The 54,456-nt window shown below is 69.8% G+C and carries 59 protein-coding genes and 1 riboswitch (1 of these 60 only partly in view); of the genes, 43 read left to right on the plus strand and 16 right to left on the minus strand.

Annotated features, from left to right (window positions below):
- Positions 1–205 precede the first annotated feature (205 nt).
- The 3 genes from KGQ19_RS08785 to KGQ19_RS08795 all read right to left on the minus strand — a co-directional run bounded on the left by KGQ19_RS08785 (position 206) and on the right by KGQ19_RS08795 (position 3,646).
- Positions 206–1,060, minus strand: coding sequence for a 1,4-dihydroxy-6-naphtoate synthase (locus KGQ19_RS08785; protein ID WP_212008571.1), 855 nt, complete (start codon positions 1,058–1,060; stop codon positions 206–208).
- A gap of 8 nt (positions 1,061–1,068) precedes the next feature.
- The gene (locus KGQ19_RS08790; RefSeq protein WP_212008572.1) at positions 1,069–1,716 is read right to left on the minus strand and encodes a futalosine hydrolase; all 648 of its coding nucleotides are present in this window, start codon (positions 1,714–1,716) and stop codon (positions 1,069–1,071) included.
- 103 nt (positions 1,717–1,819) lie between these two features.
- Positions 1,820–3,646 (minus strand): MFS transporter, encoded by a 1,827-nt coding sequence (locus KGQ19_RS08795; RefSeq protein ID WP_307856371.1) that lies wholly within the window; start codon positions 3,644–3,646, stop codon positions 1,820–1,822.
- 144 nt (positions 3,647–3,790) lie between these two features.
- On the opposite strand from KGQ19_RS08795, the gene KGQ19_RS08800 reads away from it, so the two are divergent.
- The 10 genes from KGQ19_RS08800 (at position 3,791) to KGQ19_RS08845 (ending at position 13,898) form a co-directional block, all read left to right on the plus strand.
- On the plus strand, positions 3,791–4,873 hold the full coding sequence (locus KGQ19_RS08800) for a DUF3027 domain-containing protein (RefSeq protein WP_212008573.1): 1,083 nt from the start codon (positions 3,791–3,793) through the stop codon (positions 4,871–4,873).
- Between the two features lie 17 nt (positions 4,874–4,890).
- Positions 4,891–6,417 carry an MFS transporter gene (locus KGQ19_RS08805; RefSeq protein WP_212008574.1) on the plus strand — a complete coding sequence of 509 codons (1,527 nt, stop codon included), beginning with the start codon at positions 4,891–4,893 and terminating at the stop codon, positions 6,415–6,417.
- A complete protein-coding gene (locus KGQ19_RS08810) occupies positions 6,414–6,908 on the plus strand; it encodes a DUF7919 family protein (protein ID WP_212008575.1) in 495 nt (164 codons plus the stop codon). Before KGQ19_RS08805 ends, KGQ19_RS08810 begins: the two co-directional genes overlap by 4 nt.
- Before the next feature lie 12 nt (positions 6,909–6,920).
- Positions 6,921–8,240 carry a glutamate-1-semialdehyde 2,1-aminomutase gene (gene hemL, locus KGQ19_RS08815; protein ID WP_212008576.1) on the plus strand — a complete coding sequence of 440 codons (1,320 nt, stop codon included), beginning with the start codon at positions 6,921–6,923 and terminating at the stop codon, positions 8,238–8,240.
- 88 nt (positions 8,241–8,328) lie between these two features.
- Positions 8,329–8,982 carry a histidine phosphatase family protein gene (locus KGQ19_RS08820; RefSeq protein WP_212008577.1) on the plus strand — a complete coding sequence of 218 codons (654 nt, stop codon included), beginning with the start codon at positions 8,329–8,331 and terminating at the stop codon, positions 8,980–8,982.
- 104 nt (positions 8,983–9,086) lie between these two features.
- Positions 9,087–9,668 (plus strand): TlpA family protein disulfide reductase, encoded by a 582-nt coding sequence (locus KGQ19_RS08825; RefSeq protein WP_212008578.1) that lies wholly within the window; start codon positions 9,087–9,089, stop codon positions 9,666–9,668.
- A gap of 10 nt (positions 9,669–9,678) precedes the next feature.
- Entirely contained in the window at positions 9,679–10,503 is an 825-nt protein-coding gene (locus tag KGQ19_RS08830; RefSeq protein ID WP_194893791.1) for a cytochrome c biogenesis CcdA family protein, read from the plus strand.
- A gap of 19 nt (positions 10,504–10,522) precedes the next feature.
- Positions 10,523–12,208, plus strand: a complete 1,686-nt coding sequence (gene resB / locus KGQ19_RS08835) for a cytochrome c biogenesis protein ResB (RefSeq protein WP_212008579.1) — start codon at positions 10,523–10,525, stop codon at positions 12,206–12,208.
- A gap of 47 nt (positions 12,209–12,255) precedes the next feature.
- Positions 12,256–13,287, plus strand: a complete 1,032-nt coding sequence (gene ccsB / locus KGQ19_RS08840; protein WP_230418385.1) for a c-type cytochrome biogenesis protein CcsB — start codon at positions 12,256–12,258, stop codon at positions 13,285–13,287.
- A 95-nt stretch (positions 13,288–13,382) separates the two neighbouring features.
- Positions 13,383–13,898, plus strand: a complete 516-nt coding sequence (locus KGQ19_RS08845; protein WP_212008581.1) for a hypothetical protein — start codon at positions 13,383–13,385, stop codon at positions 13,896–13,898.
- Between the two features lie 8 nt (positions 13,899–13,906).
- Here the strand turns inward: KGQ19_RS08845 and KGQ19_RS08850 are convergent, their stop codons facing one another.
- Positions 13,907–14,608 carry a DUF4230 domain-containing protein gene (locus tag KGQ19_RS08850; RefSeq protein ID WP_212008582.1) on the minus strand — a complete coding sequence of 234 codons (702 nt, stop codon included), beginning with the start codon at positions 14,606–14,608 and terminating at the stop codon, positions 13,907–13,909.
- A gap of 279 nt (positions 14,609–14,887) precedes the next feature.
- On the opposite strand from KGQ19_RS08850, the gene KGQ19_RS08855 reads away from it, so the two are divergent.
- Positions 14,888–16,327 carry a hypothetical protein gene (locus tag KGQ19_RS08855; protein ID WP_212008583.1) on the plus strand — a complete coding sequence of 480 codons (1,440 nt, stop codon included), beginning with the start codon at positions 14,888–14,890 and terminating at the stop codon, positions 16,325–16,327.
- Between the two features lie 49 nt (positions 16,328–16,376).
- Here KGQ19_RS08855 and KGQ19_RS08860 read toward each other — a convergent pair whose 3' ends face one another.
- Positions 16,377–16,778, minus strand: coding sequence for a PLDc N-terminal domain-containing protein (locus tag KGQ19_RS08860; protein ID WP_212008584.1), 402 nt, complete (start codon positions 16,776–16,778; stop codon positions 16,377–16,379).
- 110 nt (positions 16,779–16,888) lie between these two features.
- Here KGQ19_RS08860 and KGQ19_RS08865 point away from each other — a divergent pair, with 110 nt between their 5' ends.
- The 7 genes from KGQ19_RS08865 (at position 16,889) to KGQ19_RS08895 (ending at position 22,311) form a co-directional block, all read left to right on the plus strand.
- Positions 16,889–18,379: a menaquinone biosynthesis decarboxylase gene (locus KGQ19_RS08865; protein WP_212008585.1), complete on the plus strand. Its 1,491-nt coding sequence runs from the start codon at positions 16,889–16,891 to the stop codon at positions 18,377–18,379.
- Positions 18,379–19,329: a menaquinone biosynthesis prenyltransferase MqnP gene (gene mqnP, locus KGQ19_RS08870; protein ID WP_212008586.1), complete on the plus strand. Its 951-nt coding sequence runs from the start codon at positions 18,379–18,381 to the stop codon at positions 19,327–19,329. The genes KGQ19_RS08865 and mqnP overlap by 1 nt, the downstream gene beginning before the upstream one ends.
- A 38-nt stretch (positions 19,330–19,367) precedes the next feature.
- A complete protein-coding gene (locus KGQ19_RS08875; RefSeq protein ID WP_212008587.1) occupies positions 19,368–19,589 on the plus strand; it encodes a hypothetical protein in 222 nt (73 codons plus the stop codon).
- A complete protein-coding gene (locus KGQ19_RS08880) occupies positions 19,586–19,921 on the plus strand; it encodes a type II toxin-antitoxin system PemK/MazF family toxin (protein WP_212008588.1) in 336 nt (111 codons plus the stop codon). Before KGQ19_RS08875 ends, KGQ19_RS08880 begins: the two co-directional genes overlap by 4 nt.
- Before the next feature lie 30 nt (positions 19,922–19,951).
- Positions 19,952–20,599: a UbiX family flavin prenyltransferase gene (locus KGQ19_RS08885; protein ID WP_212008589.1), complete on the plus strand. Its 648-nt coding sequence runs from the start codon at positions 19,952–19,954 to the stop codon at positions 20,597–20,599.
- A 68-nt stretch (positions 20,600–20,667) separates the two neighbouring features.
- Complete coding sequence (locus KGQ19_RS08890) at positions 20,668–21,153, plus strand: DUF3291 domain-containing protein (RefSeq protein WP_212008590.1); 486 nt, start codon at positions 20,668–20,670, stop codon at positions 21,151–21,153.
- A gap of 654 nt (positions 21,154–21,807) precedes the next feature.
- Complete coding sequence (locus KGQ19_RS08895; RefSeq protein ID WP_212008591.1) at positions 21,808–22,311, plus strand: Lrp/AsnC family transcriptional regulator; 504 nt, start codon at positions 21,808–21,810, stop codon at positions 22,309–22,311.
- A gap of 153 nt (positions 22,312–22,464) precedes the next feature.
- Here KGQ19_RS08895 and KGQ19_RS08900 read toward each other — a convergent pair whose 3' ends face one another.
- The gene (locus tag KGQ19_RS08900; RefSeq protein WP_212008592.1) at positions 22,465–23,475 is read right to left on the minus strand and encodes a hypothetical protein; all 1,011 of its coding nucleotides are present in this window, start codon (positions 23,473–23,475) and stop codon (positions 22,465–22,467) included.
- A 128-nt stretch (positions 23,476–23,603) separates the two neighbouring features.
- Between KGQ19_RS08900 and mqnE the strand changes: the two genes are divergently transcribed.
- The 5 genes from mqnE to KGQ19_RS08925 all read left to right on the plus strand — a co-directional run bounded on the left by mqnE (position 23,604) and on the right by KGQ19_RS08925 (position 27,137).
- Complete coding sequence (gene mqnE / locus KGQ19_RS08905; protein ID WP_212008593.1) at positions 23,604–24,764, plus strand: aminofutalosine synthase MqnE; 1,161 nt, start codon at positions 23,604–23,606, stop codon at positions 24,762–24,764.
- Between the two features lie 125 nt (positions 24,765–24,889).
- Positions 24,890–25,120, plus strand: coding sequence for a hypothetical protein (locus KGQ19_RS08910; RefSeq protein WP_212008594.1), 231 nt, complete (start codon positions 24,890–24,892; stop codon positions 25,118–25,120).
- Positions 25,121–25,137: 17 nt separating this feature from the next.
- Positions 25,138–25,647, plus strand: a complete 510-nt coding sequence (locus KGQ19_RS08915) for a GNAT family N-acetyltransferase (RefSeq protein ID WP_212008595.1) — start codon at positions 25,138–25,140, stop codon at positions 25,645–25,647.
- 47 nt (positions 25,648–25,694) lie between these two features.
- Positions 25,695–26,084 (plus strand): DUF4229 domain-containing protein, encoded by a 390-nt coding sequence (locus KGQ19_RS08920; RefSeq protein WP_212008596.1) that lies wholly within the window; start codon positions 25,695–25,697, stop codon positions 26,082–26,084.
- Between the two features lie 198 nt (positions 26,085–26,282).
- The gene (locus KGQ19_RS08925; RefSeq protein WP_230418388.1) at positions 26,283–27,137 is read left to right on the plus strand and encodes a menaquinone biosynthetic enzyme MqnA/MqnD family protein; all 855 of its coding nucleotides are present in this window, start codon (positions 26,283–26,285) and stop codon (positions 27,135–27,137) included.
- A gap of 59 nt (positions 27,138–27,196) precedes the next feature.
- On the opposite strand, the gene KGQ19_RS08930 is transcribed toward KGQ19_RS08925, so the two are convergent.
- Together KGQ19_RS08930 and KGQ19_RS08935 are read right to left on the minus strand one after the other, a co-directional pair.
- Positions 27,197–27,448: a type II toxin-antitoxin system RelE family toxin gene (locus tag KGQ19_RS08930; protein ID WP_212008598.1), complete on the minus strand. Its 252-nt coding sequence runs from the start codon at positions 27,446–27,448 to the stop codon at positions 27,197–27,199.
- Entirely contained in the window at positions 27,445–27,699 is a 255-nt protein-coding gene (locus KGQ19_RS08935; RefSeq protein ID WP_212008599.1) for a type II toxin-antitoxin system Phd/YefM family antitoxin, read from the minus strand. The genes KGQ19_RS08930 and KGQ19_RS08935 overlap by 4 nt, the downstream gene beginning before the upstream one ends.
- A 159-nt stretch (positions 27,700–27,858) precedes the next feature.
- On the opposite strand from KGQ19_RS08935, the gene KGQ19_RS08940 reads away from it, so the two are divergent.
- The 3 genes from KGQ19_RS08940 to mqnC all read left to right on the plus strand — a co-directional run bounded on the left by KGQ19_RS08940 (position 27,859) and on the right by mqnC (position 30,770).
- The gene (locus KGQ19_RS08940; RefSeq protein WP_212008600.1) at positions 27,859–28,413 is read left to right on the plus strand and encodes a PaaI family thioesterase; all 555 of its coding nucleotides are present in this window, start codon (positions 27,859–27,861) and stop codon (positions 28,411–28,413) included.
- A gap of 121 nt (positions 28,414–28,534) precedes the next feature.
- Positions 28,535–29,500, plus strand: a complete 966-nt coding sequence (locus KGQ19_RS08945; RefSeq protein WP_212008601.1) for a DUF1152 domain-containing protein — start codon at positions 28,535–28,537, stop codon at positions 29,498–29,500.
- Between the two features lie 55 nt (positions 29,501–29,555).
- Positions 29,556–30,770: a cyclic dehypoxanthinyl futalosine synthase gene (gene mqnC, locus KGQ19_RS08950; protein WP_212008602.1), complete on the plus strand. Its 1,215-nt coding sequence runs from the start codon at positions 29,556–29,558 to the stop codon at positions 30,768–30,770.
- 320 nt (positions 30,771–31,090) lie between these two features.
- Here mqnC and KGQ19_RS08955 read toward each other — a convergent pair whose 3' ends face one another.
- Positions 31,091–31,474 (minus strand): hypothetical protein, encoded by a 384-nt coding sequence (locus tag KGQ19_RS08955; protein WP_212008603.1) that lies wholly within the window; start codon positions 31,472–31,474, stop codon positions 31,091–31,093.
- 131 nt (positions 31,475–31,605) lie between these two features.
- On the opposite strand from KGQ19_RS08955, the gene KGQ19_RS52675 reads away from it, so the two are divergent.
- Both KGQ19_RS52675 and KGQ19_RS49440 read left to right on the plus strand, forming a co-directional pair.
- Positions 31,606–31,752, plus strand: coding sequence for a hypothetical protein (locus KGQ19_RS52675; protein WP_368862074.1), 147 nt, complete (start codon positions 31,606–31,608; stop codon positions 31,750–31,752).
- Entirely contained in the window at positions 31,685–32,347 is a 663-nt protein-coding gene (locus tag KGQ19_RS49440; RefSeq protein ID WP_230418376.1) for an NsdA family TPR-like regulatory protein, read from the plus strand. The genes KGQ19_RS52675 and KGQ19_RS49440 overlap by 68 nt, the downstream gene beginning before the upstream one ends.
- Here KGQ19_RS49440 and cutA read toward each other — a convergent pair.
- Entirely contained in the window at positions 32,334–32,657 is a 324-nt protein-coding gene (gene cutA, locus KGQ19_RS08970; protein ID WP_212008606.1) for a divalent-cation tolerance protein CutA, read from the minus strand. The genes KGQ19_RS49440 and cutA overlap by 14 nt on opposite strands.
- Before the next feature lie 136 nt (positions 32,658–32,793).
- On the opposite strand from cutA, the gene KGQ19_RS08975 reads away from it, so the two are divergent.
- From KGQ19_RS08975 to KGQ19_RS09010, 8 genes are all read left to right on the plus strand, one after another.
- On the plus strand, positions 32,794–34,338 hold the full coding sequence (locus KGQ19_RS08975; RefSeq protein ID WP_212008607.1) for an AMP-binding protein: 1,545 nt from the start codon (positions 32,794–32,796) through the stop codon (positions 34,336–34,338).
- A 166-nt stretch (positions 34,339–34,504) separates the two neighbouring features.
- Complete coding sequence (locus KGQ19_RS08980) at positions 34,505–35,302, plus strand: hypothetical protein (protein ID WP_212008608.1); 798 nt, start codon at positions 34,505–34,507, stop codon at positions 35,300–35,302.
- Positions 35,303–35,521: 219 nt separating this feature from the next.
- Positions 35,522–37,195, plus strand: coding sequence for an alkaline phosphatase family protein (locus KGQ19_RS08985; protein ID WP_212008609.1), 1,674 nt, complete (start codon positions 35,522–35,524; stop codon positions 37,193–37,195).
- A gap of 81 nt (positions 37,196–37,276) precedes the next feature.
- Positions 37,277–38,542 carry an amidohydrolase family protein gene (locus KGQ19_RS08990; RefSeq protein ID WP_212008610.1) on the plus strand — a complete coding sequence of 422 codons (1,266 nt, stop codon included), beginning with the start codon at positions 37,277–37,279 and terminating at the stop codon, positions 38,540–38,542.
- A gap of 42 nt (positions 38,543–38,584) precedes the next feature.
- On the plus strand, positions 38,585–39,280 hold the full coding sequence (locus tag KGQ19_RS08995) for a demethylmenaquinone methyltransferase (RefSeq protein ID WP_212008611.1): 696 nt from the start codon (positions 38,585–38,587) through the stop codon (positions 39,278–39,280).
- 4 nt (positions 39,281–39,284) lie between these two features.
- Complete coding sequence (locus tag KGQ19_RS09000; protein ID WP_307856372.1) at positions 39,285–40,913, plus strand: N,N-dimethylformamidase beta subunit family domain-containing protein; 1,629 nt, start codon at positions 39,285–39,287, stop codon at positions 40,911–40,913.
- Positions 40,914–41,041: 128 nt separating this feature from the next.
- On the plus strand, positions 41,042–42,352 hold the full coding sequence (locus tag KGQ19_RS09005; RefSeq protein WP_307856373.1) for a geranylgeranyl reductase family protein: 1,311 nt from the start codon (positions 41,042–41,044) through the stop codon (positions 42,350–42,352).
- 49 nt (positions 42,353–42,401) lie between these two features.
- Positions 42,402–42,489: riboswitch (ZMP/ZTP riboswitch) on the plus strand.
- A 25-nt stretch (positions 42,490–42,514) separates the two neighbouring features.
- Positions 42,515–43,372, plus strand: a complete 858-nt coding sequence (locus KGQ19_RS09010; RefSeq protein WP_212008612.1) for a bifunctional 5,10-methylenetetrahydrofolate dehydrogenase/5,10-methenyltetrahydrofolate cyclohydrolase — start codon at positions 42,515–42,517, stop codon at positions 43,370–43,372.
- A 25-nt stretch (positions 43,373–43,397) separates the two neighbouring features.
- Here KGQ19_RS09010 and KGQ19_RS53635 read toward each other — a convergent pair whose 3' ends face one another.
- Both KGQ19_RS53635 and KGQ19_RS09015 read right to left on the minus strand, forming a co-directional pair.
- On the minus strand, positions 43,398–43,577 hold the full coding sequence (locus KGQ19_RS53635) for a hypothetical protein (RefSeq protein ID WP_498038947.1): 180 nt from the start codon (positions 43,575–43,577) through the stop codon (positions 43,398–43,400).
- 101 nt (positions 43,578–43,678) lie between these two features.
- Entirely contained in the window at positions 43,679–43,906 is a 228-nt protein-coding gene (locus KGQ19_RS09015) for a hypothetical protein (protein ID WP_212008613.1), read from the minus strand.
- Positions 43,907–44,141: 235 nt separating this feature from the next.
- On the opposite strand from KGQ19_RS09015, the gene KGQ19_RS09020 reads away from it, so the two are divergent.
- The gene (locus KGQ19_RS09020; RefSeq protein ID WP_212008614.1) at positions 44,142–46,097 is read left to right on the plus strand and encodes a phosphocholine-specific phospholipase C; all 1,956 of its coding nucleotides are present in this window, start codon (positions 44,142–44,144) and stop codon (positions 46,095–46,097) included.
- A 114-nt stretch (positions 46,098–46,211) separates the two neighbouring features.
- Here the strand turns inward: KGQ19_RS09020 and KGQ19_RS09025 are convergent, their stop codons facing one another.
- Positions 46,212–46,928: an IclR family transcriptional regulator gene (locus KGQ19_RS09025; RefSeq protein WP_194909796.1), complete on the minus strand. Its 717-nt coding sequence runs from the start codon at positions 46,926–46,928 to the stop codon at positions 46,212–46,214.
- A gap of 130 nt (positions 46,929–47,058) precedes the next feature.
- Here KGQ19_RS09025 and leuC point away from each other — a divergent pair, with 130 nt between their 5' ends.
- The 4 genes from leuC to KGQ19_RS52680 all read left to right on the plus strand — a co-directional run bounded on the left by leuC (position 47,059) and on the right by KGQ19_RS52680 (position 50,308).
- Positions 47,059–48,465 carry a 3-isopropylmalate dehydratase large subunit gene (gene leuC / locus KGQ19_RS09030; protein ID WP_212008615.1) on the plus strand — a complete coding sequence of 469 codons (1,407 nt, stop codon included), beginning with the start codon at positions 47,059–47,061 and terminating at the stop codon, positions 48,463–48,465.
- A 29-nt stretch (positions 48,466–48,494) separates the two neighbouring features.
- Positions 48,495–49,094, plus strand: coding sequence for a 3-isopropylmalate dehydratase small subunit (gene leuD, locus KGQ19_RS09035; protein WP_212008616.1), 600 nt, complete (start codon positions 48,495–48,497; stop codon positions 49,092–49,094).
- A gap of 77 nt (positions 49,095–49,171) precedes the next feature.
- Positions 49,172–49,468, plus strand: a complete 297-nt coding sequence (locus tag KGQ19_RS09040; RefSeq protein ID WP_212008617.1) for an SCO5555 family protein — start codon at positions 49,172–49,174, stop codon at positions 49,466–49,468.
- A gap of 132 nt (positions 49,469–49,600) precedes the next feature.
- A complete protein-coding gene (locus KGQ19_RS52680; RefSeq protein WP_212008618.1) occupies positions 49,601–50,308 on the plus strand; it encodes an HU family DNA-binding protein in 708 nt (235 codons plus the stop codon).
- Between the two features lie 244 nt (positions 50,309–50,552).
- On the opposite strand, the gene KGQ19_RS09050 is transcribed toward KGQ19_RS52680, so the two are convergent.
- Both KGQ19_RS09050 and cofC read right to left on the minus strand, forming a co-directional pair.
- Positions 50,553–50,771, minus strand: a complete 219-nt coding sequence (locus KGQ19_RS09050; protein WP_230418377.1) for a hypothetical protein — start codon at positions 50,769–50,771, stop codon at positions 50,553–50,555.
- 7 nt (positions 50,772–50,778) lie between these two features.
- Complete coding sequence (cofC, locus tag KGQ19_RS09055) at positions 50,779–51,507, minus strand: 2-phospho-L-lactate guanylyltransferase (protein ID WP_212008620.1); 729 nt, start codon at positions 51,505–51,507, stop codon at positions 50,779–50,781.
- Between the two features lie 74 nt (positions 51,508–51,581).
- On the opposite strand from cofC, the gene KGQ19_RS09060 reads away from it, so the two are divergent.
- Positions 51,582–52,397, plus strand: a complete 816-nt coding sequence (locus KGQ19_RS09060; RefSeq protein WP_212008621.1) for a lysophospholipid acyltransferase family protein — start codon at positions 51,582–51,584, stop codon at positions 52,395–52,397.
- Positions 52,394–53,401 carry an NAD(P)H-dependent glycerol-3-phosphate dehydrogenase gene (locus tag KGQ19_RS09065; RefSeq protein WP_212008622.1) on the plus strand — a complete coding sequence of 336 codons (1,008 nt, stop codon included), beginning with the start codon at positions 52,394–52,396 and terminating at the stop codon, positions 53,399–53,401. The genes KGQ19_RS09060 and KGQ19_RS09065 overlap by 4 nt, the downstream gene beginning before the upstream one ends.
- Before the next feature lie 93 nt (positions 53,402–53,494).
- On the opposite strand, the gene KGQ19_RS09070 is transcribed toward KGQ19_RS09065, so the two are convergent.
- A protein-coding gene (locus tag KGQ19_RS09070) for an MFS transporter (protein ID WP_212008623.1) crosses the window boundary here: on the minus strand, positions 53,495–54,456 show its 3' portion. The gene runs 331 nt beyond the window's last position; the window shows 962 of its 1,293 coding nt (coding positions 332–1,293); its start codon lies beyond the right edge, outside the window; it ends in the stop codon at positions 53,495–53,497.

Consider the following 54,456-nt stretch of genomic DNA (forward strand, 5'->3'; position numbering starts at 1 on the left):
CAAAAACCCAAAGCGGCCCCGACACGAGGACGTCGGGGCCGCAGTCTTGTCCAGCAGCCAGCAGCCAGCAGCCAGCAGCCAGCAGCCAGCAGCCAGCAGCCAGCAGCCAGCAGCCAGCAGCCACCAGCCACCAGCCACCAGCCACCAGCCACCACTACCTCTCCGCCACCACTACCTCTCCGCCACCACTACCTCCCCGCCACCACTACCTCTCCGCAAGCAGCGCCGCGACCGCCGCGAGCCCATCCGCCCCCAGGTCCCGCGTGAACTCGTTCACATACAGCCCGATGTGCTGCTGCGCGACCTCCGGGTCCATCTCCTGTGCGTGCGCCATCACGTACTCGTGGGAGGCCTTCGGGTCGGCCCAGGCGTGGTCCACCGAGGCTCGGATCAGTTCGGTGAGCTCGGCCAGTGCCGCCTCGCCCAGGTCCTTGCGGGCCACGATGGCGCCCAGGGGGATCGGTAGGCCGGTCTGGCCTTCCCACCATTCGCCGAGGTCGGCGTGGCAGGTCAGGCCGAAGTTCTGGTAGGTGAAGCGGGCTTCGTGGATCACCAGGCCGGCGGCCACTTCGCCGGATGCGACCGCGGGCATGATCTCGTGGAACGGCAGTACCTTGATCTGCACTCCGTTCGGCACGTTCTGCTCGGCCCACAGCTCGAAGAGGCGGAAGGCGGTGGACAGCAGGCTGGGTACGGCGACCACGCCCCCGGTCAGTGCCTCGGCCGACACCGCGCCCTGGGACAGCACCAGGGGTCCGCAGCCGCGGCCCAGGGCGCCGCCGCAGTGCAGCAGTTCGTAGCGGTCCTGGATCAGGGGCAGGGCCGGGTAGGAGATCTTCAGGACGTCCGGGGCGTCCGCCTCCTGGACCCAGTAGTTGGTGATGTCGATGTCGGCGAAGGTCACGTCGAACGCCGGGGCGTTGGGGACCAGGCCGTGGGTCAGGGCGTGGAAGACGAACGTGTCGTTGGGACACGGGGAGTAGGCGATGGAGAGTTTTTCGGGCAGGTGGTTCGTGGGCGCGCCGACGGCGGCGCCGGACCCGGGGTCAGTGGCAGCCATAGCGCTGATTATGCGACGCCCGGCGCCTGGAGGGCGGCCAGGGTCTGGCCGACGGTGGCCAGGACGTCCATGGCTTCACCGATCCGCCACGAATCGCGGTCGCGTGGGCCGACCACGTTGGAGATCGCGCGGATCTCCACGAACGGGAGTTCGGCCATCGTCGCCGCGCTGGCCACGCCGTAGCCCTCCATGCCCTCGGCCGCCGCGTCCGGGTGCCGGGCCAGCAGTTCCGCGGTGCGCTCGGCGGTGCCGGTGACCGTGGTGGTGGTCAGTACGGCGCCGGTGACCACCTGGAGGCCGGCCTGGCTCAGCGCGGTGCCGATGCGGGCCGCCCACTGCTCGTCCGGCTGCTCCACGTGCGGGGCGAAGCCCAGTTCCTCGATCGGCAGGAAGCCCTCGGGGGAGTCGGCGCCGAGGTCGGCCGCGACCACCCGGGTGGAGACCACCACCGAGCCGATCGGGGCGCGCGGGGCGAAGCCGCCGCCGATACCGACTGAGAGCGCTAGTTTGTAGGGCTCGGAGGCCAGGACCCAGGCCGCGCCGGTCGCCGCGGCGGCGGGCCCCGCGCCGGTGACTATCACCGTCAGGCCGTCGGCGCGCCGCTGGAGCGCGTCGCGCTCGGCCCCGACGGCCGTCGCCAGCAAGAACTCGTACATTGGGTCACTCCCCGTCATCCCGATATGGATTGCGTGTCCGCCGTGCCGGACGCCGGGCGCCGGCCCGGTCTGCGGGCCGTGTTCGGCGATCGCTCACGGTTGGTCAGACTCCCAGACCCTGCGCAGGGTTGGGTGCCACGAACCGCAAATCCGACAGCGCCTTCAAGGTCACCACACAGACCGCCAGCAGGGCGACGGCCGCGACGATGAAGGCGACGGTCCCGTTGCCGTTTCCCGGGTAGGACATCGCGATCCCCAAACCGCCGCCGACCACCCAGGCCAGCTGCATCAGTGTCTCAGATCGGGCGAAGGCCGACGTGCGGACCCGCTCCAGGGTGTCCCGCTGGAGCAGGGCGTCCAGCGACAGCTTGGCCAGCGCCGCGCTCATCGCCGCGACCGCCGCCACGGTGAGGACCGTGATCAGGCTGTAGTAGAAGGCACAGGCCAGGACCGCACCGGTGGTCAGGGCCAGCATCGCCGAGATCACGCCCTCCGGGGCGCGCGCCTTGAGCATCGAGCCCAGCGAGGTGCCCACGGCGTTGCCGACGGCCGCGGCCCCGGCGATCATGCCGATCGCGACCAGGTCCTTGTAGCCGGCCAGCGGGTGGTAGCGGACCAGGAACGCCATGAAGATGGTCAGGAAGCCGGAGAAGCAGCGGAAGGCGGCGTTGGCACGCAGCGCCAGCATCACCGCCGGGCCCACCGAGCGCAGCCGCAGGTTCGGCATGGTCTCCTCCAGGCGGGGGTCCATGTTCCGGTCCCTTTTCAGCAGCTGCGCCTTCTGCTCGCCCTCGGCGGAGTCCACGTGCGAGGGCAGCCGGATGGCCAGGTAGGCGCCCAGGGCGAAGACCAGCGCCGCGCCGATCAGGCAGTAGGCCGCGCCCAGCTTGACCAGCAGGCCGCCGATCGGGGCGAAGGCGAAGGTGGCGATAATGCTGGCCATCGAGGTGCGCGAGTTCGCCTTGATCAGGGTGCTCCCGTGCGGGACCAGGCGGGGGATCACCGCGCTGCGGGTCACGCCGTAGGCCTTGGAGGCGGCCAGACAACCGAACGCCGCCGGGTACAGGGCCAGGTTGGCGTCGCCGTTCACGGTGCGGGCCATGATCAGGGCCAGCACCAGCCGGGCGGCCATGGTCAGCGCCATCGCGATCCGGCGGCCGTGGCCGAACCGGTCCAGCAGCGGGCCGATCACCGGGGCCAGCAGCACGAACGGCACCATCGTGATCACCAGGTACAGCGCCACCTTGCCGCGCGCCTGCCCCGGCTGCACCCCGAAGAACACCGACTGTGCCAGGGCCAGGGTGATCAGCAGGTCGCCGGCGGTGTTCACGGCGTGCAGCTCGATCAGCCGGGACAGCCCGGACTCCCGGGCCCCGCCGGCCTCGGTGTACTTGCGGATCCGGTGGCCCAGGAATCCGCCGACCTTGCCCATGGCGCGGCCGGTGGCCTCGGTGCCCTCGCCGACCCGGCGCAGGATCCGGGCCGCCTCGGACTCCGGGCGGACCGGGGTCAGCATCTCTATGTCGGCCGCCGACAGCTCCGGCGCGACCCCGGCCAGACCCGGCAGGGTCGCGGCCAGGTCGATGGTGGTCGGCAGGTCGTCGGGACCGTGGATCGCGGTCGGCAGGTCGTCCGGACCGTGGATCGCGGTCGGCGTGCCGTCCGGGTCCTGGGTGGGCATGGTGCGGGTCGGGACCGGGTCGCGGTGGTTGCCGCGCGGCGTTGAGGAAGCCGGCGCTGAAGAAGCTGAGGAACCGCCCGCGGGCAGTGTGTCGGCCAGCCCGGGGTCCGTACCCGGATCCCCGGCGCGCCGGGGCCGCTTGGGCGGCAGCGGCGGGGGCTGTGGGATCAACGGCCGGGTCCCCTCCGGGGCGTCGAACACCCGCGTCCGTTCCTCGCCGTCCCGATTCGGCGTCTGATCCTTGGCCACGCCCCTATCCTGCCCGGAAAAAGTGAACGTGGGGAGCCGATGATTCAATTGGGACCTCCCCGCGACCTCCTCGCCAGCGGCCCGAATGCGCCGTCCGGCGAACCGCTGTCACACGAACCCCCCGGGATGGGGGAGAATCGAGGCGTGAACGCCGCGACCGCCACCCCAGCCCGCACCGCAGACAGCCGGCCGCGCGCACGCCAGCCGGTCCTAGACCAGGTCTGCGCGGACGCAGTCGACCTGGCCCTGGCCGCGGCCGAGGACGTGGCCGGGATCGGCGAGGTCGGCCGACACGTCGGCATGCTCGCCGAAGGGGACCGGGTGGTCACCCACCTGTTCGAGTGCAAGGAACGCGGCTACCGCGGCTGGAACTGGGCCGTGACCCTCACCCGCGCGCCGCGCACCAAGTTCGTCACCCTGGACGAGACCGTGCTGGTGGCCGGCGACCAGTCGGTACTGGCCCCGGACTGGGTGCCCTGGAACGAGCGCCTGCGCCCCGGCGACCTCGGCCCCGGCGACCTGCTCCCGGCCGACGAGGGCGACAACCGCCTGGTCCCGGCCTACACCGGCGCCGACGAGGAGCGCCCGCAGGCCTACCGCGAGGTCACCCGCGACTCCCTGCCGCTGGTCGGCTACCAGCTGGGCCTGGGCCGGCCCCGGGTGCTGTCCCGCGAGGGCCGCGAGGACGCCGCCGAGCGCTGGCACGAGGGCGACTTCGGCCCGCACTCGCCGATGGCGCAGGCCGCCCCGGCCCGCTGCTCGGGCTGCGGGTTCCTGACGCCGCTGGCCGGGATGCTGGGCCAGGGCTTCGGCGTGTGCACGAACGAGATCGCGCCGAGCGACGGCCGCGTCGTGTCGCTGGACTACGGCTGCGGCGCGCACTCCGAGGCCGCGGTGGTGCCCGCCACGCATCCGACCTCCGAGCCCGTGGTCGACGAGTACGTGTACGACACCGTGACCTTCGGCGAGCGGGTGGTGGTGCCGGCCGACGAGGCTTCGCAGGCCGCTGCGGCCGCCGTCTCGGTCGCGGTGAGCGACCAGGTCGCGGTGCGCGAGCCGGCGGAGGTGGCCGAGGTGACTGAGGTGACTGAGGTAGCCGACGCTGATGGCGTCGCCGAGGCCGCAGTCGGAGTCGAATCCGGAGTCGAAGCCGAATCCGGGGCCGAATCCGCGGTCGAGGCCCAGGCCGCCGGTGTGGAAGTGGAAGAGCCCGTCGATGAAAGCTGACCCGCGATGCGTGACATGTGAGCGCCACCTCCCCTGAGCCCGTCCTGCGGGTCCGGCACGACAGCTGGACCCGCTTGCTCTACCTCCAGCTCGGCGCCTTCGCCTTCTTCCTCTACGCCTTCAGCCCCTCGATCAACCTGCTCAAGGACGACCTCCACCTCTCCGCGAGCGTGGCCGGCCTGCACAGCACCTGCTATGCGATCGGCGTCACCGGCGGCAGCATGTCCGCACCCTGGTACATCCGCCGGATGGGTGGCTCACGCCCCGCGCTGTGGTGGGCCCTGGTCGGCCTGTCGCTGTCGGTGGGCCTGTTCTGCGCGGTCCCGGCGCTTCCGGTAACGCTTCCGGCGGCGGCGATCTGCGGCGTCTTCGGGGCGCTGATGTGCATAGCCGTGCCCTCAGCGCTGTCGCGCGCGCACGGCCCCGAATTCGGCCCGGCCGCCATCACCGAGGCGAACGCGGTCGCCGCCATCGTGGGCGTCGCGGCCCCGCTCGCGGTGGGCGGCGCGGCGGCGGCCGGACTCGGCTGGCGCACGGCGCTGCTGCTGGTCGCACCGCTGAGCGGGCTGTTGTATGTGGCACTCGGACGGGTGCGGGAGCCGGATTGGCTTGCGGCTGAGGCGGGGGCGGAGCCGGTCTCGGTCGGCGAGGCGGTGGAGGCTTACGGGCTCGGTTCGGTTGCCGAACTGGAGCCGGTGGATGCCGCGGTGGCGCGGTCCGGCTCGGGCGAAGGCGGTCGGGAGGCGGCCGCCGAGCAGGTGGATGCCGGTTCCCGCGCCAAGGCAGAGTTGCCGATGTCAGAAGTCGCAGCTGATCTGTCAGCGGTAGGCGGCGACAGTCGGGAACTGGCGGCTTCGCGAGTCGCAGCCGACGCACTTGTCTCGGGCGGCGGTCGCGAGCACCCGATCCCCGCCCCTCGCACCGCCCCGGAATCCGAGCCGCCGCCATCAGCACCCCAGGCGACCTTCCGCAGCCTCCCCCGCCGCTTCTGGCTCAACCAGGTCGCGGGCGTCTGCGCCGGCGCCATCGAGTTCTGCCTCACCCTCTGGTGCGCGACCCTCCTCCAGAACCGCGCCCACCTCTCGGCCGGCGTCGCCGCGACCGGCGTCACCGCGGTCGTCGCCGGTATGGCCGTGGGCCGGGCGGCCGGTGGCCGGCTGGCGCTGCGGGTGCCGATCGACCGGCTGATCCTCGCCGCGTTCGGGACCAACCTGGTGGGCTTCGCGCTCTTCTGGGCCACCTCGAACCCGGTGCTCATGTTCGGCGGGCTGGCGGTGGCCGGTCTCGGCGTGTCGTTGCAGTACCCGCTGATATCGGCGCGCGGTATCGAGATGTCCGGCGGGCATGCGGAGCTGGCCGGTGCGGTGAACATGTTCGGGAGCGGGCTGGCGGCCGGGACGGCGCCGTTCGTGCTGGGGTTCTTGTCCGACCGGGTCGGCATCCACACCGCGTACCTGCTGCTGCCGGGTTTCATCCTCGCGGCGGTGGCGGCTGTCGTGGTTTCCGGGCGGCGGGGCGTGGCGCCGGGCACCATTTCCGCATGACCTACATCCCCGACCTGTCGCCCTACGACTACCTGCCGGACACCGTCCCGGCCGGGGTCGAAGTCCTCGCGGTCGGCTGGCTCGACCCCGGCCACGACTTCCCGACCGCCGATGACGATGCCGGTGACGACGCCGACGCCGACGCCGATACCGACGTGGACCCGGTCTTCGGGCGCAACCTGATCACGCTCGCCGCCGACCACTTCACCGCCGCCACCCGCGGCGTCCACGGCTGCCGCTTCCGGCACCTGATCGAGGCCGACTTCCAGTACCACGCCGTTTACGGCACCCGCGTCCTGTTCCTGGGCCACGCCGAGATCCGCGTCGTGACCCCGGACGGCCGCTGGCTCAGCGCCCCGACCCTGGTCGTGCACTACATCCGGGACCACGGGTACCGGCCGCCGGCCGAGTTCGTCGAGGCCGTGACCGCGATGCGGGTCGCGCCGGGTGACGGCGGCCACCGCGATGGCGGTGCCGGTGCGCGGATCTGAGACCATGGCGGCATGAGCGCGCATCCGTACGAGCCCCCCGAGACCCAGTCCCAGCACCTGTTCGACCGGGCTCGGGCGGTCACGCCCGGTGGCGTGAACTCACCGGTGCGCGCCTTCGGTGCGGTCGGCGGCACGCCGCGGTTCATCGCCTCCGGCGAGGGCGCCTATATGACCGACGTGGACGGCAACCGCTACGTCGACATGGTCTGTTCCTGGGGTCCGCTGATCCTCGGCCACAACCACCCGGCGGTGCTGGAGGCCGCGGCCAAGGCGCTGCGCGGCGGGGCCAGCTACGGCGCGCCGTCGGCCGGCGAGGTCGAGCTGGCCGAGGAGATGGTGGCCCGGATCGCGCCGCTGGAGCAGGTCCGGCTGGTCTCCTCCGGGACCGAGGCCACCATGAGCGCGATCCGGCTGGCCCGGGGGTTCACCGGCCGGACCAAGATCGTGAAGTTCGCCGGCTGCTACCACGGGCACGTCGACTCGCTGCTGGCCGCGGCCGGTTCCGGGGTCGCCACTTTCGCGCTGCCCGACACCCCCGGCGTGACCGGGGCGCAGGCCGGCGACACGATCGTGCTGCCCTACAACGACCCCGAGGCGGTCAAGGCCGCGTTCGCCGCCTACGGCCCGGAGATCGCCTGTCTGATCACCGAGGCGGCGGCCGGCAACATGGGCATCGTCCCGCCGGAGCCCGGTTTCAACCAGTTCCTGGCCGACACCTGCAAGGCCCACGGCGCGCTGTTCATCTCCGACGAGGTGATGACCGGCTTCCGGGCCTCGCGCGAGGGCATGTACGGCATCGACGGCGTGGTCCCGGACCTGATGACGTTCGGCAAGGTGATGGGCGGCGGCTTCCCGGCGGCGGCGTTCGGCGGCCGCGCCGACGTCATGCAGCACCTGGCCCCGGTCGGCCCGGTCTACCAGGCCGGCACGCTGTCCGGGAACCCGGTCGCGACCGCCGCGGGCCTGGCCACGCTGCGGAACTGCACCCCGGACGTCTACAGCCACCTGGACGCCACCGCGCACCAGATCGCCGACCTCACCTCCGAGGCACTGGCCAAGGAAGGCGTCCCGCACACCGTCCAGTTCGTCGGCACCATGTTCTCCGTGCACTTCCGCGGCGAGCCGGTGAAGAACTACGAGGACGCCAAGCAGCAGGACACGAAGGCCTACGCCGAGTTCTTCCACACCATGCTGAACCACGGCGTCTACCTGCCGCCGAGCGCTTTCGAGACGTGGTTCGTCTCGGCCGCGCACGACGCCGCCGCCGTGGAGGTCATCGCGGCGGCCCTGCCGCACGCGGCCCAGGCCGCGGCTGCCGCTGAGAAGTCCTGACCGTCCGCCCGATCGTCCCGGCCCGGCCGGTTGTCAGCCCGATACCGATCGCCCGTCCCCGATCCTTTGCGAGAGGACCCCACAAGTCATGGCCGAGACCAAGACCGTCGTCCACCTGATGCGGCACGGCGAGGTCCACAACCCGGACGGCGTCCTGTACGGCCGCCTGCCCGGCTACCGCCTGTCCGACCTCGGCGTCAAGATGGCCGAGCGGGTCGCCGACCACCTGGCCGACCGCGACATCAAGGCGGTCGTGGCCTCCCCGTTGCAGCGCGCGCAGGAGACCGCGGCGCCCATCGCGGCCCGGCACGACCTGGAGGTCGGCACCGACCAGCGGCTGATCGAGGCGGCGAACTTCTTCGAGGGCAAGAAGTTCTCGGTCGGGGACGGCGTGCTCAAGCGCCCCTCGGTCTGGTTCAAGCTGTGGAACCCCTTCAAGCCGTCCTGGGGCGAGCCGTACAAGGAGCAGGTCGTGCGCATGCACGCGGCCGTGCTCGCCGCCGCGGAGCTGGCGCCCGGCCACGAGGTGGTGTGCGTGAGCCACCAGCTGCCGATCTGGATCAGCCGGCTGGCCGCCGAGCACCGCTCCTTCCTGCACGACCCGCGCAAGCGTCAGTGCACGCTGGCCTCGCTGACCTCCTTCGAGATCACCGACGGCCGGATCACCGCGGTCCGGTACAGCGAGCCGGCCAAGGACCTGCTGCCGGTGAAGAACTCGAAGAAGTTCGTCGCGGGCGCGTAGCGGCCCGGTGGCGCAGGGTCCTTCGGCGTGGGCGGAGCGCGACGCTTCGTCCGATTCGGGGACCCTGCCGCAGCAGCGCGGGGGGCGCATGCGAAACTTTTCACATGCTGCGCAGGACGGATAGAACACGCAGGTCGGCCGCCGTCGCGGTGGTGACCGCCGCCGCACTGGCCTTCGGCCTGGCCGGCTGCGGGGGCTCCAGCTCGAAGAACAAGGACGGTCTGGGTACCGCCGCCGCGTTCTCCGTCAGCGACCGCAAGCCGTTCCCGATGCTCTCCGGGACCACGCTCGACGGCTCCCAGCTCGACATGAACTCGTTCAAGGGCAAGGTCATCGTCGTGAACATCTGGGGCTCGTGGTGCGATCCCTGTCAGGCCGAGGCGCCGTACCTGGAGCACGCCAGCGAGGCCTACAAGGACAAGGGCGTGCAGTTCGTGGGCATCGACACCCGTGACAACACCGGGCAGGCCCAGGCGTTCGTGCGGGCCAAGCTGATCAGCTACCCGAACCTGGTCGACGGGGACAGCGAGTCGCTGCTCACCAAGCTGGCCGGGATCACCTCGCTGAGTTCGGTGCCGTCCACGCTGATCATCGACCAGAAGGGCGACCTGGCCTGGCGGGCGCTGCGCCCGGTGACCTTCACCGACCTGTCGGCCGCGCTCGACACCGTGCTGTCGGGGAAGTGAGCCCTCGACGATGAGCGCCACCGCCGCTGTTCTCACGCATCTGGCCTCCAGCTACACCTCCACCGAGACCCAGGTGGAGGACGGGAGCTTCCTGGTGGCCGTGCCGATCGCGCTGGCGGCCGGGCTCATCTCGTTCCTGTCGCCGTGCGTGCTGCCGCTGGTCCCCGGCTACCTCTCCTACGTCACCGGCCTGACCGGTGTGGACCTCGGCGACCAGACGCTGGACGAGGCGGCGCGGGCCAAGCGCGGCCGGATGATCGCCGGCGCGCTGCTGTTCGTGCTCGGGTTCAGCATCGTGTTCGTGCTGCTGGAGTCGCTGGCCGGCTGGAGCGGCGGGTTCCTGATCACCCACAAGCGCACCATCCAGATCGTGCTGGGCAGCATCACGATACTGATGGGCCTGTCGTTCGCCGGCGTGGTGCCGGGCGCGATCAGCCGGGTGTTCAACCGCGAGGCCCGGTTCCACAAGGACCCGCGGGTCGGCCTGGCCGGCGCGCCGCTGCTGGGGATCCTGTTCGGGCTGGGCTGGACGCCGTGCATGGGACCGACGCTGTCCGCGGTGTCCTCACTGTCCATCGACTCCGGGAACGCCGGTCGTTCGGTTCTCATCGGGGTGGCGTACTGTCTGGGGCTGGGTCTCCCGTTCGTCCTCACCGCGATCGCGTTCCGCAAAGCGATGGGGGCGTTCGGCTATGTGAAGCGCCACTATCAGGCCGTGATGCGGATCGGCGGCGGACTGCTCGTCGTGATCGGCGTCCTGTTGGTGACCGGTGAGTGGGACCACATGGTGACCTGGCTCCAGGGCCAGACACCCGGTTTCCAGTCCCCGATCTAGATAGAACGAGACGTATTCGATGGCATCGCCCACAGAAGAGATGGACGCGGCAAGCCTCACGACGGCGCCGCGGGAAGACACCGGCACCGGTTCCGTCACGCTGCCCCGGCTGAGTTCGTGGGAGATGCTGCGCTGGGCGTGGCGGCAGCTGACGTCGATGCGGGTGGCGTTGATCCTGCTGTTCCTGCTGTCGCTGGCGGCGATCCCCGGATCGCTGCTGCCGCAGCGCAGCGCCAACACCGACCCGACGCTGGTGACGGTCTGGATCGCCAAGCACAAGACGTTCGGTCCGCTGCTGGACCACCTGCAGTTCTTCACCGTCTACAAGTCGGTGTGGTTCTCCTCGATCTACCTGCTGCTGTTCATCTCACTGATCGGCTGCATCCTGCCGCGCACCTGGCAGCATGTGAAGGTGCTGCGCAAGCCGCCGCCCGCCGCTCCGCGCAATCTGGCGCGGATGCCGGCGCACTTCCGCTTCAGCGACGGCTCGGGCGCCTCTATAGAGGACCGGCTCGGTGCCGCGGAGGCGGCGCTGAAGAAGAAGCGGTTCCGCGTCGTGCGCGGGACGGACGCCGACGGCGGCGGGTGGGTCTCGGGGGAGAAGGGCTACCTGCGCGAGGCCGGCAACCTGATCTTCCATCTGTCCCTGGTGGGGATCCTGGTCGGGTTCGCGGTCAAGGGGTACTACGGGTATCAGGCCAAGGTCGTGATCAACGAGGGCGATGGGTTCTCCAACATCGCGATGTACTACGACGACCACTCCTTCGGCGGCGGTGTGGACCCCAACAAGGTGCCGCCCTTCGGGCTCACGCTGGGCAAGTTCACCGCGACCTACGAGCCGAACCACAACGCCCCGGACTACGGCCAGGCGCGGGACTTCACCGCGGACGTCACGTACAACGCCTCGCCGACGTCGCCGTCGAAGAAGGCGGTCGTGAAGGAGAACAGCCCGCTGAACGTGGACGGCGTGAGCGTCTACCTGAGCAGCCACGGCTACTCGCCGGTCATCACGGTGCGGGACAAGACCGGCAAGGCGATCGTGGACCACCAGCCGGTCGAGTTCTTCGACTCCGGGGCGATGGGCGTGGGATCGGGCATCTACAAGGTCAAGAACGGCTATACCGACCAGTACGGCAGCCCGCAGGACCTGGGACTGTCCGGCATCTTCATCCCGGACTACCCGGGCGAGATGGTCCCGGGCCTGGGCGCGGTGTCGCTGTTCCCGACGGCCTCGAACCCGGCGCTGGTGCTCAGCGCCTACACCGGGAACCTGGGGCCGAACCCGGGTGTGTACACCATGGACGTCAGCCGGGCGCAGCGGGTGAAGCTGCCGAACTCGGTGGACCCGACGAACCCGGCGGTGGTGCTCACTTTGCAGCCGGGCAAGAACACGGTCGCCCTGCCCAACGGGACCGGGACGATCGAGTTCGACGGCGTGGTGCAGTGGGCGCAGTTCGATCTCAACCACGACCCGTCCAAGATGCTGGTCTTCGTCTCGGCGATCGGCATCATCGCCGGTCTGCTGGGCTCGCTGGGGATCCGGCGGCGCCGGGTGTTCGTGCGGGTGAAGCCGGCGGCGGCGGGCCAGGAGGCGCTGCGGGTCGAAGTGGCCGGGCTGGCGCGGGCTGAGGACTCGCGCCTGCGCGAGGAGGTAAGAGGCGTGGGCAGGGGTCTGCGTCCGTCGAAGGCGGGAGCTCAGAAGTGATCAACGAGTCGTTGGCGCGGTTCTCGAACTACGCCATCTACGGCGCGATGTTCGTGTATCTCATCGCGTTCTTGGCCTATACGGCCGAGTGGGTCTTCGGACGCAAGTCGACGTTCGTGGTGGAGACCGCGGCCGCCGCGAAGGTGCCGGCGCAGGCCCAGGCCGAGGCGCTGGTCGGCGTCGGCGGCAAGGGCGCCTCGGCGCCGGAGGACCTGTCGGGGCTGGACGACCTCGACGACCTCGACGATCTGGACGACCTGGACGACCTGCCGGACGTGGACGAGCCGACCCAGGCGATCGACGGCGGCAACCTGCGCGCCATCACCGCCGGCGGCATCGCGGTCAGCACCACGGTGCTGGGCCTGGTGCTGCACATCACCGGCGTGGTCTGCCGCGGGCTGGCCGCGCACCGGGTGCCGTGGGGCAACCTGTACGAGTTCACCATCGCCGGCTCGGCCGTGGCCATGGCGCTCTACGTCGGGCTCCTGTTCCGCAAGAACGCGCGCTGGCTGGGCGTGTTCGTCACCGGCGTCATCGTGGCCATCCTCGGTGTGGCGATGGAGGTCCTGTACAAGGACGCGGAGCAGTTGGTGCCGGCGCTGCACTCGCCGTGGCTGATCGTGCACGTCGCGGCGGCGGTCCTGTGCTCGGGGATGTTCACGGTCGCGACGGTCGCGACGATCCTGTACCTGTTCAAGTCCCACCACGAGACGAAGGCGAAGCTGGGCACCGCCAAGCCGAACTCGATGTGGCAGCGCGTGCCGTCGGCGATGAAGCTGGACCTGACGGCGTACCGGATCCTGGCGTTCTCGTTCCCGATCTGGACGTTCACGGTCGTCGCCGGCTCGATCTGGGCCGAGCACGCGTGGGGCCGCTACTGGGGCTGGGACCCGACCGAGACGTGGGCGTTCATCACGTGGGTCGTGTACGCGGCCTACCTGCACGCGCGTGCCACGCGCGGCTGGAAGGGGCGCAAGGCCGCGATCATCGCGCTGGTCGGCTACGGCTGCTTCATCTTCAACTACTTCGTGGTGTCGATCTTCGTGAACGGACTCCACTCCTACGCCGGGGTGAAGTAGCCTGACAAAGTAGTGGCGAAGCGCGGCGCTGGGCGGTTGCTCGGCGCCGCTGGCGTTGAGGCGGGGAGCTGCCAGGAACACGGGGAGGCACCACCATGACCATGACCGTGCCGGAGGCTGGTTACGGACTCCCGGCCCGGCCCGGGCGGTCCAGGCGTCGGAACGCGGCCATCAGTGCGGGGCTCGGCGTGGCGTTCGTAGCTGTCATCGCGGGCGGTTTCGGCGCGGTGGCCCTGTGGAACGCCCACTGGCACAAGGGCCCTGCCATCGACCGGTGCGAAGCCGACGTACGTGACACCATCAAACTCAAACTGCAAGCGTTCGGACTGTCCGCGTCGGCCATCGCCGATATCGCCGAGCAGGCCCGCATCACCGGTTTGTCCGCGCAGAAGACGGTACTCACCCAGGACACCGCCGGAGCGGTGTATGACGACCCCGGCTCCAGCGTGCTGACCGTTTGGGAGGTCCATGGGAACGTGGCGATCGCGAATCTTCCCGCATCGGCCACGGATCTGGGCCCGAAGGACCAGCTGGACTGCACGGCGGTGGTTTTCAAGGACGGCAAGATCGTCCCCGAGGCGACCTCGGTGGACCCGCCCTACCAGCCTTAGCCTTCCGCCTACTTGAAGTCCACTGTGATCGTCCCGGTGAACCCCAGCGTGTGCAGGAAGCCCTGCAGCATCGTCGTGGTGTCCTTCTCCGCGATCGGCACCAGCTGGCTCTTCGCGGCCGCGCCGTCGATCTGCTTGGTGGCCTCCACCAGCAGCGGCTGGACCTGGTTCGGGTCGTTGTTGAAGAGCCGGTCGAAGACGCCCTCCTGCTGCCCGATGATGTACGACTTGTGCACGTCCAGCGCCGTCGGGTCGAGCACCGGCTTGGGCAGCGTGATGGTCGCCGACAGCCGGTCGGAGGACACCACGACGTGCTTGGCGTCCAGGTTGCTGAAGTCCACGAAGGCGTTGACGGTGCCGTCGCCGAGGAAGAACGTGTCGCTGCCGGCCAGGAACGAGGGCAGCCACGAGGAGTTCTGCACCTCGGTCACGACCTGGAACTCGCCGCTGGCCGCCTCGAACCGCTTGAGTTCGGTGATCGACTTCAACAGCACCGGGCTGCTGCGGGTGGTGGTGGTCTCGCCGAACGGGTTGCTGAAGTGCAGGAAGTTCGTCAGCGATCCCAGGAATCCGAGGACCACGACGCCCGCCACCGCGATCACCCCCCAGCGCAGAAGGCTTGATCGTCGGCCCGCGCGCTCGGTGCGGACGATGATGCGGGTCTCCCCGTTCTGCGAGCCTTCTTCGACAGGCTCATCCTTAGCCGCCACAGGCACCCCCTATCGCAGTTATCTTATGACGTATGGCGGCGATCCGTGTGCGGGTTGAGAGGCGTGGTGGGGACCGTGAGCGGCGCGAACGTCGGTCGGGACGGGCCGGGTGTTTATGGTTCGCCCTGATTATCCTGATCGTGATGCTGCTGTTGTCCCTGATGTTCGGCGGGTTCCATAAAGGCCATCTCCATCCGAATGGGTTGCCGCCGCGGTCTGTGGTGCCCTGTGTCGGGGATTGCCCGCATCCGGGCTCCGGCTATCTGAGAGCATGAAGGTGTGAGACCCAAGCCGCGTCGTCAGCCCCACCACTCCTCGCGTCCCGGCGTGCCCAATCGGCGGGCGCATCCGCCCTCGCCGGCCCGGCACCCGGAGCTGCCGCCGGAGTTCGGGCAGCTCTTCGACGCGCTGGACGAGGTCTACGGGGATCCGCGGACGGTCCGGACCCCGTTGGACGCCGAGCTGTGGGCCTCGGCGTTCCTGGGCGGGCTGTGGACCGCGGCGTTGCAGCAGGACGACGAGCCCGAGGGTGCCGAGCTGGGTCTGGTCGAGGTGCTGGAGCTGGTCGGGTCGCCGCGGACCCAGGCCGTGCTGTGCGCGCTGGCGTCGGTGGCCTCGCCGCAGGTGGCCGAGCGGGCCGGGCAGGCCTCGGAGCGCTTGTTCCGCAAGGGCGTGCGGCGTCCGGAGTGGTACGGGGCGGCGACGCAGCAGGTCGAATTCCTGGAGGCCTGGTCGGTCTCCGACGTGTTCGCCGACGGCGAGTTGCTGATCGCGGCCTTCAAGCGCGGCAAGGACCGGTACGCGTTCACCGCGACCGTGGCCAACAACGCGCAGGGCACCGTGGTCGAGGTCCTGCTGGTGGACCCGGTGGACCTGCCGGACATCCTGGGCGAGATCCGCGCGGAGTTCTCCGAGGGGCCCGAGGGCGTGTTCTCGCTGGACCGGCTGGAGGCCGCGGAACTGCGCCGGCGGCTGGAGCCCGCGGTGCGCGAGACGCTGGTCGACGAGGATGAGGACGAGGACGAGTACGCCGAGGACGGCTTGGACGAGCTGGACGAGGAGTTCGAGCAGGACGCCGGGATCGAGGCGGCGACCGTGGACGAGGCGTTCGCCGAGCTGGACGCCTTGGCGGCGTTGGACAACACCGAGCCGCGGGACTCCGACGACGGCGAGGGCCGCGAGGAGTTCGACGAGGACGAGGACGACGAGGAGGGCGACGACTTCGCGGCCCTGCGCGCGCTGATGCTCTCCCGGCTGGCCGTCCTGCCCGAGCCCGCCGAACTGCCCGGCGGCGCCGATTTCGGCTATGACCTCGATGACCTCCCCGCCCTGCTGGACGAGTTCGCCGTCTCCGAGGACGCCCGCGGGCTGCCGCATCCGGCGATCGTCCGGGAGTGGGGCGAGGTGTTCGCCCGGCTCGGGCTCACCGAGTTCGCCGGCGACCCGCCGCTGTTCGGGCCGGAGAAGTTCGACACCCTGATCAACGTCCTGATCCCGGCCCGGGTGAACGCCGACGACGCGCAGCTGGAGCTGCTGGAGCCGGCCGCGCTGGCCTGGGCCCGGTGGTCGACGCGCCGGGTCGGGCTGGCCGAGCCGATCGGTGACTACCTGGTCGAGGCGGTCGGGGAGAGCTTCGAGGACTTCCCGCAGTCGTACTCGGACCCGGTGTTCACCATGGACCGGCACATGTTCGGGTTCACCATGCAGTCCTCTAGCTGAGCCGACCCTCTACGGCTCAGTTCTCCGGCCGGCCCGGCTCCCGGCCGGCTCAGTTCTCCGGCCGGTCCTTCTTCAGCTGCTCACCGAGCTGCTGCAGGAACTCCGGGTCGTCGTCGGGCGCCACGGCCCAGGTGCTCGGCGCCGTGCCGGTGCGGGTCCGGCCGTCCGGGGTGTCGACGATCCGCGGCCGGGCCTGGTGCGAGCCGCTCCGGCCCAGCGAGGCGAACAGCCCCGGATGCACGTCGGTGGCCCGGCGTCTGGGGTCGCGGGGCTGCGCGGTGCGGCCGGCGAAAATCCACAGCAGGGCGCCGACGTACGGCACGACGATCAGGATCGCCCACACCGGTTTGGGCAGGAACCGGACCCAGGGGCGCGGAGTGAGCAGGCAGTCGACCCAGGCGAAGATGGCCAGTGCGATCGGCACCAGCCACTGGACCACGAAACGGAGCAACGCCCAGCCTCCCGGGGACTCGTGGGTTTTATGTATTCAACAGTAACCGCGTTGCCTCCGCTACGGGACCGGTACCGGGCTCTTCCCGGCTCTGACACATACTGGTCACCATGGCCTACGACGATCTACGCTCCTTCTTGAAGGCCCTCGAACGGCGGGGGCAGCTCAAGCGCGTCCGCGCGGAGGTTGACCCGCACCTGGAGGTCGGGGAGATCACCGACCGGGTGCAGAAGGCGCCTCGCGAGGACCAGCACGCGCCGATCACCAACATCGCACTGTTGTTCGAGAACGTGCGCGGCGCGCGGACCCCGGACGGCAAGCCGATCCCGTTGGCCATGAACGTCTTCGGCACGGAGGAACGGCTCTGCCTGGCCCTGGGCCTGAAGAACCTGGACGAGATCGGCGACCGGATCGGCGACCTACTCAAGCCGGAACTGCCGCACGGCGTCTCGGGCCTGCGCGACGCGCTCGGCAAGGCCGCGCAGCTGAAGTCGGTGCCGCCCAAACACGTGAAGAAGGCGCCGGTGCACGAGGTCGTGCTCACCGGCGACGAGGTGGACCTGGACCTGCTGCCGGCCCTGCACACCTGGCCCGAGGACGGCGGCTCGTTCTTCAACCTGGGCCTGACCCACACCAAGCACCCGGAGACCGGGGCGCGGAACCTGGGCCTGTACCGCTTGCAGCGCCAGGACAAGCGCACCATCTCCATGCACTGGCAGATCCACAAGGACTCCACCAACCACTACGCGGTCGCGCAGCGCCGGGGCGAGCGGCTGCCGGTCGCGGTGGCGTTCGGCTGCCCGCCGGCGGTCAGCTACGCCGCCACCGCGCCGCTGCCGTCGGACATCGACGAGTACTTGTTCGCCGGCTTCGTCCAGGGCAAGCGGGTCGAGCTGGTGGACTGCAAGACGGTGCCGTTGCAGGTGCCGGCGAACGCCGAGGTGGTGCTGGAGGGCTGGCTGGAGCCCGGGGTGACGCTGCCGGAGGGCCCGTTCGGCGACCACACCGGCTTCTACACGCCGGTCGAGCCGTTCCCGGCGCTGACCGTGACGGCGATGACGATGCGGGAAGACCCGGTGTTCCAGTCGATCGCCGTCGGCCGGCCGCCGACCGAGGACGGTCCGCTGGGCCGGGCCACCGAGCGGTTCTTCCTGCCGCTGCTGAAGATCATCATCCCGGACCTGGTGGACTACGCGCTGCCGGAGGCCGGCGGGTTCCACAACTGCGCGATCGTCTCGATCGACAAGCGCTACCCCAAGCACGCGCAGAAGGTGATGCACGCGATCTGGGGCGCGCACCTGATGTCGCTGACCAAGCTGATCGTGGTGGTGGACGCCGACTGCGACGTGCACGACTACGCCGAGGTGGCCTGGCGGGCGTTCGGCAACGTGGACTACTCCCGGGACCTGACCGTGGTCGAGGGCGTCGTGGACCATCTGGACCACGCCTCCTACCAGCAGTTCTACGGTGGCAAGGCGGGGATCGACGCGACCCGTAAGCTGCCGGAGGAGGGGTACCACCGGGGCTGGCCCGAGATGATCACCTCCGACCCGATGACCGCCGCCAAGGTCGACCGCCGCTGGAAGGAATACGGCCTCTGATGTCCGCCGCCCCCGTGGAAGAACCCACCGGCACCACCCGCGAGGTCAACGAGGCCCCCGACAGCGCGCGGGGGGTGGTCGGCGGCACCCGGGCGTTCCTGCGCCTGGTGCTGATCGAGCACTCGGTGTTCGCGCTGCCCTTCGCCTACATCAGCGCACTGTGGGCGATGTTCGAGACCAGCGGCCACGTCAACTGGGCCAAGCTGGTGCTGATCACCGTCGCGATGGTCGGCGCCCGCACCTTCGCCATGGCGATGAACCGCATCATCGACCGGGAGATCGACGCTCGGAACCCGCGCACCCAGATGCGCGAGCTGGTGACCGGCGCGGTGTCGGTGAAGACGGCCTACCTCGGCTCCGTCGCGGCCCTGGTGGTGTTCCTGGCCGCGGCGGCCTCCCTGAACCGGCTCTCGCTCTGCCTGGCCCCGGTCGCCGCCGTCCCGCTGGTCGTCTACCCCTACGGCAAGCGCTTCACGAACTACCCGCACGCGATCCTCGGCATCGCCCAGGCGATCGGTCCGATGGGCGCCTGGATCGGGGTGACCGGCCACTGGTCGTGGCAGGCGACGCTGCTGGGCCTGGCGGTCGGCTTCTGGATCGGCGGCTTCGACCTGATCTTCGCCTGCCAGGACGTGGCCGCCGACCGGGTGATCGGCGTCCGCTCGGTCCCGGCCCGGTTCGGCATCGCCGCCGCCCTGCGGGCCTCGGTGGCGACCCACGTGATCACCCTCGGCCTGCTGATCTGGTTCGGCGTCGTGGCGCACGGCGGGGTGCTGTGGTGGATCGGGATCGCCGTGGTCGCGGTGGCGTTCTGGTACGAGCACTCGCTGGTGAAGCCGGACGACCTGTCGAAGGTGAACCGGGCGTTCTTCACGACGAACGGGTTCGTCGGGATCTCGTTGTTCTGCTTCGCGCTGGTGGATCTGATCGTGCGCGGGCTGGGGGCTTGAGCCGGTGTCGTGGAGTCTACCTCGGGTATACTTGAGGTATGACTACGACGACGATGAAGATCACCACGCGCAACCGGGACCGGCTGGCCGTTATAGCGTCGTCGGAGCTGAACGGGGCGAGCCTGGACAGTGCACTGGATGTGCTGCTCTTCGAGCATGAGTCGTTCGCCGCCCTGGCCCGACTCTCGCCCGGACAACTCGCGGAGATGCAGGCGGAGGCGGAGAGCATTGCCGAGGTGGATGTCGAGGTGCATGGGTGAGCCTTGTCGTCACGCCATGGTCGGTCTGGTGGATGGATTTCGATCCCCAGGCTGGTCGGGAGCAGGCGGGACGGCGGCCGGCGATCGTCGTCGGTTCGAGGTTCGCGTGTACTCTCCCCAACGGCTTGGTCTTGGTCGTGCCCTGTACCAGCACTGATCGTGGGCTGCCGTTCCAGCCCGGGGTGATGCTCGACGGTCGCGCTGGTTTCGCCATGTGCGATCAGGTCAAGGCGTTATCGCGTGGGCGGATCGTACGTCCGCATCGCGGCTCTCTGTCCGAGCCCGAGATCGACAGAATCAAGTTCGCGCTACGCCGGATCCTCGACGTTTAGCCACTCGACAATCCGACGGACAATGGATCAGTGACCACTACCCCCAGCACTCGCACCCCCTGGATCGTCGGCGTCTCCGGCGCCTCCGGCACCCCCTACGCCGCCGCGACCGTCCGGGCGCTCCTGGACGCCGGGGAGGCGGTGGATCTGGTGGTGAGCCGGGCGGCGCGGTTGACGGTGCTGGACGAGACCGGGATCTCCTTCCGGGACGCGCACTGGCGCGAGGATCTGGCGGCGTGGCTCGGGTGGGCGGGGGAGGACCCGCGGCTGGAGGCGGTGCGGTACTGGCCGGCCGGGGACTTCGCGGCGGGGCCGTCGTCGGGGAGCTATCGGGCCAAGGGGATGGTGGTGGTGCCCGCCTCGACCGCGGCGGTCGCGGGGATCGCGTTGGGGCTGTCGAAGGACCTTTTGCAGCGGGCCGCCGATGTGAACCTCAAGGAGCGGCGGCCGGTCGTGGTGTGCGTCCGGGAGACGCCGCTGAACCGGGGGACCCTGCGGCATCTGGTCGAGCTGGACGAGGCCGGGGCCGTGGTGCTGCCGGCGGCGCCGGGGTTCTACGCCGGGCTGAAGGACGTGCAGCAGTTGGTGGACTTCGTCGCGGGCAAGATCCTGGACGTGCTCGGGGTGCCGCACACGCTCTTCGAACGGTGGCGCGGTGAGCTGGGGTCCGCGCGCTGAGTCCGGGACCTGAGATGCGGGGTGCCCGGACGGCGCATAGACGTAAGGCCTCTCAGTAGCCTGCGCCCATGGACACTGCTGACGCCCTTCTGGGCCCTTTCGAAGGTTTCCACCTGGCCCAAGTGAACATCGGCCGGCTCGTCGCCCCGCTGGACGACCCGGCCATCGAGGACTTCACCAAGAACCTGTCCCGGGTCAACGACCAGGGCCGGGCCATGCCCGGGTTCGTCTGGCTGCTGGAGGGCACCGATCCGGAGCTCGGTGCCACCGATATCGCCTGGCCCGGCGACCCGGAGATGTTCGTCAACCTGACGGTGTGGGAATCGGTGGGCGCGCTGCGCGACTTCGCCTTCTCCGGCGAGCACCGCGCGCTGCTGACCCGCCGCAAGGAGTTCTTCCAGAAGCTGCCGGAGGCCTTCGCCACGCTGTGGTGGATCCCGGCCGGGACGCGGCCCACGGTCCAGGACGCGCACGACCGGCTGGCGCGCTTCCGCGAGCACGGAGCCACCCCTCACGCGTTCTCGTTCCAGCGGCTGTTCGCCCCGGAGGGCTGAGCGCGCCCGACGCACGCAGCTCACGCAGGCGCACGCACCGCGCGCACGCAACGCGCCGCACGCAACGCAAAGGAGCGCCCTTTCCAGTCCCGGGGGGACGGACTGGAAGGGCGCTCCCGTTGTTCCCGGCCGCCGGTACCCGAGCGTCGATCCGGGGGGGGAGTTGATCGACGCGGCCGGCGGCCGGAGCTCTAGGGGTGGTGCGTAACTAGGGGTGGTGCGTAAGGGGTGCGCAATTGGTCTTGCTCGGTCGTGCCGGGTGCTGCTGGGTGGTACTACCGCAGGTCAGGCCTTGCGGGCGAGCTTCGTCGCGCGCGCCAGGCGGGCCTTGGCGGCCTGCTTGCGCAGGTCGTTCAGCCGGGTGTGGGCGGCCTGCAGTTCGTACGGCGGGAAGTTCATCGTTGACTCCTTCGATCTGTCGGGCCTAATCTGTTCTATGCCTTAGATTCTAAGGGGTTCTACGCTCTGTGTCCAATTTATTGAAGGTGAAGGCGGTCACAGATCGTTAGCCGGGGATCACAGCGGTCCCGATTCGTCCCCGGACGGCCCCGCGCGGGGGCCGGGGCCGCCCGGGGAGCCGATACGCTCGCACCCGGGTGGGACCGGGCGGCCCGAACGGGTCGTCCATCGACGCGGATGAGGTGATCAGGAAGCATGGACGCGGTGGACCGCGCCTTGATCGACGCGCTGCGGACCAACGGCCGCATGTCATACGCGGAGCTGGGACGCCTGGTCAGTCTGTCCGGGCCATCGGTGACCGACCGGATCAACCGGTTGGAGAGCAACGGCGTCATCACCGGCTACCGGGCGATGGTGGCCCCGGAACAGCTCGGACTGAACGTGACGGCGATGATCGGCATCCTGCTGTCGGACTCCGCCGAGCTCGACGACGTGGCCTGGCGGCTGCGCGACGTACCGGAGATCGAGGACTGCTTCTTCGTCGCCGGCGAGGAGTCGTTCCTGCTCAAGGTGCGCGCCGGTCATCCGGAGGACCTGGAGCGGATCATCGGCCGGCTGACCCGGATCCGCGGTGTGGCGCGGACCCGGACCACGGTCGCGCTGTCGACGAAGTGGGAGGACCGGCCGATGGCGCTGGCCGAGCCCGACGAGGACGACGCCAAGCACGCCGAGCGGCACAGTGGTAGCGAGCGGCGCTGAGCGGTGCTGAGCGGTGCTGAGCCGAGAAACGCAAGCGGAAGGGCCGCACCGGAGACTGGAATCAGTCCGGTGCGGCCCTTTCGGCTGTTCGGTCGGCGCCGCGCGGTCGGCGGCGGGTTCGGCCCGGGTCGGTTCTGCCGAGTCGGTCGCCGGTCAGGCCAGCACGATCGTCACCACGATGGCCACGATCCCGATGTGCGAGGCGATCACCGCGGCCAGGCAGGCGTACCGGCCGGTCGGGGTGGTGTTCTCGTCGGTCAGGTAGGCCGCGGCGGCCACCGCCGCGCCGGTCACCAGCGGCACCGTCACCAGCGGGGTCAGGTGCGGGATCACGTTCTTGACCTGCGCGGCGAACAGCAGCGCCAGCCAGCTCAGCCCGGAGACCACGGCGAAGCCCCAGGTCAGCCCGAGCGGGTTGAGCTGCCGCCAGCGCAGCAGCCCGCCGATGATCAGGATCATCGCCGGGATGGCCAGCGCGGACAGCGAGAGCAGCTGCGAGTTCAGCGTGACCCCGGCGATCGACCGCGAGGAGCCGCCGCTGGAAAGCATGCCGCACAGGAAGGCGATGACCAGCGCCGGGACCGCGCCGATGGCGAAGCCCATGCCGAGGCGCGGGCCCAGGGGGAGCGCGGCGCCGCCGGCCCCGGCCGCGACCGGCGCCCCGGCCCGCCGGGAGCCGCCGCCGGAACGCGACCCGCCGGAGCGGGCCGCTCCGGCCCGGCGGGACCCGCCCCGGCCCGGAGCCTCGTCGTACCCGTCGTTGTCGTCGTAGCCGTCGCCATAGCCGTCGTCGCGGTCGGCGTCGCGGGGGTCGCCGTCGTAGCGCTCGTAGCCGGCCTCGTCCGCCGGTGCCCGGCCGCGGCTGCCCCGCCCTCGGGGCGGAGCCGGAGCCGGGGCGGGAGCCGGCGCGTAGCCGTCGTCATAGCCGGCCGGTCGGCCGCGACCGCCGGAGCGTGGTTGCTGTCCTTGCTGCCCGTACCCACCGTCGTCGTAACCCCGGGGCGCGCGGTCGTCCCGGGGTGGGCGCTGCGCCGTCCGTGGCTGCGGTTCCCACGGCCCTTGACCAGGCGCGGGTTGCCGGCCGTAGCCGTCGGGGCGGCCACGGCCACCCCGACCGTCCCCGGGGGGCCGGCCGGCGGCTCGTCGTGAGGGTGATTCGGACATGGTGACGACTATCCGCTGTCCGGCCGCCGGAATGCAACGCGATCATCCAATCCGGACGAGGCCGTTACGAACCGCTGCCGTACTCTGCTGTCTGATCAGGTGGACGTCGCACGGGAAAAGGTGAGGCCATGGACTCCGGGCTCAAGCGGGAGATCGAGGACAAGGTCCTCGCCGGTTCGCGGCTGTCGTTCGAAGACGGAGTGGCCCTGTACGCCACCGATGAGGTGGCCTGGCTCGGTGAGCTCGCCCATGAGGTACGGACCCGCAAGAACGGTGACAAGGTCTTCTTCAACGTCAACCGGCACCTGAACATGACGAACGTCTGTTCGGCCTCCTGCGCGTACTGCTCCTTCCAGCGCAAGCCCGGCGAGAAGGACGCCTACACGATGCGCATCGAGGAGGCCGTCCGGCTGGCCAAGGACATGGAGCCGGACGGCATCACCGAGCTGCACATCGTCAACGGCCTGCACCCCACGCTGCCGTGGCGCTACTACCCGAAGTCGATCAGCGAGCTGAAGGCGGTCCTGCCCGGCGTCTCGATCAAGGCCTTCACCGCCACCGAGATCCACTGGTTCGAGAAGATCTCCGGGCTCAGCGCCGATGAGATCCTCGACGAGCTGATCGCGGCCGGTCTGGAGTCGCTGACCGGCGGCGGCGCGGAGATCTTCGACTGGGAGATCCGCTCGCAGATCGTGGACCACGCCACGCACTGGGAGGACTGGTCCCGGATCCACCGGCTGGCGCACTCCAAGGGCCTGCGCACGCCGGCCACGATGCTCTACGGCCACATCGAGGAGCCCCGGCACCGGGTGGACCACGTGCTGCGGCTGCGCGAGCTCCAGGACGAGACCAACGGCTTCGCGGTGTTCATCCCGCTGCGCTTCCAGCACGACTTCCACGACAGCCAGGACGGCAAGGTCCGCAACCGGCTGATGACCCAGCCGATGGCCACCGGCGTCGAGGCCCTGAAGACCTTCGCGGTGTCCCGGCTGCTGCTGGACAACTTCGACCACGTGAAGTGCTTCTGGGTGATGCACGGCCTGTCCACCGCGCAGCTGGCGCTCAATTACGGCGCCGACGACCTGGACGGCTCGGTGGTCGAGTACAAGATCACCCACGACGCCGACAACTACGGCACCCCGAACAAGATGACCCGCGAGGACCTGCTGGAGCTGATCCGCGACGCCGGGTTCACGCCGATGGAGCGGAACACGCGGTACGAGGTCATCAAGGAGTACCCGGGGCCGGAGTCGGGGCGGCGCGAAGAGCCGCAGCTGATGACGTTCTGAGCGGGCCCGCTCACTGAGCGGAATCCGGTTGTGACAGACGGCGTACATCCGGCGGCGGATGGGCGCCGTCTGTGGCGTGGGACTGATTTGGGAATCGGCCGACCGGTGCCGCATAGTCCTATCTTGTGAACTTCCGCGACCGCCCCCGCCGCCCCTTCAGCTGGGCCACCGAGCTGCGCGTACTGGCCGTCGGCCTGTTCGCGGCGGCCGGCGGCGCGCTGCTGCTGAACCGGTCCCAGCCGGTCGCCCCGTCCGAGGTGGCGGGGGCGGCGCTGGTGGTCGTCGCGGCCACGGTGCTGAACATCGCGGTCGGGGTGCGCCGGGCGCGGCGCGAGGCCCAGGCCGTCGAGCGCTGAATGAGACGATGATCGTCATGGCCCTGACGTTTGAGACCCACCCCGAGATACCCGACGCGCTGCGTGCGGCGCTCGTCGACATCTGGACCGACGCCACCAACGCCGGCGGCGCGATCGGCTTCGTGGCCCCGGTGGACCGCGAGGCCGTCGATGCCCGGGCGTTCCGCGGTTTCACGGTCGGCAAGGATCTGTTGCTGGTCGGCGCCGAGGCCGGCGAGCCCGCGGCTTTCCTGGTCGTCGAGGACCACCAGTTCTCGTTGATGGACCACGTGCGGATCCTCAAGACCGTGGTCGTGCACCCGAAACACCAGGGCAAGGGCTATGGGCAGGACTTGCTGCGGGAGGCCGAGCAGGTGGCGCGTACCCTCGACGGTGTCGAAATGCTCCACCTCACCTGCCGCGGCGGGCTCGGGCTGGAACACTTCTACACCAAATGCGGATACACCGAGGTCGGCCGCATCCCGCGCTTGCTGCGGGTCAGCGCGGACGACTACCGGGACGAGATCCACATGGCGTTGAGCCTGTAGACCCCGCCCCGTCGCTGGTCTCTCATATCGATGGAAGGAGTCGGCGGATGCCTGCCGACAACAAGACGGCTGACAAGCCCGAGGTGCAGGACGCCCCCGGCACCGCCGACGCGGCGACCGCCACCGAGTCCGAGACTCTGGCGGCCGGCGCGGCCGTGGCCGTGGCCAAGCACGCGACCATGCGCTACGCCACGCTGCGCATCGGGATCTTCATCGTGTCGCTGGCGGTGCTGTGGGGCCTGGTCGCGGCGACCGGGCACATCGTCACCGGCAACGGCGTGCTCTACCTGGCGATGGGCGCGCTGCTGATCTCCGGCGTGGCCTCGTTCTTCCTGCTGTCCCGACAGCGCGACGCGATGTCGGCGCAGGTGACCCGGCGCACCGACCGCCTGGCCGACCGGTTCGAGGCGAACGCGGCCATGGAGGACGAGGACTGACTCGCCGGCGCCATCCTCAACGCCGGACGATCGAGTCCGGCGCCGGGCGCCGACCGAACGCGCCGGACATCCCCCGGGTCGCCCGGGGGATGTCCGGCTCGTCGCTTTCGCCCGACTGCCCCGGCTCTGGACGTCCGATCACGCGGTCGTAACCTGAACCCCGTGGACGACATTTCCGACGCGCGGCTCGAAGCGCACATGACCCAGTGCCGGCGGCGACCCCGCGTCGGGCACATCCAGTTCCTCAACTGTCTGCCGATCTACTGGGGCCTGGTCAACTCCGGCGCCATCCTCGACATGGAGCTGATCAAGGACAGCCCGGACGTGCTGTCCACCATGCTGGTGGCCGGCGACCTGGACATCGGCCCGATCAGCCTGGTCGAGTACCTGCGCAACGCCGACGAACTGGTGGTCCTGCCGGACGTCGCGGTCGGCAGCGACGGCCCGGTGACCAGCTGCAACCTGGTCAGCAAGGTCCCCTACGAGCAGTTGGACGGGGCCCGCGTGGCCCTGGGCTCGACCAGCCGCACCACCGTCCAGCTGGCCCAGCTCATCCTCCGCGAGAAGTACGGCGTCCAGCCCCACTACTTCCCCTGCGCCCCCGACCTGCAGCAGATGCTCCGCGAAGGCGACGCCGGCGTGATCATCGGCGACCCCGCCCTGCGCGCCTGGCTCTACGACGCCCAGCGCCTCGACGCCAACCTCCTGGACCTCGGCCAGGCCTGGAAGGACTGGACCGGCCTGCCGATGGTCTTCGCGGTCTGGGCGGCCCGCAAGGAGTACGTGGAACGCTGCCCGGACATCGTCCACGAAGTCCACCAGGGCTTCCTGCGCTCCCGCGACATCTCCCTGGAGCACGTCGACAAGGTGGCCCGCCAGGTCGAGCGCTGGGAGCAGTTCCCGGCCGCCGAGCTGGAGGACTACTTCACCACGCTGGACTTCTCGCTGGGCGAGCGCCAGCTGGAGGGCGTACGCGAGTTCGCGCGCCAGGTCGGACCGCAGATCGGCATCTCGCAGGTGCCGGAGGTCATGCTGCTGCCGGACGCCGGCTGAGCCACTGCGCATGCCGGGGCGCCGGAGGGGAGCCGGCGCCGAGGGGGTGGCCGCGGGGGTTATTCGACGCGGCCGAGGCGCGCGATGGTGATCCGCTGCTGTGCTTCGTTGATCTCGTAGAGCACTCTGTAGCGGCCGATGTGGATGCGACGCACATCGGGTGTGCCGTAGGCGAACGAGCCAGTAGGGCGGGGATTCTCAGCGAGGAGGTCACACGCGCTGACTACCTGCTCCACCCCAGCGACATCGCTGTTCATGAACTGTGCTGCGCGGTTGAGGGCGACCATGTCCCAGTCGATCGTGTAGCTCATTGCGGTGGCAGCCCCAGGATGCGGCGAACATCGCCGTGCGGGACCGTTTCAGCGGTACCGTCGATCTGGCGCAGCTTGTACTGCGCGAACTCCAGTGCTTCTTCGATCTCTGCGAGCTCGACTGGATTGATCAGTATCGCCGCCGTATGCCCGTGGTCGGTGATGGCGATCCGTTCGCGGTCGTTGGCTGTGCGGCGAATCAGGTTGCCGAAGTTGGCGCGGGCCGTGGTCATCGGGTAGGCGTCACTCATGGCTACAGAGTACCGAATCCGACATTTCTCGCAACTTGTCTACACAGTTGTACAGTGGATGTCCGCTCACCGCATGGGAGCCCGCGGTGGGCTAAACTCATTGTTACTTAGTAGTAGCTAACTGATCGAGCGCCACCCAGATCCGGGAGGACAGCGGCCATGACCGAGACCATAGATGGCGTTGACGGCGTCGGGGACGCCGTGTCGGCCGCGGACGCCGAGCGCACCCGCACCTACACCTGGAGCGATCCGCTGGCCTCCTTCGCCGAGGGCGCGGGTATGTCCGGCATCGAATACCTGCGGGCCATCGCAGAGGGGCGTGCGCCTGTCCCGCCGATCACGGCGACGCTGGGGTTCGACGGCATCGGTGAGGTCGCGGAGGGGCGCGTGGTGTTCACCCTGACTCCGGCCGAGCACCACTACAACCCGATCGGTTCGGTGCACGGCGGGGTCTACGCCACGCTGCTGGACTCCGCCTGCGGCTGCGCCGTGCAGTCGCTGCTCCCGGCCGGTGACTTCTACACCTCGCTCGACTTGTCGGTGAAGTTCCTGCGCGGCATGACCATGGACACCGGTCAGGTGCAGTGCATCGGCACCGTGACGTACATGGGCCGGCGGACCGCGCTGGCCGAGGCGCGGATCGTGGACGCCAACGGGAAGCTCTACGGGACCGCGACGTCGAGCTGCATGGTCTTCCGCGCCGGCGACAAGTAGCTGAAGCCGTAACCAGTACTTGCTGTAACCAGGGCTGCTGTAGCCAGTGCCGCAATAGGCCGCCAGGCTGCCGCGGAAACCGGCGCGCCCTGTAAGCCCGCCGCCGCTATCGTCCTCACCCATGACCACCAGCAGCCTGCGTGACCTGCCGCTGTTCGCCGCGCTCGCCGACTCCCAGCGCATCCTGGTCGCCGGGGCCGGCGGCGGCTTCGACATCCTCGGCGGCCTGCCGCTGGCCCTCGCGCTGCGCGAGCGCGGGGCCGAGGTGTTCCTCGCCAACCTGACCTTCGTCTCCTCCGGCTTCAGCCTGGACGCGTGGCTGGCCCCCGACGTCGCCACTGTCACGCCGACCACCGGCGGGTTCGCCGAGTACTTCCCGGAGCGGACGCTGGCGCGCTGGCTGAAGATCGCGGGGGAGCCCTCGACGGTCTACGCGTTCCAGCGCACCGGCGTGCGGCCGCTGACCGAGGCGTACCGGGCGCTGGTCGCGCACCACGCCATCGACGCGATCGTGCTGGTCGACGGCGGGACCGACATCCTGATGCGCGGGGACGAGACCGGGCTCGGGACGCCGGAGGAGGACATGCTGAGCCTGGCGACCGTGGCCGGGCTGGCCGAGGTGCCGGTGCGGCTGGTGGTCAGCATCGGCTTCGGCATCGACGCCCACCACGGGGTGAACCACGTGCAGGTGCTGGAGAACCTGGCCGATCTGGACGCCGACGGCGCCTACCTCGGCGCGTTCTCCATCCCGCGCGCCTCCCGCGAGGGCTCCCTCTACCTCGACGCGGTCGCATACGCGCAGGAGAACACCCCTATGCGGCCCTCGATCGTGCACGGCCAGATCGCCTCGGCGATGCTCGGTGTGTCCGGGAATGTCCACTTCACAGAACGCACACACAACAGTGTGCTTTTTGTGAACCCACTCATGGCGATGTATTTCACAGCGACCGTCGAAGGACTCGCCGCCCGGCACCTCTATCTGCCGGAGTTGGCGGACACCCGGACCTTCGGGCAGATCACCACGATCATCGGCGCCTTCCGCGACGGCCTCGCCGAGCGCCGCATACCCAGACAGTTCCCACACTGATCCGGCGAAGTACCCTGGAGAGGCACTTAAGATCCCCGGACGAAGGGCACGCCCGATGAGCAAGCAGATCTCCGCGGAGCTCCAAGACGCCTTGGACCGGTCCGCGGACGGCGGGCGCATCGAGTACGAGGAAGCGCTGGAACTGTACCGGCACGCGCCCCTGCACGCGCTGGGCACCGCCGCGGACGCCGCCCGCCGCAAGCGCTACTCCGGGGTGTACGGCGAGGACGGCGAGATCGCCACGTACATCATCGAGCGCAACATCAACTACACCAACGCCTGCGTCACGGCGTGCAAGTTCTGCGCCTTCTACGCCCCGCCGAAGTCGGACAAGGTCTGGAGCCGTCCGCTGGAGGACATCCTGCGCCGCTGCGCGGAGACCGTCGCGCTGGGCGGCACGCAGATCATGTTCCAGGGCGGGCACCACCCGGACTACGGGGTCGAGTACTACGAGGAGAACTTCCGCGCCATCAAGGCCGAGTTCCCGCAGTTGGTCATCCACTCCCTGGGCGCCTCCGAAGTGCAGCACATGGCGAAGGTCTCCGGCGTCACCATCGAGGAGGCCATCACCCGGCTGAAGGAGTCCGGTCTGGACTCGTTCGCCGGCGCCGGCGCCGAACTGCTCCCGGCCCGCCCCCGCAACGCCATCGCGCCGCTGAAGGAGTCCGGCGAGCGCTGGCTGGAGATCATGGAGACGGCGCACGGCCTGGGGCTGGAGAGCACGTCCACGATGCTCATGGGCACCGGCGAGACCAACGCCGAGCGCATCGAGCACCTGCGGATGATCCGCGACGTGCAGGACCGCACCGGCGGCTTCCGCGCGTTCATCCCCTACACGTACCAGCCGGAGAACAACAAGCTGAAGGGCCAGACCCAGGCCACGATGTTCGAGTACCTCCGCCTGATCGCCGTCGCCCGCCTGTACCTGAACAACGTCGCGCACATCCAGGGCTCCTGGCTGACCGTCGGCAAGGAGGCCGGCCAGCTGTCGCTGCACTACGGCGCCGACGACCTGGGCTCGGTGATGCTGGAGGAGAACGTGGTCTCCTCGGCCGGCGCCAAGCACCGCTCGAACCGCATGGAGCTGATCCACCTGATCCGCGCCGCCGGTCGGGTCCCGGCCCAGCGCAGCACCACCTACGAGCTGATCACCGTGCACGACGACCCGGCGAACGACCCGGTCGACGACCACGTGATGAGCCACATCGCGTCCACGGCGATCGAGGGCGGGACGGCGCATCCGGAACTGAAGCTCGTCGACGTGCGCTGAGGCGCGCGCGACCATCGCTCACCCGCCCGCGCGGCGCGGCCGGCCTTATCAGGCCAGGCTGTCGCGCGCGGCGGTGAGGAGGGCCGTCTTCAGCGGATTCGGCCTCCAACGCGCACCGGATGAACTCCGTGAGAGTCCTGATCTGCTCGGCGCGCCGATCCTCCGACAGCTGTGCGGCCCGCCGGCGTTCGTCAGTGCGCTCCGCCGCACGTTGCGTCGTGCGCTGCGTCGCATAGGTCACCGCCCCGCCGACCGCGACCCCCGCCATGGAAAACACAGCCGTCCATATGTCTCCTGCCGCGGTCGCTCCCGGCCCGCCATCAGGCGTACCCGCCGACTTGCGCGGCCAGCAGCTCGCTATAGTCGCGTGCAAGTTTGGCTGTGGTGTCCGCCCAGCCCTCAATCGGCTTGGGATGCCCCTCGATCCGGATGGTTACCCAGTCGTTGAGCGAGGTCGCTTCGGCGATCCTGCACCAACGGCCGTCCCACGCGATGTAGTCGCGCCGCTTGGCCTGGCCGAGGGTCGGGGTCCCGGCGTCGGCGTCCACCAGGACGCAGCCCACGGGAACGCTCGGCGACGGAATCGACCAGAGCCGCGCCAACGTGGTGTGAGGCGTCGGGCGGCGCGCGGCCGTAGCCGGGGTGTCCTTCGTTATGGCGTCCAGGTTCCCAACCGGACCATACTCGCGTCGATCAGCACTCATACATGCAAAGACGGATGAGCGCAGCTCAGCGCAGAAGTAGGCAGAGGTTTTCACTGGTTTTCATGTCAAGCGTGGTGACTGGGGAGATGCTCAAGGCGGCCCGCGAGGCTGCCAGTATTGGCCTGTCCGCGATGGCCACGCGTACCCACTTCAGCCTTAGCCACTTGAGTAACGTCGAGGCTGGGAGGCGCGCACCAACGGCCGACCTGATTGCTGCCTACGAACAGGAGATCCGCGTTCGACGCGGGGTGGCAAGAACGGGCCCGCAAGCTCTATGAGCTGAGCCGCGAAGCGGCCACGGAAGCACGAGACGACGCACTCACGGGGAACGCCCTCGCGTTCCTGGCCTATCAGCGGCAGGGTTCAGCTACGGATGCGGTCGAGATAGCCGCCGCCTCGGTCGCGCGTGCCGGGCCGGCCGTGCCGGGCGCGGTGCGAGCCCTCTTGCTTGAGCGGCTGGCTTGGGCATACGCCATTGCCGGGGAGCCCCGAGAGACGGAACGAGCCTTGGACGCGGCGCATGAAGCGTTGGCGCGTGAGGGACAGCCGTCGCCGGATTGGGCAGCATGGGTGGACGCGTCAGAGCTTCAGATCATGACAGGGCGCTGTTGGGCACAGCTTCGACAGCCGGGACGGGCAATCCCCGTACTGGAGAACGTCCTCAGCGCTTACCCGGACCTGTGGGGCCGGGACAAGGCGCTGTACCTCACGTGGCTTGCGGAGGCGTACCGCGATGCCGGGGAGGTTGAGCAAGCCGCCGCCGTTCTAAGCGAGGCGCAAGCCCTGTCTGCCGACGTGGCGTCTGTCCGTCCCCGACAGCGGATCACGGACGTTGCTGCGACGCTGGCCCCCTACGGCTTCAGCCTTTCGTGACTGTCGCTGTGATCCACTCGCCGTATGGCTTTGACACGGCCGTGAACGGAATCGCCACCACTTCCGGCTTTTGCCACGAGTGTTCGGCCACGATATGCGCCTCAAGGGCGGCGAACTTGTCCGCCGTCGTCTTCAAGATAAGTTGCCACTCTTCACCCTCTCCTAGCTCCCCGAGATGCCAGAAGACGGACCCAACCGGTCCGATGATCTGGGCACCGGCCGCCAGCCTCGCGGCAACAGCCGACTTCCCGAGCCGTACGGCTTCCTCTCGTGTCTCGGTCGCCGTGGTCACTTGCACGTATTCAGCCATGGCCCGAACTGTAGCCAGTCGGCTTAGCAGAGGGTGTCCATACAACATCGCAGTCAGTAGCCTGAGCGGCGGACCCGCATTCGTGACCCGCTGGTAACCACGTGCCTCCACGTGGCCCTATAGTGGAGGTGAAAAGTTGGAAGTTCCCCTCACCGTCTCGGACTTCCTAGACCGCGCCGAAGTCGTCTACGGCGACCGCGCAGCCGTCGTCGACGAACCCGACCAGCCCGCGCCGTCCTGGGGCACGCTCACTTACAAGGACATCGCTAAGCGCGCCCGTGCGCAGGCTGCTGCATTGGACCGCCTCGGGGTGGACGCGGGGGCGCGGGTGGCGGTGGTGTCGCACAACTCCGCGCGGCTGCTCACCTCGTTCTTCGGGGTCAGCGGGTACGGCCGGGTCCTGGTGCCGGTGAACTTCCGGCTGCGGACCGATGAGGTCGCCTACATCGTCGAGCACAGTGGGGCCGAGGTGCTTCTGGTCGATCCGGAGTTGGCGGACTCGCTCAAGGATGTGAAGGCGCGGCACCGGTTCGTCATCGGTGCCGAGACCGACGCCGAGTTCTTTACCGGGGACCATGAGCCGGTGCGCCACGCGATCGACGAGAACGACACCGCGACCATCAACTACACCTCCGGCACCACCGCGCGGCCCAAGGGCGTGCAGCTCACGCATCGCAACCTCTGGCTGAACGCGGTCCTGATGGGGCTGCACCTCGGCGTCAGCGATCGCGACGTCTACCTGCACACGCTGCCGATGTTCCACGCCAACGGCTGGGGCATGCCCTACGTGGTCACCGGCCTCGGGGCGAAGCAGATCGTGCTGCGGAAGGTCGACGGCACCGAGATCCTGCGCCGGATCCAGGAGCACGGCGTCACCCTGCTGAACGGCGCCCCGACCGTCATCGCGATGGTGCTGGCGGCGGCGAAGGAGTGGGAGGGCGAGATCCCGGGCCGGGACCGGGTGCGGATCGTGGTGGCCGGCGCGCCGCCGCCGAGCACCGTCATCCAGCAGGTCGAGGACGTGCTGGGCTGGCAGTTCAACCAGATCTACGGCCTGACCGAGACCGCCCCGCTGGTGACGGTGAACCGCACCCGGCAGGAGTGGGACGGCCTGTCGAGCCTGGAACGCGCGCAGAACCTGATGCGGGCCGGCGTGCCCTCGCTGGGCACCCAGATGGTCACCGACCCCGAGGGCGAGGTCCTGGTGCGCTCCAACGTGGTCCTGGCGGGCTACTGGGAGCAGCCCGAGGAGTCGGAGCGGGCGCTGGCCGAGGACTGGTTCCACACCGGCGACGGCGGCGTCATCGGCGCCGACGGCTACCTGACCATCTCCGACCGCAAGAAGGACGTCATCATCACCGGCGGCGAGAACGTGTCCTCCATCGAGGTCGAGGACGCGCTCTACAAGCACCCGGGCGTCGCCGAATGCGCGGTGATCGGGGTGCCGGACGACAAGTGGGGCGAGACCATCAAGGCGCTGGTGGTGCTCAAGGAGGACCACTCCTCGCGGGCCACCACCGAGGCGGAGGTGATCAAGCACTGCAAGGGCCTGATCGCCGGCTACAAGGCGCCGACGAGCGTGGAGTTCCGGGAGACCCTGCCGCGTACCGCCACCGGGAAGTTGCAGAAGTTCAAACTGCGCGAGCCGTATTGGGAGGGCCGGGAGCGCAAGGTCAATTGACCCGCCGGGTGAACTGATTTGCGATTGTCTCAGTATTCTTGTATGCCTCCGCGCCCGCCCGCTACATTGGCGCGCGTTGTTTCTGGCGCACAGGTTTGCGCACTGGTTTGCGCACAAGTTTGCGTACAAGACTATTGAGCAGGGAGATCCTGCGCGGGGGCGGGACATGTCAGGCAGCTCGCGGACGGCGCCGCGCGATCTCGGCGCGGTGGCCGTCCGGCTCTTCGAGCGGGCCGCGACCGGGGAGAGCGTGGAGTTGGCCGTGCTGTCCGGGGTGGAGCGGTGTGTGCTGGGCGGGGCGTCGTACGCGTTGCTGGAACGACCGGTGCGGCTCGCGTGGGACGGTTTCGGGGAAGCCCGGCGGAACAAGGCGACGGAGCTGTCCCTGGCCGGTATGAGCGAGCGCGGGCTCATCCGGCGCGAAGCCGGGGAAGGCGCGGCAGAGCCGGCCGCCTCGCTCTGGACCATGTCGCCGGAACTGGGGATAGTGCAGGCGGCGCAACGGAAACCGGCCTATCTGGTCGTCACCGAGGTCGAGGGCAAGAAGACGCGCGGTCTGCGGTTCTTCGCAATCGGCGACAAGGAACAGCCGGTGTGCGGCGTCGTGGTCGAGGAGCCGGTGGCGCTGCCGACGGGTTCCTACAAGAACGTCGAGACCCTGGGCCCGCTCGGCTGGATGAGCCGCTACCGGCTGGTCTCCGAAGGCCACGCGGTCGGCATCCTCACGGACATGGCCCTGACCCCGCGCCAGGACCGGGGCGGCACCTACCTGTACGGCATCCGGCGCTTCCAGCGGCCCGAGGGCGGCGCGGTCGTCGAGGCCGGGATCTCCGTCGCCGGCGCGGGATCGGCGGCCCGGGTGCGCCGGTTCAGCGCCGGGCAGAGCGACCGGGAGGTCTTCGCGGTGAAGGCCGAAGTGCTGCACAGCCTGCTCGGCCGCCTGCTCGCGACCGGATCCTGGTGACCGGATCCTGGGGGGGGCACAGCCTTCTGTCATCAGATCCCTGGCATCAGACTCCTGCCATCCACGACGCCCCTCTTTGTCGTACCATCCATGATCCGATAGCCCGTCGTTGGAGTGTTGTTCAACTACCGGTGCGGGCGCAGTCCATCTTGGCCTCGGAGGATACGGGCGGCGACCGGCCATCCCGGGCTTGTCGCATGTCACAAGGGGGTCCCAACCTTGTCCCGCACCGTCACCCGGCTCGCCGTCGCCGGCGGCCTCACCGCCCTGCTCGGCGGCGTGCTGGCCGTCGCCCCGTCCCAGGCCGCCTCGCACGGCAAGCCGCACGCTCCGGCGCAGCACGTACTGCTCATCTCAGTGGACGGCCTGCACCAGTCCGACCTGGCGTGGTACGTGCAGCAGCACCCGGATTCGGCCCTGGCCAAGCTGGTCAAGGGCGGCGTCGACTACTCCGCCGCGTCCACCCCGGTCCCGTCGGACTCCTTCCCCGGCATGACCGCGCAGCTGACCGGCGGCAACCCGGGCACCACCGGGGTCTACTACGACGACACCTACAACCACGGCCTGCTGCCGGCCGGCACCACCAAGTGCGACGGCAGCGTGCCGCTGGGCGCCGAGGTCGACTACACCGAAGACCTGGACTGGAACAAGAACTCGATCGACGCCGGCCAGGGCCTGACCGGGCTGCCGGGCTCGATCCTGAACCTGACCGGCAACGCCAAGAGCCTGATCAACCCGGCGAAGCTGCCGGTCGACCCGAAGACCTGCAAGCCGGTCTACCCGAACAACTACCTCCAGGTGAACACGGTCTTCAACGTGGTCCACAACGCCGGTCTGGGTACCGCGTGGTCGGACAAGCACGCCGCCTACCAGCTGCTGTCCGGTCCGTCCGGCACCGGCATTGAAGACATGTTCTCTCCGGAGATCAACAGTCAGGATCCGGCGCTGGCGCCCGGCCAGGACTGGACCACGGACAACGCCGCGACCCGGCAGTACGACGACTACAAGGTCCAGGGCGTCCTGAACGAGATCGACGGCTTCGACCACAGCGGCAAGGCCGAGGTCGGCACCCCGGCCGTCTTCGGCCTGAACTTCCAGGCGGTCTCCACCGCGCAGAAGCTGCCCACCTCCGACGGCATGGCCGGCGGCTACCTCGCCGACGGCCAGACCCCGGGTCCGCTGCTGTCCAGCACGATGGACTTCGTCGACAACGAAGTCGGCCGGTTCGTGGCCGAGATCAAGAAGACCGGCCAGGCGAACGACACCACGATCATCTTGTCGGCCAAGCACGGCCAGTCGCCGAAGAACCCGGCCGCGCTGACCCGCATCCCCGACGGACCGCTGCTCGACGGCCTGAACGCGGCCTGGAAGAAGGCCCACCCCGGGGCCGGGAACCTGGTCGCGCTGTCCACCGACGACGACGCCATGCTGCTGTGGCTCAACGACCGCAGTCAGGCCGCCGCCGACTTCGCGAAGAAGTACCTGCTGGCCCAGAGCGGCACCGGCAACGACATCAAGGGAAACCCGAAGGCGTTCACGCACGGCGGGCTGACCACCGTCTACGCCGGCGCCGAGGCGCGCCAGTACTTCCACGTGCAGCCCGGTGACAACCGGGTGCCGGACATCTTCGGCATCGCGCAGCACGGCGTGGTGTTCACCGGCGGCCAGGCCAAGATCGCTGAGCACGGCGGCGCGGCCGAGGACGACCGCGACGTGCCGATCGTGGTCTCCGGCGCCGGGGTCGGCGCCCGCGGCGTGAACGGCCGGCAGGTCGAGACGACCCAGATCGCCCCGACCATCCTGCGGCTGCTGGGCCTCAACCCGCAGGCGTTGCAGGCGGTGCGGATCGAGCACACCAAGGTGCTGCCGGACCTCGGGCGCGAGTGCGACTGACCCGGATCGTCGGAAAACGGTAAGGCCTGTGGGGCCCGTGCGATCACGCACCGGCCCCACTGCTTGCCTTAACCTCGAACCGTGCTGACCCTCCACGCCGCCCCGCTCGTCCTGCCGATGACCGCCGCCCCGATCGCCGACGGCGCGATCGTCGTCGACGACGGCCGTGTCCTCGCCGTCGGAACCCGTGCCGAACTCCTCGCCGCGCATCCGGAGGCGCGTGTTCGGGACTGGCCGGGCATCCTCACCCCGGGACTGGTCAACAGCCACGCCCACACGCAGTACTTCGACTTCGCGGACCTGGCGACCTCCGGTCTGCCGTTCCCCGAGTGGCTGCACCAGATGGTCGAGCGCCGGGCGACGTTCACCGACGCGATGTGGCAGGAGTCCACGCGGCGCGGGCTGCACGCGTATCTGACGACCGGGACCACGGCCGTCGCCGACATCGTGACCGAGCCGGTGGTGCTCTCGGCGATCGCGCGCAGCGGGATCCGGGGCGTGGCCTACATCGAGGCCGTCTTCGCCGACGACGCCTCGTGGGCGGCCGGCCGGCGTGCCGACTTCGTGGCGGCGGTCGACGGATCCGGCGGTCCGGCCCGCGGGGTCTCGCCGCACACGCCGTTCACCATCAGCACCGGTGTCTACGAGGACTGCGTCGCCGTCGCGCACGAGCGCGGCAAGCGCCTGCACCCGCACATCGCCGAGACCACGCAGGAATCCGAGTACGTCCTGACCGGCACCGGCCCGTTCGCCGACAACGCCAAGAAGTTCGGCCTCGACTTCTCCGACATCCTCGACCGGGGCACCGGGATGACGCCGGTCGAGTGGGCCGACGCCCGCGGCGCGCTCGGCCCCGACTGCCACATCGCGCACGGCGTGCACGCCAACGAGTCCGACCGCGCGCTGCTGCGCGAGCGGGGGACCGCGGTGGCGTTGTGCGTGCGCTCGAACCGGATCCTGGAGTCCGGGGAACCGCCGGTGGCCGCGTATCTGGCCGAGGGTTCGCCGGTCGGCATCGGTACCGACTCGGCCGCCTCCTCGCCGTCGCTGGACCTGCTGGAGGAGGCGCGGGCGTTGCGCGCGGTGGCCCGCGCACAGGGGTACGCGGCCGAGGATCTGGACCGGCGCATCGTGGAGGCGGCGACGCTCGGCGGCGCGGTCGCGCTCGGCCTGAGCGAGGGGCCGGACCGGGTCGGGCGGCTGGAACCCGGCGTGCGTGCGGACTTCGCCGTGTTCTCGGTGCAGGACGGCACAGACGGTGACAGCGATCCCTACAAGCGGCTCATCGACCACGGCACCTGCGTGGCCACGGTGCTCGGCGGCACCATCGTGCACCGCTCCGTCTGAGGCGGTACCGGCGCCGGCCGCCCCGGGTGAGAGAATCGCCCCGTGAGCCGAGCTTCCCTGGACAAACAGCCGCACGAGGTCGCCGCGATGTTCGACGGCGTGGCCGAGCGCTACGACCTGACCAACGACGTGCTGGCGCTCGGCCAGACCCGGTTGTGGCGGCGGGCGGTGCGGCAGGCGGTGGACGCCAGGCCCGGACAGCGGGTGCTGGATCTCGCGGCCGGCACCGGGACCAGCACCCAGCCGTTCCACGCGGCCGGGGCGGAGACCGTCTCCTGTGACTTCTCGCTCGGCATGCTCCAGGTCGGCAAGCGCCGGCTGCCGCACCTGACGTTCGCCGCCGGCGACGCGACCCGGCTGCCGTTCCGGGACGGCGTCTTCGACGCGGTGACCATCTCCTTCGGGCTGCGCAACGTCCAGGACACCGACGTCGCGCTGCGCGAACTGCTGCGGGTCACCAAGCCCGGCGGCCGGCTGGTGGTCTGCGAGTTCTCGCACCCGACGCTCGCGCCGTTGCGCACCGTCTACATCGAGTACCTGATGAAGGCGCTGCCCGCGGTCGCCACGAAGGTGAGTTCGAACCCGGACGCCTACGTCTATCTGGCCGAGTCCATCCGGGCCTGGCCGGACCAGCGCGAGCTGGCCGCGGTCATCGGCGAGGCGGGCTGGCAGCGCGTCGCGCACCGTAACCTGACTGGCGGAATCGTCGCATTGCACCGCGCATTTAAGGAAGACTGAGTCTGTGAAGGCTCGAATAGGCCGGGCGACGGCGCTCGTCACCGCGGCGGTGCTGCTGCTGGCATCGGCGGCGGCGTGCTCGGGGGGCGGCTCGAAGCATTCGGGCCCGGACAACGGCGGTTCGCCGGGTACCACTCAAGGCAGCTCTCCCGGGGCCAGTCCCGGTGGGCCTACTGGGGCTCCCGCTGGGGCTCTCAACGTCGCGACGGAGAACGCCCAGCCCGGCGCGCCCGGGTGGAACAAGGGCATAGATTCCGGCGACGACCACGGGATCGAGGGTTACGCCGACCAGATAGCGGTGACCTCCGGGCAGAGTTTCAAGCTCTATGTGAACACCGCCGCGCCGAATTTCACGGCCACCGCCTACCGGATCGGCTACTACGGCGGGACACAGGCCCGGCAGGTGTGGAAGTCCGATCCGACACCGGGGAAGGCGCAGCCGAAGTTCACGGTGGAGTCGCAGGTGAACACGGTGAGCACGAAGTGGCAGCCGTCCCTGACGGTCACCACGAACAACTGGCCGGAGGGCTCCTACCTGATCCGGCTGGACGCGGTCGGGGGCAAGGTGAAGGGCGCGCGGTTCGTGCCGATCACCGTCAAGTCCACCTCCACGGCCGGCAAGGTGGTGCTGATCAACGGGGTCACCACCTGGCAGGCCTACAACTCCTACGGCGGCTACGACCTCTACAGCGGCGGCCCGAAAAACGACTACGCCAACCGTGCACGCATCGTGTCCTTCGACCGGCCCTACGACACCACCGGCGCGGACCGGTTCCAGACCTACGAGCAGTCCTCGATCGTGTTCGCCGAGAAGCTGGCCGCGTCCCACAACCTGCAACTCGCCTACGCCACCGACCTCGATCTGCACGAGGACCCCGGTCTGTTCCAGGGCGCGCGGGCGATCATCTCGCTCGGCCACGACGAGTACTACTCGACGCAGATGCGCCAGACCCTGACCCAGGCGCGCGACGCCGGGACGAACATCGCCTTCCTCGGCGCGAACGCCATTTTCCGGCACATCCGCTTCCAGGACTCGCCGCTGGGCAAGGACCGCATCCAGGTGGACTACAAGGACGCGTCCGAGGACCCGATGCACGTGACCAATCCGGCTGAATCCACCCAGGACTGGCGCAACCCGCCGGATCCCCGGCCGGAGAACGTGCTGACCGGGGTCTTCTACGAGTGCAATCCGGCGAACGCGAACATGGTGGTCTACGACCCGACCTCATGGCTGCTGGCCGGGACCGGGGCGAAGGCCGGGCAGTCGTTCAAGGGTCTGATCGGCATCGAGTACGACCGGGTGGTGTCCGACTCGACGACCCCGCACCCGATCGAGGCGCTGACGCATTCGCCGATCACCTGCATGGGCAAGGCCTCCTACTCCGACTCGGCGTACTACACGGTGCCCTCCGGCGCCGGCGTCTTCGCGACCGGCACCATGCGCTGGAACTGCGCGCTGGTCAGCGGCGGCTGCACCGACAAGATGGACGCCGCCGCCCACACCTTCGCCCAGCAGGTGACCCAGAACATGCTGCTCGCCTTCGCCGCCGGCCCGGCCGGTCAGGCGCATCCCGCGGTGGACAACACGGCGCGGCTCAAGCCGGCGCCGAGCCGGGGCGGGGTGGCACCGTAGCGGGTACTCCGCCAGAGCGAGCGGTTCGGCCGGCGCGGGCGGTTCGGCCGGCGCCGGGGCGCGCGCCGTCGCGCCGTCCGCCCGGCCTGACCGCAGCCCCCGCACCGCCTGCCCTTAGAATCGGCCGGGTGACCGCCCAAACCTCTTCCCCCGCTCCGAGCCAGGCCGTGCCCTCGGAGAACGTCGCCGACGTCATCGTGGTCGGTGCCGGGCCCTCGGGCTCGGCGACGGCCCACCACCTGGCCTCCGCGGGTCTGGACGTCCTGCTGCTGGAGAAGTCCCAGTTCCCGCGCGAGAAGGTGTGCGGCGACGGCCTGACCCCGCGTGCGGTGAAGTCGCTCGTGCGGATGGGTGTCGACACGTCCGAGGAAGCCGGGTGGCTGCACAACAAGGGGCTGCGGATCATCGGCGGCGGCATGCGGCTGGAGATGCCGTGGCCGGAGTTGGCCGCGTACCCGAACTACGGGCTGGTGCGGCCGCGCGCCGACTTCGACCAGATCCTGGCCCGGCAGGCCGAGAAGACCGGCGCCCGGCTGCACGAGAACACCAACGTCACCGGTCCGGTCGTGGACCCGCGCAGCAACCGGGTGATCGGGGTGACCGCGCGCATCACCGACGCCGACGGCGCCAAGCGGGACACCGAGTTCCGCGCCCCGCTGGTGGTCGCCGCCGACGGCAACTCCACCCGGCTCTCGATCGCGCTGGGGCTGCACAAGCGTGACGACCGCCCGATGGGCGTCGCTTACCGCACTTACTACAAGTCGCCGCGCACCAACGACGACTACCTGGAGTCCTGGCTGGAGCTGTGGGACGGCCAGCGGCTGCTGCCCGGCTACGGCTGGGTCTTCGGCATGGGCGACGGCACTTCCAACGTGGGCCTGGGCATCCTGAACACCACCAAGTCGTTCCGCAACGTGAAGTACCCGGACCTGCTGCGCGCCTGGCTGAAGAACACCCCGGAAGAGTGGGGCTTCAACGAGGGGAACCGCACCGAGCCGATCCGCGGCGCCGCGCTGCCGATGGGCTTCAACCGCCAGCCGCACTACACCCGCGGCGTGCTGCTCGTCGGCGACGCCGGCGGCATGGTCAACCCGTTCAACGGCGAGGGCATCGCCTACGCCATGGAGTCCGGCGAACTGGCCGCGGACGTCATCGCGCAGGCGCTGATCCGGCCGGCCGGCCCGGAGCGGGAGCTGGCACTGTCGGCGTACCCGCGCGCGCTGAAGGAGACCTACGGCGGCTACTACACGCTGGGCCGGCTGTTCGTGTCCCTGATCGGCAACCCGAAGGTGATGCGGCTGGCCACCCAGCGCGGCCTGTCGCACCCGATGCTGATGCGCTTCACGCTGAAGATGCTCGCCAACCTCACCGACCCCAAGGGCGGCGACTCGATGGACCGCATCATCAACGTGATGGCGAAGATCGCGCCGGACGCGTGAGTTCGGCGCCGCGCGGGTTGCCGAATGCGCGGGTCGCTGAATTAGAGTGCAGTCAGGCCGTGACTGGCGCTGAGGTGGGACACCACCGGGGAGCGGCCTGACACCGTTGTCTTCTGCCGTGCGCCTGGGCGATTCCGTGACGATCGCCCAGGAGGCGCGCTCATGACCGAATCCCACAACGCCGCTCTTCTGGACGGCACCGCCGTGGCCGCCCGCATCGTCGAGAAGGTCACCGCCGACGCGGCCGCGCTCACCGCCGGCGGCGTCACCCCGTGCCTGGCGACCGTGCTGGTCGGCGCGGACCCGGCCTCGGTCACCTACGTCCGCATGAAGCAGAACCGCAGTGCGAAGGCCGGGATCGGCTCCTGGCACGTGGAACTGCCCGCGAACATCACCACCGCGACCCTGGTCGCCGCGCTCACCGAACTGTCGCAGGACCCGGACGTGCACGGCATCCTGCTCCAGCACCCGGTGCCCGCGCACATCGACGAGCGCGCCGCCTTCGAGGCCATCGCGCCGGAGAAGGACGTGGACGGCGTCACGATGCACTCCTTCGCCGCCATGGCCTTCGGCGAACCCGGCTTCGTCTCCGCCACCCCCGGCGGCATCCTGCGCCTGCTCGACGAATACGGGGTCGAACTCGCCGGCAAGCACGCCGTGGTGGTCGGCCGCAGCCCGATCCTCGGCAAGCCGGTCGGGATGATGCTCCTGGCCCGGGACGCCACGGTGACCTACTGCCACTCCCGCACCGCCGATCTGGCCTCCTACACCCGCCAGGCGGACATCCTGGTCGCGGCCGTGGGCCGGCCCGCGTTCATCACCGGCGAGGCCATCAAGCCCGGCGCGGTCGTCATCGACGCCGGCTACAACCCCGGCAATATCGGCGACGTCGACTTCGCCAGCGCGGTGACGAAGGCGGGCCTGATCACGCCGGTGCCCGGCGGCGTCGGACCGATGACGATCGCGGTGCTGCTGGAGCAGACGGTCGCGGCGGCGACCCGGCAGCAGGGGCGTCGCTAGAGGGCTTGTCTGTGTGGGGGGCGCGTCAGATGTGGCCCAGGATCGCCCTGACGATCTGATCGATCCGTTGCCAGTCCTGGGCCGTCACCGCGCCGCGCGGGTGCGTGAGGCCGGAGATCGGAAGCCACTCGACCAGCTCCGGCAACACGGTGCCCGTCAGCGGGGTGGCGAGCGGAACATCCGTGGCGAAGTCCTCGGCCGGCAGCGGCCACCGGGCACACGATCACGCGGCCCGGGCCGGCCTCGTTGTAAAGGTTCGAGGAGAGGATGAGTGCGAGGGTCGGACGATCGCCGCGCTCCCAGATCTCACCCTGCCGCACGCTGCTCCTCGACGTCTTCCTTGTGCCCCGCAAGCCATTCGGGGGTGATGCCCAGCTGGCGCTCCCGCTCTGCCGAGCGGCTGAAACGCTGGCGCCAGGCCGCTTCGGTGAGGACCTTGTCGGTCCAATTGGACAGGTTCATCCCGGCGGCGCTGGCCGCGGCCCGCGAAGCGTCTATGGTGTCCTGCTTCACACTCACATCCAGCTTTGGCATGGTACTAAAAATACCACCAGGAGTGGTACAGGTGATGGCCTTTGCTGAGGCACTCGGACCGATGACGATCGCGGTGCTGCTGGAGCAGACGGTCGCGGCGGCGACCCGGCAGCAGGGGCGTCGCTAGAAGGCTGGTTGTCTATACACGTTCATCCAATGGGGCTTCCGGGTTGAAGGCCGTTCTGGCACGATCGCTACCCGCCGGTAACCTGCCATCCGACTCCGGAGGTCCCCCATGTCCCCGTTGACCCGCCGCGCTTTGCTCGGCTCCGGCCTGGCCGCAGGCGTCGGCGTCGCCGCCGGCCTCGGCGCGCTGCCGGACACCGTGCAGCAGGCGCTCGCCGCCACCTCGGTCCGGCCCGGTTCGCTGGACCAGGTCGAGCACGTCGTGGTGTTCATGCAGGAGAACCGGAGCTTCGACCACTACTACGGCACGCTGTCCGGGGTGCGCGGCTTCGGCGACACCTCGCGGGTACGGCTGCCGAACGGCTCGAACGTGTTCGAGCAGAAGCTCTTCGGCACCTGGGGCAGCACCCTGATGCCCTGGCACCTGGACACCGCGACCTCCGACGCGCAGCAGATCTACGACCTCGACCACAGTTGGGGCGGGACGCACAGCGCGTGGGCCAACGGCCAGTACGACAACTGGGTCCCGGCCAAGACCTGGTACACGATGGGCTACTACACGCGGAACGACATCCCGTTCCAGTACGCGCTCGCCGACGCCTTCACGATCTGCGACCAGTACTTCTGCTCGGCGATGACCTCCACCGACCCGAACCGGCTCTTCCTGTGGTCCGGCACCATCGACGCCGCGGGCAAGTACGGCGGGCCGGCGATCGACAACACCGGCAAGGGCTACAAGTGGACCACCTACCCCGAGCGGCTGCAGGCGGCCGGGATCTCGTGGAAGGTCTACCAGCAGCCGGACAACTTCGACGACAACGCGCTGGCCTGGTTCGACCAGTTCGCCAACGCCCCGCAGTCCTCGCCGCTGTGGGTCAACGGCATGCAGAAGCTGGGGCCGGACGACTTCGCGCAGGACGTCGCGGCCGGGAAACTGCCCGCGGTCAGCTGGATCGTGGCGCCGACCGCGCAGTCCGAGCACCCGAACTACCCGCCGGCCCAGGGCGCCGACTTCACCGCGTCCTACGTCCTGTCGGCGCTGGCGGCCAACCCGGAGGTGTGGGCCAAGACCGTCGTGTTCCTGAACTACGACGAGAACGACGGCTTCTTCGACCACGTGGTGCCGCCGGTCGCCCCGCCCGGCACCGCGGACGAGTACGTCAACGGCGCGCCGATCGGGCTGGGCCCGCGGGTGCCGATGGTCGTCATCTCGCCGTGGAGCCGCGGCGGCAAGGTGAACTCCGAGGTCTTCGACCACACCTCGGTGCTGCGCTTCCTGGAGAACTGGACCGGCGTGCGGGAGCCGAACATCTCGGCCTGGCGGCGCACCGTCTGCGGCGACCTGATGTCCGCCTTCGACTTCTCCGGCAAGAACACCGCCTTCCCGGTCCTGCCGGACACCAAGGCGCTGCTGGCCGCCCTCGCGCAGCAGGAGAAGACGCTGCCGCCGGTGTTCCCGCCGCTGGAGCCGTCGATGCCGGTGCCCGAAGGCGGTGACCGGCCGGCCCGGCCGCTCGGCTACGCGTTCGACACCACGTCGTGGACCGACACCTCGGACGGCACCTTCTGGATCAAGGTGGACAACACCGGCGGGCTCGGCGCCGGCTTCTCCATCTACACGGTCAACTACCGCGACTTCGGCGCCTGGCAGTACGTCGTCCCGGCGGGGGAGAGCGTCCAGGACTTCTTCAGTGCCCTGAGCGTCAGCGGCGGCCCCTACGACATCGACGCGCACGGCCCGGACGGCTACCTGCGCGGATTCAAGGGGAACGTGAAGACCTGGGCTGACAAGACTGCCGCGCACCCCGAGGCATCCGTCACGCGCGGCAGGGGCAAGACGCTCACCGCGACTCTGACGAATCAGGGAACGAAGGCGGTGGAGTTCACCGTCGGCGCCAACGCGGCCTTCGGCGCGAACCTGGGTCCCACGCGGAAGGTGACGGTCGCCGCCGGGGGTAAGGAGGCTGTGACGCTGACCGCGACCGCGGCGGGCCGGTATGACTTCACGGTGACCGCCGACACCGGGGACGGGTTCGAGCGGCGGTTCGCGGGCCGGATCTACTGACCGAAGCGGTGTGCGTCCTCGCCTGGGCCGTCGACCCGGGCGACGGACACGCCGTTGTGTCGTCGATCCCGAATTCGCTCCGTCTGTGTTCCGTCTGTTCTCCGTGCCGGCTTGCTACGAGCCGCGCTTCACCGCTTCGCTCAGCCGCGCCGCGGCCTCCACCACCGACTGTGCGTGCAGCCGTCCGGGCTGGCGCGTGAGCCGCTCGATCGGGCCGGACACCGACACCGCGGCGATGACGCGGTTGTTGGGGCCGCGGACCGGCGCCGAGACCGAGGCCACGCCCTGCTCGCGTTCGGCGACCGACTGGGCCCAGCCGCGGCGGCGGACGCCGGCCAGGGTCGTGGCGGTGAACCGGGCGCCCTGCAGACCGCGGTGCAGCCGGTCCGGCTCCTCCCACGCCAGCAGGATCTGCGCCGCGGAGCCGGCGGTCATCGGCAGCGCCGAGCCGATCGGCACGGTGTCGCGCAGTCCTGACATGCGCTCGGCGGCGGCCACACAGACCCTCAGGTCGCCCTGGCGGCGGTAGAGCTGTGCCGATTCGCCGGTGTGGTCGCGCAGCGCGGCCAGCACCGGCCCCGCGGCGGCCAGCAGCCGGTCCTCGCCGGCCGCCGAGGCCAGTTCCTGTAACCGCGGCCCGAGGATGAAGCGGCCCTGCATGTCCCGGGATACGAGACGGTGATGCTCAAGGGCCACGGCCAGCCGGTGGGCCGTCGGGCGCGCCAAACCCGTGGCCGTGACCAGGCCGGCCAAGGTGGTCGGGCCCGCTTCCAGGGCGCTCAATACGACGGCGGCCTTGTCCAGGACGCCGACTCCGCTAGAGTTGTCCATAGACCGAATTCTGCCGTCTCAGATCCCGAGACGCAAGGCGTGCGCCGCGAATGATCCAAACCGTTGCGGGCGCCGCCGGCCGCGAGATCGGCGACAACAGATGTGACCAAGTGGGAAGACAGGAGCGACGATGCCCCACACCCTGGCCGAGAAGGTGTGGGCGGACCATGTGGTCCGCTCGGCCGACGGCGAGCCCGACCTGCTCTACATCGATCTGCACCTGCTGCACGAGGTGACCTCGCCCCAGGCCTTCGACGGGCTCCGGAACGCCGGCCGGCCGGTGCGCCGCCCCGACCTCACCATCGCCACCGAGGACCACAACACCCCGACGCTGGAGATCGACAAGCCGATCGCCGACCCGGTGTCCCGGCTGCAGATCGAGACGCTGCGCAAGAACTGCGCCGACTTCGGCGTGCGGATCCACTCCCTGGGCGACGCCCAGCAGGGCATCGTGCACGTCGTCGGCCCGCAGCTGGGCCTGACCCAGCCCGGCATGACCGTGGTGTGCGGCGACTCGCACACCTCCACCCACGGCGCCTTCGGCGCGCTGGCGTTCGGCATCGGCACCAGCGAGGTCGAGCACGTGCTGGCCACCCAGACGCTGCCGCTCAAGCCGTTCAAGACGATGGCCGTCACGGTCACCGGCGAGCTGGCCGAGGGGGTCACCGCCAAGGACGTCGTCCTCGCCGTCATCGCGCAGATCGGCACCGGCGGCGGGCAGGGCTACGTCATCGAGTACCGCGGCGCGGCCGTCGAGAAGCTGTCGATGGAGGGCCGGATGACGGTCTGCAACATGTCCATCGAGGCCGGCGCCCGGGCCGGGATGATCGCGCCGGACGAGACCACCTTCGCGTACCTGAAGGGCCGCGCGCACGCGCCGGCCGGCGCCGACTGGGACGCCGCGGTCGCGTACTGGAAGACGCTGCGCACCGACGACGGCGCGGGGTTCGACGCCGAGGTCGTCATCGACGGCGATGCCCTGACCCCCTACGTCACCTGGGGCACCAACCCCGGCCAGGGCCTGCCGCTGTCGGCGTCGGTCCCGGACCCGGAGACGGACTTCGAGGCCGAGGTGGACAAGACCGCCGCCCGCAAGGCCTTGGAATACATGGGCCTGCGCGCCGGCACCCCGTTGCGCGAGATCAGGGTGGACACCGTCTTCCTCGGCTCGTGCACCAACGGCCGGCTGGAGGACCTGCGTGCCGCCGCCGCCGTCATCAAGGGCCGCAAGGTCGCCGACGGCGTGCGGATGCTCGTGGTGCCGGGCTCGGCGCGGGTGCGGCTGGAGGCCGAGGCCGAAGGTCTGCATGAGGTGTTCACCGCCGCCGGCGCCGAGTGGCGGTTCGCCGGCTGCTCGATGTGCCTGGGCATGAACCCCGACCAGCTGGCCCCCGGCGAGCGCTCGGCGTCCACGTCCAACCGCAACTTCGAGGGCCGGCAGGGCAAGGGCGGCCGCACGCACCTGGTGTCGCCGCTGGTGGCCGCCGCGACGGCGGTCACCGGGACCCTGTCGTCCCCGTCGGACCTGGCCGCCTGAGCCCACACAGAGCAGGAGCGAGGACAGTCATGGAGAAGTTCAAGACGCACACCGGGCGCGCGCTGCCGCTGCGCCGCTCCAACGTCGACACCGACCAGATCATCCCGGCGGTGTACCTCAAGCGCATCACCCGCACCGGGTTCGAGGACGGGCTGTTCGCGGCCTGGCGCGCCGATCCGGAGTTCATCTTGAACTCCGAGGATTATCAGGGTGTGTCGGTACTGGTCGCCGGACCCGACTTCGGGACCGGTTCCTCCCGCGAGCACGCCGTCTGGGCGCTGAGGGACTACGGCTTCAAGGTGGTGCTCTCGGCGCGGTTCGCCGACATCTTCCGGGGCAATTCGGCCAAGGACGGGCTGCTGACCGCCGTGCTGAAGCAGGAGGACATCGAGATCCTGTGGAAGCTGGTCGAGGAGAATCCGGAGCTGGAGGTGACGGTGGACCTGGAAGCCCGCGAGGTGCGGGTCGAGGGGCACGTCTTCACCTTCGAGGTGGACGACTACACCCGCTGGCGGCTGCTGGAGGGGCTGGACGACATCAGCCTGACGCTGCGGCACGGCGAGGACATCGACGGTTTCGAGCAGAAGCGTCCGGGTTTCAAGCCGAAGACGCTGCCGGCCGCGGTCTGAGCCGCGCGACCGCCGTCCCCTAACGGCGGTACTTGATCAGTTTCTTCTTGGGCGGGGCCGAGGGGCACTATGGGTGAATGTCATCCGACGTGCCCCTACGGCCCCGCCCTTCGCGTTACGCGGCCTTCGCCGCGCGCCTGAAGGACGTCCACAAAGCGCTCGGGGATCCGCGGATCCCGGCGCAGCGGCGCGCCGAACTCACCAAACGGGTGCTCGCCATCACCGCTTTGTCGCGCCACGACGTGACGGTCGCGGCACACCGTTTGGAAGAGTTCTTCACCGAACTCGCAGTGCTCGCCCCCGGAGCCGTTTCCGGGGCCGTTTCTTCCCCCGAAGGCACCCCTTTTGGGAAAAACACTGCGACACAAGGGTGATTTAACCCCTAGGTATTTGATTCACCCTCTGGTGCCACCATACGGTGCGATTGGTTCTGATACGGAGCAAGCATGCGACGTACGGCCGAAATCAGACGCAAGACGTACCAACAGCCCTAAGGGTAGGTAGACATGAACAAGGCCCAGCTGATCGAGGCCGTCGCCGACAAGCTCGACGCGTCCAAGAAGGATGCCGGGGACGCGGTCGACGCGGTCCTGGACGCGATCATCGCTTCGGTGGCATCGGGGACCAAGGTCTCCATCACCGGTTTCGGCTCCTTCGAGAAGGTCAAGCGCCCGGCGCGCACCGCCCGCAACCCGCGCACCGGCGAGTCGGTGAAGGTCAAGGCCTCCTCCGCGCCGAAGTTCAAGGCCGGCCAGGGCTTCAAGGACATGGTCAACGGCGACAAGAAGGCCCCCGCCGCGGCGAAGGCCGCCGCCAAGAAGACCGCGAAGGCGGCCGCGAAGAAGGCGGCGCCGGCCAAGAAGACCGCTGCCAAGGCCACCGCGGCCAAGGCGGCTCCGGCCAAGAAGGCGGCGGCGAAGAAGACCGCCGTCAAGGCGACCGCGAAGAAGGCGGCGCCGGCCAAGAAGACCACGGCCAAGAAGGCCGCGCCGGCGAAGAAGGCCGCCGCCAAGAAGACGACCGTGGTGAAGGCGGCGGCGAAGAAGGCCGCCACCGCCAAGAAGGCGCCGGCCAAGAAGGCCACCCCGGCCAAGAAGGCGGCGGCCCGACCGGTGGCGAAGAAGGTCGCCAAGGCCCCGGCGAAGAAGGCGGCGCCGGCCAAGCGCACCACCGCCAAGAAGGCGCCGGCGAAGAAGAGCGCCGCCAAGCGGTAGTTCTCCTCCGGCGGGGACATAGCGTCCCAACGGTCTAATACGCGGCGGTGCCCTGGTCTGGGCACCGCCTCGTTGTTTTGGGGGACCTGCGAGTGGGGTTCTCAGATGATGTGTGTTGCTGGGGGGAAGATCGATCCAGCCGGTAGCGGCTCTCTCGCTGCTTGCGAAGGCGCCGCTCTATCTCCTTGCCCGGCAGGCCGGTTCTGAGCGACCACGGGCCGCCGTCCAGGCTTGTGACGGGGGGCTACTCCGGCAGCGGCAGTGTCACCAGCGTCAGTGCCACAACGCGCCCGTCATCCACGCTCATCTTCACCCGCTGGCCGATGCGCAGCAGCCGCAGACCGCCGGCGTCGAAGGCCGGGCCGTCGAAGGCGACTTCGGTGCCGTCGTCCAACAGGACGGTGCCGGCGCGGGTCGTGGGGTCGAAAACCCTTGCGGTGCCTTGGGCCTCTTTGCGCGTCACGCACTGTTTATACACCCGAGCACACTCGCTCCCGTGCGCTCCAGACCTCGGTCGTGCGCGGGCCGACACCCAGCAGGAGGGCGTCGGCGAGGTCGGTCGCGGTGTCCACGTCGCGGCGCAGCGAGGCGATCTGTATCCCCTGGCCAAAGCGGGCACCGGCTAGTTCCAGCGCGCCGCTGGCGGCGTGGGCGGCGCGGGAGGGTCCGCCGAAGCGCGGGTCCAATTCCACGCCGGGCGGGGCGAAGAGCATCGTGGTGCCGATGTCGTGGGCGTCGGCGACGAAAGAGCGAACGCCTTCGGCAATATGTGCCAAGGCGATATCCAACTCGGCGGCGCGTAATGCCGGGAGATCTGCGGTGCAGGCGGCGATGCCGATATCGGTTCCGAGTTTTCTTCGGGCCGCCGCCGCTCCGAACATGAATGCGGCGTTCAATCCGGCGTCCGGGGTGTCCGGGACGATCGTCGCGCCGATTTCGCCGAGGACTTCGGCGGCTTGCGGATCGTCGGTGACCACCAGGACGTCGGCGACTCCGGAGGCGGAGAAGGCGGCGTTCACCGTGTCCGTGGCGAAAGCCAGGGCGAGGCGTTCGCGCAGGGCCGGCGGCACGCCGGGGCCGGCCAGCCGGGTCTTGGCGAGCCCCAGGCGTTTCACCGGCACCACCAGACACCAGTCTGTGTTTCCCGTGGTACGGCCCGTGTCGCCGGCGCCGGGCTCGAAAAGGTCTGACCGGGGCATGACTCGATCCTGTCACGTCGGGACGACGACCGGCGTACTTGTTCGGACGCCCCGCACTCGGGAACACTTGGGGGATGCCCTCCAGCACCCCCTACCGGCCGCCCAGGAAGCTGGGTGCGGCCTTCCGGTTCATCGTCATCGTGATGATCCCGTTGCTGCGCGTGGTGATGAAGCGGGACTGGCGCGGCGGCGAGCACATCCCGGAGACCGGCGGTGTGGTGATCGCGGCCAACCACATCTCGCACGTGGACGCGCTGGCCTTCGGCCACTACGTCTACGGCAGCGGCCGGGTCCCGCGGTTCCTGGCCAAGTCCGGGGTGTTCAGGAACAAGTTCGTCGGCAGCGTGCTGCGCGCGGCCAATCAGATCCCGGTCTACCGGGACAGCGCGGACGCGGCCAACGCGCTGCGCGACGCCATCGCCGCGGTGAACGACGGCCAGGCGGTCGCGATGTATCCGGAGGGCACCATCTCCCGCGACCCCGGGCTGTGGCCGATGGCGGCCAAGAGCGGCGCGGCGCGCATCGCGCTGGCTACCGGCTGCCCGGTGGTCCCGGTGGCACAGTGGGGGGCGCAGGAGATCCTGGCCTACCACGAGAAGATGCCGCACCTGCTGCCGCGCAAGCGGATGATCATGCTGGCCGGCCCGCCGGTGGACCTGGACGACCTGCGCGGTCGGCCGCAGACCGCGCAGACGGTGCGGGAGGCGACGGAGCGCATCATGGACGCCATCACCGAGTTGCTGGCGAAGGTGCGCGGCGAGGAGCCGCCGGCGGTGCGGTACGTGCCGGCGAACGAGAACGACAACGGCGAAGCCGACGAAGGGGCCGCGGGCGCGGCCGCCGAGTGGGACGCCGACGGAGAGAGCGGAAAGCAGGTCGAGAGCGCATGAGGCGTTGTGCCGTCTTCGGTACCGGTTCGTGGGGTACGGCGATGAGCATCGTGCTCGCCGACGCCGGCAACGAGGTCGTGATGGTCGGGCGCCGCGAGGCGCAGATCGCCGCGATCAACGCCGACCACGAGAACGCCGACTACACCCCGGGCATCCGGCTGCCCGATACGGTGCGGGCCACCACCGACGCCGCCGAGGCGCTGGCCGGCGCCGAGTTCGCGTACCTCACGGTCCCGGCGCAGACCCTGCGCGCGAACCTGACGGCCTGGAAGGACCTGATCGGTCCGGAGACGGTTCTGGTGTCGCTGATGAAGGGGCTGGAGGTCGGCACCGCCAAGCGGATGACCGAGGTGATCCGCGAAGTCACCGGCTTCGGGCGGGAACGCGTCGCGGTCCTGTCCGGCCCGAACCTCTCGCCGGAGATCGCCCGCCGCCAGCCGGCCGCCTCAGTGGTGGCCGGCCGGGACGAGGACGTGGTGCTGCGCCTTCAGGCCGAGACGAACGGCCCCTACTTCCGTACCTACACCGCCAGCGACGTGACCGGCGTGGAACTCGGCGGCGTGGTGAAGAACGTCATCGGGCTCGCGGTCGGCATCGCCGACGGCATGGGCTTCGGCGACAACACCAAGGCCACCCTCATCACCCGCGGCCTGGCCGAGACGGCCCGGCTCGGCGCGGCCCTCGGCGCGGATCCGTACACGTTCTCCGGGCTGGCCGGACTCGGCGATCTGGTGGCCACGTGCGCTTCGCCGCTGTCGCGCAACCGCAACTTCGGCATGTATCTGGGGCGCGGCCTGACGCTGGAACAGGCACAGGCGGAAGTGAAGCAGACCGCTGAGGGTGTGAAGTCCTGCGAGGCGGTGTTGGAGCTGGCGGATCGGCACGGTGTGGAGATGCCGATCGCCGAGACCGTGGTGGCGATCGTGCACGACGGTCGGGCGCCGGCCGAGATGCTCAAGGAATTGATGACGCGGCCGTTGAAGGCGGAGCGGCACGGGCACTAGGGATCGGGCCGGCTGCCGGAATCGGCCGCCGAATTCGGCTGCCGGAATCGACGTCCGGATCGGAGTCGATGCCCGCGCCGAATTCGGCGGCTGCTAGGCCGGTTCCGGCGCGGTGATGTTCCCCGGGTTCTCCAAACTCCCCGCGCGCTCCGGCCGAGTCCGTTCGGCCCAGCGCGTGACCGACGGCCCCGCCGACCCGGCGGCGGCGAACCCCGCGCCCAGGATCACCCACCCGGGCCCGCCGAGCCCGAGCACCAACGCGGTCAGCAACGCCGGTCCGATCGCGCTCGCGGCGTCCAGGCCGAGCAACGTGAGTCCTTGGTACTGCCCTTGGGCGTGCGCCGGGGCCAGCTCGAAGCTCAACGAGAATCCGGCCGCCGTCACCCACACCCCGGCCCCGCACACCACCGCCGCGCCGCCGAGCAACACGACCGTCTCGGTCCAGCGCGGCCCGGATCCGCTGCCCGCCAACACCGCGCACCCCGCCGCGATCGCCAATCCCGCGATCCGCAACGCCCGGCCGCCTTGCTCGGCCGTCTCTATCCGGCGGCCGACCGGTTGCATCAGCAACACCCCGACCAGGAAGTTCAGCCCGAAGACCGCGGCGGCGACGCCGTGCGGGATGTGGGTGCGCGCGGCGATCCACAGCGGGATCAGCAGCGTCACCACCACCGCTTGCAGGTTTATCAGACCATTGAGAATCGCGAAAGCCGCGTAGGGCCGGTCCGCCAGCGCCGCGAACCGCCGGGTTCCCGGCGGCCGGGGCAGCGGCGCGAAGTCCGGCACCCGCAACAGCAGGAGCGCGCAGACCACATAGGAGACCGCGTTCACCAGGATGACTGTGAGGTACGCCCCGCGCGTGCCGATCTGGATCGCGACCGCCGCGAGCAGCGTTCCGGCCACCACCGCGACGCTCACGAACGTCCGCAGCTTCGCCCGGAACAGCGCCGGCCGCTCACCGCCGACCCGGCCTATCAACGCTCCGCGCGCCGCGTTGTTCGCCGCGTCCGCGACGTAGTCGAAGGCCGCCACCAGTGTGAAGGCCCACCACGAGT

Source organism: Catenulispora pinistramenti, from assembly GCF_018274385.1.
GTDB classification, from domain to species: Bacteria; Actinomycetota; Actinomycetes; order Streptomycetales; family Catenulisporaceae; genus Catenulispora; species Catenulispora pinistramenti.

Coding starts and splice junctions, on each gene's coding strand:
- KGQ19_RS08785 (WP_212008571.1), bottom strand. CDS start 1,060: ATGGCTGCCACTGACCCCGGGTCCGGCGCCGCCGTCGGCGCGCCCACG.
- KGQ19_RS08790 (WP_212008572.1), bottom strand. CDS start 1,716: ATGTACGAGTTCTTGCTGGCGACGGCCGTCGGGGCCGAGCGCGACGCG.
- KGQ19_RS08810 (WP_212008575.1), top strand. CDS start 6,414: ATGACCTACATCCCCGACCTGTCGCCCTACGACTACCTGCCGGACACC.
- hemL (WP_212008576.1), top strand. CDS start 6,921: ATGAGCGCGCATCCGTACGAGCCCCCCGAGACCCAGTCCCAGCACCTG.
- KGQ19_RS08820 (WP_212008577.1), top strand. CDS start 8,329: ATGGCCGAGACCAAGACCGTCGTCCACCTGATGCGGCACGGCGAGGTC.
- KGQ19_RS08825 (WP_212008578.1), top strand. CDS start 9,087: ATGCTGCGCAGGACGGATAGAACACGCAGGTCGGCCGCCGTCGCGGTG.
- KGQ19_RS08830 (WP_194893791.1), top strand. CDS start 9,679: ATGAGCGCCACCGCCGCTGTTCTCACGCATCTGGCCTCCAGCTACACC.
- resB (WP_212008579.1), top strand. CDS start 10,523: ATGGCATCGCCCACAGAAGAGATGGACGCGGCAAGCCTCACGACGGCG.
- ccsB (WP_230418385.1), top strand. CDS start 12,256: ATGTTCGTGTATCTCATCGCGTTCTTGGCCTATACGGCCGAGTGGGTC.
- KGQ19_RS08845 (WP_212008581.1), top strand. CDS start 13,383: ATGACCATGACCGTGCCGGAGGCTGGTTACGGACTCCCGGCCCGGCCC.
- KGQ19_RS08865 (WP_212008585.1), top strand. CDS start 16,889: ATGGCCTACGACGATCTACGCTCCTTCTTGAAGGCCCTCGAACGGCGG.
- mqnP (WP_212008586.1), top strand. CDS start 18,379: ATGTCCGCCGCCCCCGTGGAAGAACCCACCGGCACCACCCGCGAGGTC.
- KGQ19_RS08875 (WP_212008587.1), top strand. CDS start 19,368: ATGACTACGACGACGATGAAGATCACCACGCGCAACCGGGACCGGCTG.
- KGQ19_RS08890 (WP_212008590.1), top strand. CDS start 20,668: ATGGACACTGCTGACGCCCTTCTGGGCCCTTTCGAAGGTTTCCACCTG.
- KGQ19_RS08895 (WP_212008591.1), top strand. CDS start 21,808: ATGGACGCGGTGGACCGCGCCTTGATCGACGCGCTGCGGACCAACGGC.
- KGQ19_RS08900 (WP_212008592.1), bottom strand. CDS start 23,475: ATGTCCGAATCACCCTCACGACGAGCCGCCGGCCGGCCCCCCGGGGAC.
- mqnE (WP_212008593.1), top strand. CDS start 23,604: ATGGACTCCGGGCTCAAGCGGGAGATCGAGGACAAGGTCCTCGCCGGT.
- KGQ19_RS08915 (WP_212008595.1), top strand. CDS start 25,138: ATGGCCCTGACGTTTGAGACCCACCCCGAGATACCCGACGCGCTGCGT.
- KGQ19_RS08920 (WP_212008596.1), top strand. CDS start 25,695: ATGCCTGCCGACAACAAGACGGCTGACAAGCCCGAGGTGCAGGACGCC.
- KGQ19_RS08925 (WP_230418388.1), top strand. CDS start 26,283: ATGACCCAGTGCCGGCGGCGACCCCGCGTCGGGCACATCCAGTTCCTC.
- KGQ19_RS08930 (WP_212008598.1), bottom strand. CDS start 27,448: ATGAGCTACACGATCGACTGGGACATGGTCGCCCTCAACCGCGCAGCA.
- KGQ19_RS08935 (WP_212008599.1), bottom strand. CDS start 27,699: ATGAGTGACGCCTACCCGATGACCACGGCCCGCGCCAACTTCGGCAAC.
- KGQ19_RS08940 (WP_212008600.1), top strand. CDS start 27,859: ATGACCGAGACCATAGATGGCGTTGACGGCGTCGGGGACGCCGTGTCG.
- KGQ19_RS08945 (WP_212008601.1), top strand. CDS start 28,535: ATGACCACCAGCAGCCTGCGTGACCTGCCGCTGTTCGCCGCGCTCGCC.
- mqnC (WP_212008602.1), top strand. CDS start 29,556: ATGAGCAAGCAGATCTCCGCGGAGCTCCAAGACGCCTTGGACCGGTCC.
- KGQ19_RS08955 (WP_212008603.1), bottom strand. CDS start 31,474: ATGAGTGCTGATCGACGCGAGTATGGTCCGGTTGGGAACCTGGACGCC.
- KGQ19_RS52675 (WP_368862074.1), top strand. CDS start 31,606: ATGGCCACGCGTACCCACTTCAGCCTTAGCCACTTGAGTAACGTCGAG.
- cutA (WP_212008606.1), bottom strand. CDS start 32,657: ATGGCTGAATACGTGCAAGTGACCACGGCGACCGAGACACGAGAGGAA.
- KGQ19_RS08980 (WP_212008608.1), top strand. CDS start 34,505: ATGTCAGGCAGCTCGCGGACGGCGCCGCGCGATCTCGGCGCGGTGGCC.
- KGQ19_RS09010 (WP_212008612.1), top strand. CDS start 42,515: ATGACCGAATCCCACAACGCCGCTCTTCTGGACGGCACCGCCGTGGCC.
- KGQ19_RS09015 (WP_212008613.1), bottom strand. CDS start 43,906: ATGCCAAAGCTGGATGTGAGTGTGAAGCAGGACACCATAGACGCTTCG.
- KGQ19_RS09020 (WP_212008614.1), top strand. CDS start 44,142: ATGTCCCCGTTGACCCGCCGCGCTTTGCTCGGCTCCGGCCTGGCCGCA.
- KGQ19_RS09025 (WP_194909796.1), bottom strand. CDS start 46,928: ATGGACAACTCTAGCGGAGTCGGCGTCCTGGACAAGGCCGCCGTCGTA.
- leuC (WP_212008615.1), top strand. CDS start 47,059: ATGCCCCACACCCTGGCCGAGAAGGTGTGGGCGGACCATGTGGTCCGC.
- leuD (WP_212008616.1), top strand. CDS start 48,495: ATGGAGAAGTTCAAGACGCACACCGGGCGCGCGCTGCCGCTGCGCCGC.
- KGQ19_RS09040 (WP_212008617.1), top strand. CDS start 49,172: ATGTCATCCGACGTGCCCCTACGGCCCCGCCCTTCGCGTTACGCGGCC.
- KGQ19_RS52680 (WP_212008618.1), top strand. CDS start 49,601: ATGAACAAGGCCCAGCTGATCGAGGCCGTCGCCGACAAGCTCGACGCG.
- cofC (WP_212008620.1), bottom strand. CDS start 51,507: ATGCCCCGGTCAGACCTTTTCGAGCCCGGCGCCGGCGACACGGGCCGT.
- KGQ19_RS09060 (WP_212008621.1), top strand. CDS start 51,582: ATGCCCTCCAGCACCCCCTACCGGCCGCCCAGGAAGCTGGGTGCGGCC.
- KGQ19_RS09065 (WP_212008622.1), top strand. CDS start 52,394: ATGAGGCGTTGTGCCGTCTTCGGTACCGGTTCGTGGGGTACGGCGATG.